Origin of the sequence: Shimia sp. MMG029 (assembly GCF_027947445.1) — a bacterium.
In the GTDB taxonomy this organism is placed as follows: domain Bacteria; phylum Pseudomonadota; class Alphaproteobacteria; order Rhodobacterales; family Rhodobacteraceae; genus Shimia.
The window spans coordinates 285294-342964 of sequence record NZ_JAQJIM010000004.1 but is presented as its reverse complement, the minus strand read 5'-3'; the positions used below and the strand labels follow the sequence as shown (position 1 = coordinate 342964).

Here is a 57671-nt window from a genome sequence, read left to right as displayed (position 1 = left end):
GCCGCGATAAGGTCGCGTCTCTTGGGCTGTCCCCTGCCCCGGCGGATGCAGATCTGAAAGGCGCGGTCGACCGGCTGTTGAAAGCGCTGTGTTCAGAAGCGGAAAGTCAGGCATTGGGACAAGGGATCGTGCGTGAGATTCTGTTTCATGCACTTAAAGGCCCACATGGCGGTGCGCTTCAGGCTTTGGCGCAGTCAGATTCCCATTATGATCGGGTGGCCCGCAGCATCACGCGGATCCGTGAAAGCTATGCCGAAAACCTAAATGTGGATGCATTGGCGGAAACCGCCGGGATGAGTGCGCCGGTGTTTTACCGCGCGTTCAAGAGCATCACGGGCTCTTCCCCATTGCAGTATCTCAAAGCAACGCGCCTGAGCCGTGCGCAGGGGTTGCTACTGGAAGGCAAGATCGGAGTCGCGGAAGCCGCACGTCGGGTGGGATATGAAAACGCGGCCCATTTCAGCCGCGAATTCAAAAAGCACTTTCAAGTCAGCCCCAAAGAGGCACAGGGGGCGGGCTATCACCCTATTGATCTGTGATCGCCCGCCTCCTGACTTAAGTGAGACGCCGAGCGGTTAGAACTCCGCCCAGATGTCTGCTGCCGCGCTGCCATCATCAAAATTGATCGCAGCTGGCTGGCGCGTGGGGGCTGGCGCAGGGGTTGGCGCGGGAGCTGCGGCTTTGGGCGGCTTTGCCGGAGCCGTGCTGGCCGGGGCCTTCTTCTTTGGCGCAGGTTTGGGGGCCTTGGCCGCAGGCTCTGGCTTGGTTTCCACCACCGGTGGCTTCGGACGTTTGATCGCGGTTGCATCAATGTTGAAACGGTTGACCAGTTCCGAAAGTTGGGTGGCGTCCCCTTTCAGCATGTGGCCGGCGGCTGTGGCTTCTTCGACCATGGCGGCATTCTTCTGGGTCACCAGATCGAGTTGCGCGACACCGGCATTGATTTCGCCCAGACCGGTGGACTGCTCCACCGCACCTTCTGCGATGCCGGACACCATTTGGGAAATATTGCCGACGCGTTCGATGATGTTGTTAAACGACTCGCCCCCTTTGCCGACGAGCTCCACGCCCTGGCCGACAAGTTTGGAGGACTCATCAATCAGGCCTTTGATCTCCATCGCCGCCTCAGAAGAGCTGTGTGCCAGGTTGCGCACCTCAGAGGCCACAACCGCAAAGCCGCGTCCGGCATCCCCTGCACGTGCCGCTTCCACACCAGCGTTCAGGGCGAGCAGGTTTGTCTGGAAGGCAATGTCATCAATCACCGAGATGATCTGAGAAATCTTGCTGGAGCTCTGCTCGATCTCTGTCATTGCTTTGACCGCGCTTTGCACCACTTCCCCGCTTTGCTCTGCCTCAGCTTTTGCTTCGTCCATCGCGGTTTCAACATTGCGGGCGCTTTCGGCAGCAGATTTGACCGAGGTGGTCAGATCATCAAGCGCTGCGGCGGTTTCTTCCAGTGTCGCGGCCTGACTCTCGGTGCGTTTGGACAGATCGTCAGACGCCTGGCTGATTTCACCAGCACCATTGCGAATGGAGCCTGCGGCCTCGACCACTTCGGTCATGGTCTGGCTGAGGTTGGCAATGGAGGCGTTAAAGTCACGGCGCAGCGCCTCATAATGTTCAGGAAACGGCGTGCTGATGTTGGCTGCAAGATCCCCTTTGGACAGGCTGGACAAGTGGTTTGAGAGGGTCTGCACCACCTCGCTTTGGGCTGCATCGCGCTGTTTCTGCTGCTCTTCGAGATCGTTCTGGCGCACCAGAGCATCCCGGAACACATTCACAGTGCGGGCCATATCGCCCAGCTCGTTCTTGGTTTCGGTGAAGGGAATATCGCTGTCTGTGTCGCCTTCTGCCAGTGTTTCCATGCGGGAACTCAGAGTGCCCATCGGCCGTGTCACACTGCGGGTCAGGATAATAGAGGCGGCTGTCAAAACCAGAAGCGCGACGCCGAGCACGCCAAGCGCTTTGTTACGAATCGCCGCCATTTGCGCATCGATGTCGGCCACATAAGTACCGGTGCCAATGGTCCAGCCCCATGGCTCATAGTAGCGCACAAAGCCGATTTTGGCTTCCATGATATCTGAGTCTGGCTTGGTAAAGTGATAGACCAACGTGCCTGCGCCTCGTTCATGAGCGACTTTGCGCAGCTCCTGATAGACATACATGCCATTCACATCCTGAAAATCCTTGCGGTTTGTGCCAACAAACTGAGGTGCGACCGGATGGGCTTGAACAACGAAATCATCGCTGAACGCATAGACATAACCGCTGTCACCAAAGGACATATTTGAGAGACGCTCTTTGGCCATTTCCTGTGCGTTTTCAAGCGTGAACAGGCCCAATTCAACCCCTTCGTTAAGGTCGATAAGCAGGCTCATGGCGATCTCTGTAACCGCATGCAGCTTGTCATCGCGCATATGCTCTGTGGTCTGCTTTACCTGATTTTGCAGAACCAGTGTCAAAACCACCGACAGACTCAGCGCCAGCATGGCAAGCGCAATGATGCGGGTTGACAGTTTGTAGACGAAAGACGGCATGTGTCTCTGACCCTTTCACAGGTGGATATAATACTTTCGGATGAGACATACCTGCGGCCCGGTTAATGCCGCCTTACTCCGCAGAGGAGAAGCGTGAAAACTTGTAACTGAATTTGGTCTTTGATGGCTGTGGTACGCGCGTGCGGATTCGGCTTAAACGGCACGCTGGAGTGCGCCCTTTTTCGGGCGGCGCATCTGGCGTTTGGGCAGGCGGCGCAGGGCGATCAGGCCGACGATCACGATCAGATAAACATAGGGCTCATACTGAAAGCTCTTGATCTGCATGATGTAATGGATGCCGCCCAGCAGCACCGCGACGTAGGTGGCCTTATGCAGCTTGCGCCATTTGGGGCCAAGCTTGCGCACGGAGCGGTTATTGGAAGTCACGGCCAGTGGCAGCAGGATCAGCAGCGAGGCTATGCCCACAATGATGTAGGGGCGTTTGACGATGTCCGCCCAGACCTGACTGAGGATCTGAACATCGAGCACCATCCAGACAAGAAAGTGCAGCAGGATGTAGAAAAAGCTGATCACGCCAAGCGCGCGGCGCCAGCTGAGCAGGTTCAGAGGGGTGAAACGGCGCAGCGGGGAGACCAGCAGAACCGCCACCAAGACCTGAAGCCCCGCCTTGCCCAGCGCGTGTTCCATAGCCTTGACCGGATCCACACCCAAGCCACCGGTGAACCCCGCATAAAGCAGCCAGACCGGATAGGCCGCCCCGACAAGATAGAGCAGCCAGCTTGGTGTTTTGCGAATGGCGGTGTTGAGTGCGTCAGTCATTTTCAGCATCCCCACAGGTTTCACCACGTTGGATCGGCGGGCATGGCGCGGTGCCGTATGAGCAGAACACGCAGCAATCGCCGGGCAGCGGTTTGATCAGCGCTTCACAGGACGGGCATTCCAGAAAGAAAAGGCAGCTGTCCTCTGGCATTTGATGTGCCGCCTCGTGACCGCAATGCGGGCAGGTCACTTGGGATATGAGGATCAGCCCCTTCATTCGGATTAGTAATTCTTCCGCAAGTCCATGCCTTCATACAGGCCGGCCACTTCTTTCTCGTAGCCGTTGAACATCAGCGTCGGGATGCGCTTGGCAAAGAAGCCTCCGCCGATCGGGCGCTCCGAGGCCTGAGACCAGCGCGGGTGATCCACCTTTGGGTTCACGTTGGAATAAAAGCCGTACTCGCTTGGGATCGATTTGTTCCAGCTGGTGGGCGGCTCTTTGTCAGTGAGCGTGATGCGGACAATGGATTTGATCGACTTGAAGCCGTATTTCCAAGGCACCACCAGACGGATCGGCGCGCCGTTCTGGTTTGGCATGGGTTTGCCGTAAATCCCGGTGGCCATCAGCGTGAGCGGGTGGTTGGCCTCGTCCAGACGCAGGCCCTCTACATAGGGCCATTCCAGAAACGGCTGGCGCTGGCCGGGCATTTCTTCGGGACGGTAGAGCGTTTCAAAAGCCACGTATTTAGCGCCTGACTGCACACCGGCGAGATCCAGCAGGTCTTTCAGCTCAAACCCGTTCCAAGGCACCACCATCGACCACGCCTCAACACAGCGGAACCGATAGATGCGCTCCTCTATCGTCATCTTGGACAGGATATCGCTCAGAGCGTAGTCACCCGGATTGTTCACCATGCCGTCAATCTTGATTGACCATGGTTTGGTGGTCAGCGATCCGGCATAGCGGGCCGGGTCTTCCTTGCGGGTGCCGAACTCATAGAAGTTGTTGTACTGGGTGATGACGTCAAAAGGAGTTGGCTCCAGCGTCTCGCCGGCGGCCTGTGCCTTGGGCGCGATGGTTGCAAGGCCAAGACCGGCCATCCCCGCCATGATTTGGCGGCGATTCATATAGGCGGACTTTGGGGTCACATCGTCATGTGTGAGGTCGTTGGTCCAGCGGTGGGCCATGTAGCGTCTCCTTTGTCTTGTACCAGACATAAACCACTTGCCCCTTACATCGCCATAAAGAGCCGCCACACAGGGGGTCACGATGATGTGGGCAGGCTGTAACGTTTCAGCGATCAGATGCGAAACGCTTGCCGCCGATTTCACACCAGCACGAGCGACACCCTAAACCGCGTCGGGGCGTGGAAAGACCTCGTTCATTGGCACGGAGCGGCCGTTTTCCTGCACCAATCTCACATGGCGGCGGCGCAATTTCCTAGGCTCTGACACCCCTACGGAATGCGACAGCACTTCCACCTCTTTCACGATGGATTTGGCGTAGTTGGCCACACGGGGCGCCTTGCGATCGACGACCAGACCTTTCTGAAAGCGGGGATCGTGGGTGGTGATGCCGGTCGGGCAAGTGTTTTTGTTGCACTTGAGCGCCTGAATGCATCCCAGTGCAAACATGAAACCGCGCGCAGAGGTTATGAAATCAGCCCCAGCCGCCAGCGCCCAGGCGACATCGCCGGGATTCACAAGCTTGCCTGACGCGATCAGGCGTACACGATCCTGCAGGCCGAATTCTTCGCGCAGATTGGCGACCAGCGGCAACGCTTCGCGCACCGGCATCCCCACCAGATCCATGAGCGGCATGGGTGCTGCGCCTGTGCCGCCTTCGCCGCCATCAATGGTGATGAAATCCGGAGCGCAGTCGGGACCACGCCGGGTGATGGTTTCAAAAAATTCGCGCATCGTGCTCTCGGCACCAACCACGGTTTTGATGCCCACAGGTTTGCCAGTGACCTCGCGCACATGGGTGATCATGTCGATGAGATGATCAAAGCTGTCTATTTCGCGATGCCGATTGGGGGAGATGCCATCTTGGCCCACCTTGAGGCCGCGAATGGCCGCGATCTCTGCTGTCACCTTTTCGCCGGGCAGAATGCCGCCCTTGCCGGGCTTGGCTCCCTGCGCCATTTTGATTTCAAACATGCGGATGGCCTCGTGGCTGGCAACCTCTGTCAGTTTCGCATCATCCAAGCCGCCATGTTCATCACGCACACCAAATTTCGCGGTGCCGATCTGAAACACCAGATCACAGCCACCTTCGTAGTGGAATGGCGACACGCCGCCCTCCCCCGTATTGAGCCAGACCCCCGCCTGCGCCGCACCATGGCTGAGCGCCTGAATGGCGGGTTTGGACAAGGCGCCATAGCTCATGCCCGAAATATTGAAGAAAGAAGGCGCCAGATAAGGGGAGCGGGCGGTTGGCCCGATCAGCAGCGGCTCTGACTTGGCGTATTGGTCATCAAGCGGCGGGAAAGGATCATTCACAAAGATCGGCGTGCCCGGAACGCTGAGGTTGCGGGTGGAGCCAAATGCAATGGTATTGGATTTACCCTCGCCCGCGCGACCGACCCATTCCCGTTGCGCCCGGTTGAAGGGCAGCTCTTCGCGGTCCATGGCAAAGAAATACTGTCGAAAGAACTCGCCAAGTTCGGAAAAGATATGGCGAAAGCGCCCGATCACCGGATAATTGCGCCGGATCGCGTCTTCGGTCTGATTGCGGTCAATGATGAACAGCACCAGCGCGAGGGCCACGAGCCCAGCAAAGAGCAGCACGAAGACGAGGCCAAGCACTTCGACAATATCAAAGGCGGTTTCCATTGAGGCTGCCATTTCCATCGGTGGCGCTCCTTATGATCTTGATGGTGTTAAAGTGGGCCAGCTTTGCATCGGGGGCAAGTCACGCCTGAGCCACAAGCGCGTGTGTTTTGTGACAAGCGGTGTGTCGTTGCGATGGGCGATCTTTGCCTCTAGGCTGCAGGGACTGTTGTTTTTAACACAGCTCCTTTTTGCAGCTGCCGCAGATTTACCCCGACGTGGGTGTTTTGATGTTTGCGACCAACCCAAAGAGGCCCGTGTCTGCAGGGCAGCACGCAGCCTTTTGTTTAACGAGTGGATCAGACCATGCTTTTTATCACCAACCGCTTTCCCACCCAAAGCATTCGCAGCCGGAAGGGGCGGCGCTTCACCTTTGATCTGGACAACAATGCCCCATCCAATTCTGTGTTTTATTGCGAAACAGGCGCGGATGGGCATCACGTTGAAATCACCAGTGGGGAACTTCTGAAACGGGTGCGGGAAAGCGAATGTCGCCAGATCCTGCTCTATGTGCACGGCTTCAACAATCTGCCTGATGTGGTGTTTGAGCGGGCGGCAGCGCTGCAGGCGTTTTGCGACAAAGCCAAGCCCAAAGAGGTGCTGGTGCTGCCGCTGATCTGGCCCTGTGACAATGATCGTGGTGTGGTCAAGGATTACTGGGATGATCAAAAATCCGCGGATCAGAGTGGCTATTCCTTTGCGCGGGTGCTGGAGCGGTTCATGGAATGGCGCAACAGTGCGGACAATGAGCCCGATGTTGCGCCCTGCCTGAAGCGGATCAATTTGCTGGCCCATTCCATGGGCAACCGGGTGCTGCGTCAGACGCTGGTTGCGTGGAACCGCTATGACCTGGCAGATGGCGTGCCGCTGCTGTTGCGCAACACCTTTATGGTGGCCGCCGATGTGGTGAATGAGACCGTGCATGAGGGCAAAGCCGGGGAGCTGATCAGCCATGCCTCGCGCAATGTGGTGGTCTATTATGCCTCAGATGATCTGGCGTTGCGGGCCAGTAAGGCCGCGAACCTGCGCAACAAGGTTGCGTCGCGGCGGCTGGGGCATACGGGACCGGAGAACATCGCACGCGCGCCACGCAATCTGTTTCAGGTGGATTGTGACGATGTGAACACCGGCTATGACAGGCCAACGGGGCATATGTATTTCCTCGATGACGGGGGCGGCAAAAAGCCCGGCAAGGTGTTCAACCATATGTTTGAGTGCATCCTGCACGGGCGGGTTTTCCCCGATGACCCCGATCAGCGCTCTATCATTTTGAAGTAAGCCCCAACAGGCCCGGCAGCGCACGCATATCATCAAAGACGGCATCGCAGATCGGCGTGAGATGTTCCGCGGCTGTGTCGGCGATGAACCCTAGGGTGCGCATGCCCGCTGCCTTGCCTGCGCGTGCGCCGTTGGGGCTATCTTCGACCACCACGCATTTGGCAGGGGCAATGCCCGCATCTGCTGCGGCCTTGAGATAAACATCAGGCGCGGGTTTGGGATTTGGCACATCTTCGCGGGAGTAGATGCGGCCAGCGAAGCGTTGGGTGAGGCCACATCTGGCCAGAGTGACGTCCATTTTTGCATGGGGGCCGTTGGAGCAGACCGCATAGGGAATGCCAGCGGCGTCCAGGGCATCAAGCACCGATGGGACCCCGAGAACGGGCGTGGCCTCTTGGGCGAGGCGTTCAAACATCTCCGCGTAGATCAGGTCCACCCAGTTTTCCTCAAGCGTGGCCCCAAGGTCGCGCGCTGTCTGGGCCACACCTGCGATGGTACCGCCGACAAAGAGGTCGATGACCCGATCATGGGACACTTGCAGACCGCGCGCGGCGAGGTTTTCCACCAGCAGTGCATTGGTGACAGGCTCGCTGTCCACAAGCACGCCATCGCAGTCAAAGAGCACAAGGTCGGGGGGCATGGGCATTGTCGCAATTGCTTTCAAATGAATACGGTGTTTTCTGCCTGTGCGTGTGAGCTCAAGTCAACACCATCTCGCCTGAGCCATGCCTAAGCTGTGCCGGAAAGCAGCTTGGCGGTTTCCACGGCGTAGCGATCTGTCATGCCTGAGACAAAATCCGTCATGGCGTGCAGGGCGGTGTAGTTGCTGTTGACCCCGCGCAGGTCGAGGCCAACCGCGCGCACCAGTTGCTTTTCATAGGCTGGCAAATCGGTTTCGCTCCAACCTGCCTCTTTCAAAGCGGTATAGGCCGGGAGAATGCCATCCAGCACAGAGAAAATCAGATTGCGACCGCGCACCTCGAGTTTGGTTTTGCGGGGCGCAGTAAACAGCTGTTCGCTGGCCAATGTGCGGATCGCGCGGAATTGTGGGCCAAGGGCTGAGTCATCCATCAACTCGCCGGAGTATTGCCCCGACATGATGGCCGCGTAATTGACTTTGAACGCCTCGACGCAGGCGCCGATGGCGCTGCCAATGGCCATGGCACGCAAATGGCTGATCTGCTCGTACTCAGTGAACCCTGATTGATCGTTCGGCTTATTCTCGATGAGATCGAGCAGCAGCCCCTTTACCTTGGCAAAGCTGAGATCGCCGGCGGTGAACCCATCTTCGAGATCGACAATATTGTAGCAAATGTCGTCTGCGGCCTCGACGAGAAAGACCAGCGGATGCCGCCGCCACCAGCTTCTGCCGTCCGGGTCTTTCTCTTCAATCAGGCCCAGCGCGGTGGCGGTGGTGGCAAAGATATCCCGTTCATCTTCGAAAAAGCCAAACTTCTTGGCCCCCGCATAGATGTGGTTTTTGACGTCGGCGCGTGGGATGCCCGTCGCCGCTTTGGCATCTTTGATGGCCTTGGAGCTGCTTGCCGACATGGGGTATTTTGTGAACGCGCCGATCACAGCATGGGTGAGATCCATGCCACGCGTGCCGCGATACATTTCGAGACGGGTGAGGATGCGGTAGCCTTGGGCGTTGCCCTCAAACTTGATGAATTCTTCCCAGAGCGCCTCATCCACGCCTTTAAACAGGCCCTCGGATTTTTCAAACTGCTGCTTGAACCACGCGCCAATGGTGGCTTCGCCGGAATGGCCAAAGGGCGGATTGCCGATGTCGTGGGCCAGTGCGGCGGCATGAATGACGCCTGCAACCTTATGCGCCTCGCCGGGTTCAATCTCTCCCTGCCCTTCCAGCCAATGCCCTACCTGCATGCCAAGATTACGCCCTACGCTGGCCACTTCCGATGAGTGGATCATGCGATGGCGAAGATGGTCATTGGCATAAAGCGGATGGACTTGCGTTTTGTTCGCAAGCCGACGGAAAGGCGCGGAGAAGGTGATGCGATCTGCGTCTTGCGTGTAGTTCGGGCGGCCCGGATCTTCGGCCCGTCCCGGTTTGCCCGGACGTTCCGTATTCAGCAGCGTCTGCCAATCCATTTTCTGCGCCATGCCTGCCCCTTTGAGCGTTGTTGTTCTTATGAAAAAGGCCCGCTGAAACAGCGGACCTTCTTATTAGATATGTCTGGGGTCAATGCACAACCGCATCGTCTGGTTTGGGGCGCCCGGATGTGCCGAGCCGATCACCGATGATGAGCCCTTCGGCCCCTGCCGAGACTGGCACGGTATCGCCGTCTTTCACGTCGCCTGCCAACAGCGCTTCGGCGAGCGGGTTTTGCAGGGCGCGCTGGATCACGCGTTTCAGCGGGCGGGCGCCAAAGACTGGATCATAGCCTTCGTCAGCCAGCCATTTCTGCGCGCCTTCATCCAGCTCAACGCTGATTTTGCGGCCCGCCAGTCGTTTCTTCAGGCGCGCCAGCTGAATGTCGACGATGCCATCCATATCGGCACGCGCAAGACGATCAAAGATCACGGTCTCATCCAGACGGTTGAGGAATTCGGGGCGGAAATGGGCCCGCACCGCATCCATCACATCGCGCCGCGCATCTGCGGCATCCGCACCTTCGGGCAATTGGCTGAGCGCCTGTGCGCCAAGGTTGGAGGTGAGGATGATCAGCGTTTGCTTGAAATCCACCGTGCGGCCCTGACCGTCGGTCAGCACCCCATCATCAAGCACCTGCAAAAGCACGTTGAAGACATCAGGGTGGGCTTTCTCAACCTCGTCAAACAGCACCACCTGATAAGGGCGGCGGCGCACGGCCTCTGTCAGAACCCCACCTTCGTCGTAGCCGACATAGCCGGGAGGCGCGCCGATCAGGCGGGCGACCGCGTGTTTCTCCATGAATTCCGACATGTCGATGCGCACCATGGCGCTGTCATCATCAAAGAGGAAGTCGGCCACAGCTTTGGTGAGCTCGGTTTTCCCCACACCAGTTGGGCCAAGGAAGAGGAAGCTGCCAAGGGGGCGGTTTTCATCGTTGAGGCCTGCGCGGGCACGGCGCACGGCGTTGGAGACAGCGGTGACCGCCGCGTTCTGGCCGATGACGCGAGCGTGCAGGTCGTCTTCCATGCGCAGGAGCTTTTCACGCTCGCCTTCGAGCATCTTGGAAGTAGGGATGCCTGTCCAACGCTCGACCACCTGCGCGATCTGTTCCGGGCGTACAGCTTCTTCCACCGTCATTTCGCCTTCGCCGTTTTCGGCCGCATCCAGTTTTTTCTCCAGATCGGGGATCACGCCGTAGCTCAGCTCGCCTGCGCGGGCGAGGTTGCCTGCACGTTTGGCGATGTCGAGATCGGCGCGGGCTTGATCCAGCGCTTCTTTGATGTTCTGCGCGGAGGCCAGCTTATCGCGACCAGCCTGCCATTTGGCGGTCATCTCTGCGGATTTTTCCTGCAGATCTGCGAGGTCTTTTTGCAGGGTTTCCAGACGGTCCACCGAGGCGGCGTCATCCTCAAGTTGGAGCGCCTGTTCTTCGATCTGCAATTGCAGGATCTGACGGTCAAGCGCGTCGAGCTCTTCTGGTTTGCTGTCCACTTCCATGCGCAGGCGGGAGGCGGCCTCGTCCACAAGGTCGATGGCTTTATCTGGCAGGAAGCGGTCGGTGATGTAACGATGGCTGAGCGTGGAGGCCGCGACCAGCGCACTATCTGAGATGCGCACACCGTGGTGCAGCTCATATTTTTCCTTGATCCCGCGCAGGATGGAAATTGTGTCTTCCACGGTGGGCTCTTCGACCATCACCGGCTGGAAGCGCCGCGCGAGCGCTGCGTCTTTCTCCACATATTTGCGGTATTCATCGAGCGTGGTTGCGCCGATGCAGTGCAGCTCCCCGCGCGCAAGGGCCGGTTTGATCAGGTTGGCCGCATCCATCGCGCCTTCCGATTTGCCCGCGCCCACAAGGGTGTGCATCTCGTCAATGAAGAGGATGATTTCGCCTGCGGCCTCAGTGACTTCGGTGAGCACGGATTTGAGGCGTTCCTCAAACTCGCCACGGTATTTTGCGCCAGCAATCAGCGCGCCCATGTCGAGCGCCAGAAGTTTTTTGTTGCGCAGGGACTCCGGCACGTCGCCGTTGACGATGCGCAGGGCCATACCCTCGGCAATCGCGGTTTTCCCGACGCCGGGTTCCCCGATCATGACGGGGTTGTTTTTGGTGCGGCGGCTCAGCACCTGCATGGCGCGGCGGATTTCATCATCGCGGCCAATGATCGGGTCGATTTTGCCTTCGCTGGCACGTTCTGTCAGATCCTGCGCGTATTTCTTGAGCGCCTCATACCCATCTTCTGCCGACGCGCTGTCGGCGGTGCGGCCTTTGCGAATGTCGTTGATCGCTGCATTGAGTGCTTGGGCGGTAACGTTGCCCGCCACGAGCGCCTCTTTGGCTTTGGATTTCACCATCACCAGCGCCATCAAGATGCGCTCCACCGGGACAAAGCTGTCGCCCGCTTTTTTGGCGAGGCTTTCAGCCTCTGACAGGACTTTGGCAGAGGTGTTGTCCAGATAGGGTTGGCCGGTGTCGCCCGACACTTGCGGCTGTTTGGCAACCGCGGCATCCACCGCTTCGCGCACAGCTGCGGCGTTGCCACCCGCGCGGCTGATCAGGTTGGCTGCGAGCCCCTGATCGTCGTCCATCAGCGCTTTTAGAATGTGTTCGGGCACCAGACGCTGGTGATTTTCCCGCATCGCAATGGTCTGCGCCGCCTGAATGAAGCCGCGCGACCGCTCCGTGAACTTGCTCAAGTCCATGGTTTTCTCCTTTTTATAAGCGCCCTTTTGCCGATGGCGCCCGCATTGCGGCACGCCTGGTTGTGGGCCTCATGCAAAATGTGGGATCTCGCGCGCGTCAGGTCAAGATTGCCTGACAGGAATTTCCGCCCGCCTGTGCACGTTTTGCGCGTTTGACAGGAATGAGCACGAAAATTCCCAAAAATTGAGACGAATTTCGCCCCATTTGCGGTGCAGAAACACTTAGGTGAGCAGACTTAAGAAAAGACCATGAGATGCATGTGACCGATATCCAAATCTCTAACCCGATGTATCGTCAGACCTTGGGGGAGTTGAGCGCGGTGGTGAGCCTGAGCAGTGAGGCGCGTGATGTGCGGGTGCATTGCGCGATCCTAGCGGCAGAAACCACAGAGCCCCAAAAGGGGCCTGGCCGCATTGCTCTGATCAGAGAGGCGCTGCGTCAACTGCGCCGGATGCCGGAGATGCGCACAGGCCATGAAGAGCTGTCTTTTGCCCCAGGGGTTTTGCCAAACGAGGGGTGATCCCTAAGAAAGATCACCCATGAAGCCTCCCAACGGGGAGGCTTTTTGCGTTTCTGGGGGTTTCTGGCGGATTCTGGGGCCTGCGCACGCGCACGCAGACTTGCCGGACCGGAGTTGAAGCGCTAGAAGGCGCACGTTTGCTTTGTGCCACCCTAAATTGCTGGAGACCTCCCATGAGTTCAGACGACCGCCTGATCGTAGCCCTTGACGTGCCCAACGCCCTGCAGGGCCTGAAACTTGCGGAGCAGATTGGCGATGCCGTGTCTTTTTACAAGATCGGGCTTGGCATGTTGACCGGAGGCGGGCTGGCGCTGGCCAATGAGCTGAAGGATGAGCACGGCAAGCGCATCTTTCTGGATATGAAGCTGTTTGACATCGGCGCCACTGTTGAGGCGGCGGTGCGGGGGCTGGCGCAGTTTGACCTGGATTTCCTCACCGTGCATGGCGACCCGCATGTGGTGGCTGCGGCCAAAGAAGGCGCGGCGGGCAGCAATCTGAAAATTCTGGGCGTGACCATCCTGACCTCGCTGGATCGCGCAGATCTGGACAACTGTCTGATCAAAGACGGCGAGATCAAGGATCTGGTACAGGAGCGCGCAGGCCGGGCGTTTGACGCGGGCGCGGATGGCGTGATTGCCTCCCCTCAGGAAGCCGCACTGATCCGGGCGCTGCCAGAATCTGAGGGCCGTCTGATCGTGACTCCCGGCGTGCGCCCCGCAGGCGCGGCACTTGGCGATCAGAAGCGCGTGGCAACCCCGGCAAGTGCCATCAAAGACGGCGCAGATCATATCGTTGTGGGCCGTCCGGTCTGGACCGCAGACAATCCACGCGGAGCGGCAGAGGCCATCGTGGCGGAGTTGGCAAGCCTTTAAGGTTTTGCGCCGCCATCTGGTGTTGCGCCCCTGTCAGGTGGCGCGACAGCTGCTATATTGAGGCTCCGAGACTCACACGAGAGACGCGCGGATGCCCGCATTTTGCCGAGACTGCCTGACCGAAAGCCAGAGCGCTGCGCGCTGTGGCCACTGTGGCAGCATGCGCATGATTTCCCATCCGGAGCTGTTTGACCTGTCCATCGCCCATATGGATTGCGATGCGTTTTACGCGAGCGTGGAAAAACGCGACAATCCGGAGCTGGTGGACAAGCCGGTGATCATCGGCGGCGGGCGGCGCGGGGTTGTCTCGACCGCCTGTTATGTGGCGCGCATTCGCGGGGTGCGCAGCGCCATGCCAATGTTTCAGGCGCTGAAACTCTGCCCCGAAGCGGTGGTGATCAAGCCGCGCATGTCCGTCTATGTGGAAGTCAGCCGCGCCATTCGCGCGATGATGGATGAGCTGACCCCGGTGATTGAGCCACTGTCACTGGATGAGGCGTTTCTGGATCTCACCGGCACCGCAAAGCTGCATGGCGCGCCGCCTGCGGTGATGCTCGCACGGCTGACAAAGCGCATGAAAGACGAGCTGGGGATTACCGGCTCCATTGGGCTATCGCACAACAAATTCCTCGCCAAAGTGGCCAGTGATCTGGACAAGCCGCGCGGGTTTTCGGTGATTGGCGAGGCGGAGACGGCGGAATTCCTGAGTGACAAGCCGGTGCGGATGATCTGGGGGATTGGTCCGGTGGCGCAGGAAAGTCTGGAGCGGGCGGGCATTCGCACCTTCACCGATTTGCTGCGCTGGGATCAGGAAGACCTGATCGCGCGATTTGGCAACACGGGGTATCGACTGTGGCATCTGGCGCGGGGGCAGGACAAACGCAAGGTCTCCGCCCATGCGCCGATGAAAAGCATAAGCAATGAGACCACGTTTTTTGAGGACACCGCCAGTCTGGATGTGCTGGACGGGCACATCTGGCGGCTGTCAGAAAAAGTCTCTGATCGGGCGAAAGCCAAGAATCTGGCGGGGCGTGTGGTGACCTTGAAGCTGAAGCGCGCCAATCACAGCACGATCAGCCGCCGGATCAGCCTGCGGGACGCCACACAAATGGCGGACACGCTGTATCGCACCGCACGCGGATTGTTTGATCAGGTTGGCAATGAGGGGCCGTATCGGCTGATCGGGGTGGGGCTGGCGGATTTGGTGCCCGCCACACAGGCGGATCTGTCAGGCGATCTGCTTGATCCGCAGGCGGTGCAGCGCGCCAAAGCGGAGCGAGCCACGGATGCAATCCGCGCGCGGTTTGGCGCGGATGCGATCCAAAAGGGGCGTGGGATACGGTAGGATAGTGCCTTAACAAGGGCTAAGCCTGCCTGGGAAGGTGCGTAAGCACCTGCCGGGGGGCAGGCAGGTGCAGCCCGTGCCGCAAGCGACACGGGCGTTAGCTTTGGATCAATCGTATTTGCGCTGGTCTTCGATGACGATGCCATCTTTGGGCAAGCTGCCCGGCGCAACAATTTCCACCGTGCCTTTGAGCTTCAGCGCATCCACAACGGAGGCCCCATACGCAGCCGCATCCCCGCCGGGGGATTCAATCTGCACTGTCATCACATCCATCTCACCCGCGCGGGTGGCAATGACGCGCGCCTTAGCGATTTCATCATGTTTGGCGACCAGCGCCGCGACCTGTTCAGGGCGCACAAACATGCCTTTGATCTTGGCGGTCTGATCGGCGCGGCCCATCCAGCCTTTGATGCGCATATTGGTGCGGCCACAGGGGCTTTCGCCCGGCAGGATTGCGGAGAGATCGCCGGTGGCAAAGCGGATCAGCGGATAATCAGGGTTGAGCGTGGTGACCACCACTTCGCCTACCTCACCCGGTGCCACAGGGGTGCCGGTGCCGGGGGTGACGATTTCGACAATCACGCCTTCGTCGATGATCATGCCTTCCATGGCGTCAGACTCATAGGCGATTGAGCCAAGATCCGCCGTGCCGTAGCCTTGCAGGCAGGTGATGCCACGATCAGCATATTCCTGACGCAGCGATGGGAAGAGCGCGCCGCCGCCCACTGTGGCTTTGGTGATCTGGAGCTTCTCGCCCATCTCCTCGGCTTTGTCGAGGATGATCTTCAGATAGTCCGGCGTGCCGGCATAGGCGGTGGTGCCGATGTCCACAGCGGCGCGGACCTGCATTTCGGTCTGGCCGACACCTGCAGGCAGCACTTTGGCCCCCACGGCGCGCGCACCGCTTTCAAACATCATGCCCGCCGGGGTCAGATGGTAAGAAAAGCAGTTCTGCACAATGTCGTCTGCCCCAATGCCCACCGCATGCAGCACACGGCCAAAACGGAACCAATCATGGCTGGTGCCGCCGGGTTCATAGATCGGACCCGGAGATTGGAACACATGGGCAATATTGGGATTGCTGAGATCGGCAAAACCACCCAGTGGGCCTGCGGCTTTCTGCGCCGCGCCAAGTTCAGATTTGCGCAGCACGGGAAGGTCTGCGAGCGCGGCAGCTGAAGAAATCGCTGCCGGATCGACATTGGCAAGACTGGCCGCGAAGCCCGGCAAAGCTTTGGCCCGGGCCAGCTGCGCTGGCAGGGCGACGCTCAGGTCTGCGGCGCGCTGATCGGCGCTGCGGGTTTCCAACTCATCAAAAAAGCGGCTCATGGTGCCATCCTTTATGTGCTCTGCCGCTTGTCATGCGGCCAAAGATTTCTTGTGCGCGCGCGGTGTAGGCGCAGCGCGAGAGGGGGAGTGAATGCCCAAAGATCGGGCGAGAGGGAAAGCTGAGGTTAGCTCAGCCAGCGTTTGCGACGACGGTAGGAGCGCACATCGCGGAAGGATTTGCGGCCTTCCTCAGACATGCCGAGGTAAAACTCTTTCACATCCGGGTTTTCGCGCAGATCGGCGGCGGGGCCATCCATCACCACGCGACCGGATTCCAGAATGTAGCCATAGTGCGCGAACCGCAGGGCGACGTTGGTGTTTTGCTCTGCCAGAAGGAAAGTGGCACCTTCTTTTTCGTTGAGGTCTTTCACGATGGTGAAAATCTCTTCTACCAACTGCGGTGCGAGGCCCATGGATGGCTCATCCAGCAGGATGCACTCTGGGCGGCTCATCAGGGCGCGGCCAATAGCAACCATCTGCTGCTCCCCGCCGGAGGTATAGCCCGCCTGCGATTTGCGGCGTTCTTTGAGGCGTGGGAAGTAATTATAGACCATCTCGAGATCTGCAGCGACTTCGCCACCGCTGCGGGTGTAGGCCCCGGTCAGCAGGTTTTCTTCGACGGTGAGGTGTTCAAAACAGTGGCGGCCTTCCATCACCTGAATGACGCCCTTTTTCACCAGCGCGGCCGGGTCAAGATCGGCCACCGGTTCGCCGCGATAGTTGATCGAGCCCTTGGTGACCTCGCCGCGCTCGGAGTGCAGCAGGTTTGAAATGGCTTTCAGCGTGGTGGTTTTGCCTGCGCCATTGCCCCCCAGCAAAGCGGTGATGCCGCCCTTGGGTACCGAAAGGCTCACGCCTTTCAAAACAAGGATCACGTGGTTGTAGATCACCTCGATGTTGTTGACCTCCAAAAGGGTCTCTTCGGTGCGGCCAGCGTCAAGCATATGCGTTGTCTTTCGTGTCTGGATCAGGGTGCCCCGGCCAGCCGCTGGCGGCCGGGGCTGATGTGTTTGCGCGGCTTACTTGCAGGCCGCTTCGATGTTGTTTTCAGCAGCGTAGGCAGCGGAGTCTTCTGCCACCAGCGCACCGATCACCTCGCCATCTGTCGCGGCAAAGTCAGAGATCAGCGACCAGGTTTTGTTGGCTGCGTCCCACTGGGTCACACCCACGAGGCCCGGGCCACCGTGGTTCTGACAGGATACATCAAAGGCTGGACCGAAGTTTGGCATGCCAAGCGCCGCCATTTTGGCCTCATCGATCTGCAGGGCTTCCATGCCGTCGCGCATCTGGCTTGCAGTGATTTCACCGGTGCCATGAATTTCCTGCGCGGTTTTGGCGGCTTCGGCTGCGAGCATGGCGGCATACATGCCACGGTTATAAAGCACGTTGCCGATCTGATCGCCTGCGCCTGCGGCTTTGCCCGTGTCGACAACATATTTCTGGATGTCATCAAAGATCGGGAAGTCACGGCCCACATTGTGGAAGGTCAGCGCCTTGTAGCCATTGGCTTTGTCGCCAGCTGGCAGCACATCATGCTCTGCGCCAGACCACCAGATGCCAATGAAGTTTTCCATCGGGAAGCGGATGTTGGCGGCTTCCTGAACCGCAACCTGGTTCATCACGCCCCAGCCCCACATCAGCACAAAGTCAGGCTTTTCACGACGGATTTGCAGCCACTGGGACTTTTGTTCCTGACCGGGGTGATCCACCGGCAGCAGGCTCAGCTCATAGCCGTGCTTTTTCTGCAGCTCTTCGAGCGTGCGGATCGGCTCTTTGCCGTAAGCGGAGTTGTGATAGACCAGCGCGATTTTTTTGCCGGACAAGTCGCCACCGTTGGCTTCCAGCAGGTAGTTGATCGCCCCGGAGGCACCATTCCAGTAGTTGCCTGGATAGTTGAAGACGTGGCTGAACACTTCGCCGTTGGCAGCAGAGGTCCGGCCATAGCCCATGGAGTGGATCGGGATGTCATCGGCGGTTGCTTTGGGGATCAGCTGATAGGTGATGCCCGTGGAGAGCGGCTGATAGACCAGCGCGCCTTCGCCTTTGGTGGATTCATAGCATTCCACGCCTTTTTGCGTGTTGTAGCCCGTTTCACATTCCAGCAGACGCGCAGGCACGCCGCCAATACCGCCGTCACGTTCGTTGAGCAGCGTAAAGTAGTCTGCATAGCCATCTGCAAACGGAATGCCGCCTGCGGCATAGGGGCCTGTGCGGTAGCTGAGTGATGGGAACACCAGATCGGCCATTGCCGGGGCTGCCGCCATCACCGCGCCGAGCGCCATGGATGCGAATTTCAATTTCATCGGGTTTCTCCTCCCTTGGTTTTTGTCCGATGGTGCGCGCAGCGCCTCCCCGCCGCGCACGATGGTCATGGCCCCGCCGTCAATGCGGGAAGGGCCACAACCTCAGCTTCTCCTTGGCCACGCGCCAGAGTTGCGCAAGACCATGAGGTTCTGCGATCAGGAAGACGATGATCAACGCCCCCACGATCAGGAATTCGAGGTGTGCGGCGATGTCGGTTGGCCAGCCAAGCCCCCCCACCAGCACGTTTTTCAGCAGGACCGGCATCAGAACCAGAAAGGCTGCGCCAGCAAAGGAGCCAAAGATCGAGCCCAGACCGCCGATGATGATCATGAAGAGCACCAGGAAAGACTGGTTGATGCCAAAGGCTTCGCCCACTTCCACCGCGCCCAGATAGACCGAGAAGAACAGCGCGCCTGCGACACCGATGAAGAAAGAGCTGACAGCAAAGGCAGAGAGCTTGGCCTTCAGCGGGTTCACACCGATGATTTCAGCGGCAATGTCCATGTCGCGGATCGCCATCCATTTGCGCCCCTGCATGCCACGCGTCAGGTTACGCGCCATAAGTGCCAGCAGTGTCAGGATCACCAGACAGAAGAGGTAAGGCGCCCAAGCGGTGGTGTTCGGGCCGGTCACGGCAATGCCGAACACGGTGCGTTCTGGTGCGGAGATCTGACCGGAGGCGGAGTAGTTGTAAAACCACGGCACCCGGTTGAAGAGCCAGACCAGAAAGAACTGCGCCGCCAGTGTGGCCACCGCGAGATAAAACCCTTTGATGCGCAGCGAAGGCAGACCAAAGAGCACCCCCACCAGCGCGGTCACGCCCCCTGCCAGCAGCACGTGGATAAAGATGCTGATTTCCGGGAAAGCGGTCATGAGTTTGTAGCAGGCGTAGGCCCCGACGGCCATGAAGCCCCCGGTGCCAAGGCTGACCTGCCCGCAGTAGCCCACAAGGATGTTCAGGCCAATCGCCGCGATCGCATAGATCAGGAACGGCAGGAAGATCGCGTTGACCCAATAGTCGTTGATCAGGAACGGCACTGCACCAAAGGCAAAGAGCATCACCGCATAGTACCGATAGCGATCAAATCTGATCGGGAAGGTTTGGTTGTCGTCGGCGTAGTTCGTTTTGAAGTCGCCCGCTTCACGATAGAACATCAGCTGTTCTCCTCGTTATATTCTCTTTCAAGATGGGACCGGTCCGCCCGGAGCCCTTTTTTCGCATAACCCGTCGCCTCTGAGTGGCGCACAAGCTTGAAGTAACACCAAAGTCCCAGTGCTCCTCCTGTTGCCGCGAGGATCGCGGCGATGGTCATTTGCCCTGTATCAGCTGGGTTCGCCGAGATGGCGAGGTAGCCGAAGGCCCAGAAGCCGGACCAGGCGATAACGTTCAGGATGGCTAGTAACTTTGGCATATCCTGTGAGACCTTTCGTTTTAGACCCTCTCGATAATCTTCTCGCCGAAGAGGCCCTGAGGCCGGAAGACGAGGAAGACGAGCGCAAGCACATAGGCGAACCAGTTTTCGGTCGCGCCACCCACCAGCGGGCCGACAGTGAATTCAAACAGCTTTTCGCCCACACCGATGATCAACCCGCCAACAATGGCACCGGGGATGGAGGTGAAGCCCCCCAACATCAGCACCGGGAGCGCCTTGAGTGCAATCAGCGAGAGCGAGAACTGCACACCGGATTTGGCGCCCCACATGATGCCGGCGACCAGCGCCACAAAGCCCGCCACAGACCAGACCATGACCCAGATGAAATTGAGCGAGATGCCCACAGACAGCGCGGCCTGGTGATCATCTGCCACAGCGCGCATGGCGCGGCCCTGCTTGGTGTATTGTGAAAACAGCACCAATGCGACCACGAGGATAGCGGCGATCACCGTGGCGACCAGATCCAATTGATCGAGGAAGAAGCCATAGAAGTTTTCATTGCCCATGCCGAGCCACTGGGTGTTTTCCTCAATCCAGAAACTGCCGCCCTGGGGCAGGCCCACATCCAGTGTCTTGATGTCAGAACCCCACATCAGGTCGCCAAAGCCTTCGAGGAAGTAGGCGAGGCCGATGGTGGCCATGAACAGGATGATCGGTTCCTGATTGACCAGATGGCGGAACACAAATTTCTGTACCGCCCAGGCGAGGAGCACCATAACACCCATGGTCAAAAGGATCGCCAGAACTGCAGGAACGTGCCAGCCGAAATGGTGGATTTCCGTGCCGAGTGCTGCGTTTATCAGATGGGCAAAAGGCACCTGCCCTTTCATAATCCCCACCAGTGTCGCCGCAGAAAACAGCGCCATCACACCCTGCGCATAGTTAAAGATACCGGAGGCTTTGTAGATCAGAACGAAGCCCAGCGCGACGAGGGCATAAAGCACCCCTGCCATCAGGCCGTTAAGCACAACCTCGGTGCCGTAGAGTAGACTTTCAGGCATCACAAACGCCTCCGAATTTTACTTTGAAGTCAGGGATTTGCTTAGTCATGAGCCACCCCCAGATAGGCGTCGATCACATCCTGGTTGTTGCGCACCTCATCTGGTGTGCCATCGCCGATCTTTTTGCCGTAATCCATCACCACAACGCGGTCGGAGAGATCCATGACCACGCCCATATCGTGCTCGATCAGCGCGATTGTGGTGCCAAATTCATCATTCATATCAAGGATAAAGCGGGACATGTCCTCTTTCTCCTCGACGTTCATCCCGGCCATGGGCTCATCCAGAAGCAGGATCGAAGGTTCTGCCGCCAGTGCGCGCGCAAGCTCGACCCGTTTCTTCAGACCGTAAGGCAGACGGCCCACCGGTGTTTTGCGGATGTGCTGGATTTCGAGGAAGTCGATGATCCGCTCCACAAAGGCGCGGTTTTCGACCTCTTCCTGCTCGGCTTTGCCTTTCCAGAGCGCCTGTTGGATCAGATTGGCGTTCATCTGGCGCAGACGGCCGGTCATCACGTTATCAAGAACAGACATGCCTTCAAACAGCGCGATGTTCTGAAACGTACGGGCGATGCCCTGTTGCGCCACCTGATAAGGTTTCATTGGAGGGCGCTTGGCACCTTTGTACCAGACTTCGCCTTCTTGCGGCACGTAGAAGCCGGAAATCACGTTCAGCATTGAGGATTTGCCAGCCCCGTTCGGGCCGATGATCGCGCGGATCTCGCCTTCGCGGATGTCAAAGCTGATGTCGGTGATCGCCTTCACCCCGCCAAAGCGCAGCGTGATGTTTTTCATTTCCATCACCACACCGCCAATGGTGCGGCCATCGTCGGTGACGAAACTGTCGTTGCTCATATCGTTCATTCTGCTGCCACCTTGCTGGCCACGGGCACCACTGCGGCGTCGCGCAATTCAAGCGTGGCGCGGATGCTGCCTTTGCGGCCGTCTTCATAGGTCACTTCGGTTTCTGTGGAGACCGAGCTGGCGCCGCCATAAAGCGCCTCCACCAGATCGCTGTATTTGTCCGCCACAATCACACGGCGCACTTTGCGGGTGCGGGTCATTTCGCCGTCATCGGCATCCAGCTCCTTGTGCAGCACAAGGAAGCGGTGGATCTGACAGCCCGCCAGCATTGGGTCATCGGCCACAGATTTGTTGACCGTTTCCACATGGCCCTGAATGGACTCAAGCACCTTCGGGTGGCCCGCCAGCTCCTGATAGGAGGCATAGGGGATGTTGTTGCGCTCTGCCCAGTTGCCCACCGCCGTCAGGTCGATGTTGATGAAGGCCACGCAGCGGTCCTTGCCGTTGCCAAAGAGTACGGCCTCCAGAATGTCGGGATAGAACTTCAGTTTGTTCTCGACATATTTCGGCGCGAACATGGCCCCATCGGCCATTTTGCCCACGTCTTTGGCGCGGTCGATGATGCGCAGATGGCCGCTGTCTTGCTCGAAGAAGCCTGCATCTCCGGTGGCGACCCAGCCTTCGGCGTCTTTGGTCGAGGCGGTGCTTTCCGGGTTGTTGTAATACTCCACAAACACGCCGGGGCTGCGATAGTGGATCTCGCCATTGTCGTCGATTTTGATTTCCACGTCCGGTGCAGGCACACCCACCGTATCGGCGCGCACCTGACCATCCGGCTGCGCCGTGATAAACACCGTTGCTTCGGTCTGGCCGTAGAGCTGTTTGAGGTTGATGCCGAGGGAGCGATAGAACTCAAAAATCTCAGGCCCAATCGCTTCACCTGCGGTGTAGCCGACCCGCACGCGGCCAAAGCCAAGCGTATCCTTCAGCGGGCCATAGACCAGCATATCGCCAAGGCGGTATTTCAGACGGTCCATGAAGGAAACCGGATTGCCGTCCAGAATATCACCACCCACTTTTTTGGCGTGTTCCATAAATCTATGGAACATCCGGCGCTTGAGATTGCCTGCGTCTTCCATGCGGATCATCACATTGGTCAGCTGGGTCTCAAACACGCGTGGTGGGGCAAAATAGTAGGTCGGCCCGATTTCACGCAGGTCAGTCATCATGGTGTCCGCGGACTCAGGGCAGTTCACGCAGAAACCTGTCCAATAAGCCTGCCCCACCGAGAAGATGAAATCCCCGACCCAGGCCATAGGCAGGTAGGCAAGGATCTCTTCGCCGGCGGTCAGACCGTCAAACTCGGCAGAGTTTTTTGCGCTTTCGATCACGTTGCGATTGGAAAGAACCACGCCCTTGGGTTTGCCGGTGGTGCCTGAGGTGTAGAGCATCACACAGGTGCTGTCATAAGTCAGCTTGCCACGACGCGCCTCAAGATCCGTGATCCATTCATCCCGCGCCGCGCGCCCCTGTGCCTGAATATGGCTGAATTCATGCAGCTGATGGTGATCATACTTCCGCAGACCCCGCGGGTCGATGTAGATCATATGTTCGAACTGATGCAGGCTGTCCTGAATGTCGATGATCTTGTCGACCTGTTCCTGATCTTCGACGATGGCGTATTTCGCGCCGCAGTGGCCGAGGATGTATTCCATCTCATCCGCCGCGCTGTCCTGATAAACAGGCACGGGCACCGCACCAACACATTGCGCGGCAACCATGGACCAGTAAAAATAAGGACGGTTGCGCCCGATAATGGCGACAAAATCGCCCTCAGACACGCCCAAATTGATCAGGCCAAGCGCGAGCGCCTCGATTTCATTTGCTGTCTCTGCCCAAGTCCAGGTCTGCCAGATCCCAAACTCTTTTTCCCGATAAGCGTCTTTGTCCGCAAATTGGGTGGCGTTCCGCTGCAACAGCGCCGGGATGGACGCAAGTCCACCGGTCGCCTGTGACGACTGTGCCAATTTTCTTTCCTCCCTAGAACTCGCCCTAATGTTGTATTTGAGCAAGCCAAAATCGCCGAAACGATTCCTCCCCCACAGTGGGGCTCAGAACAGGCTGTGGGTCAACTTTTTCCTGAACATTTCCCAATCCTTACGAATTGTAACAAGGCGCATTTCAGGCTTTCGCTGCCCCCAAAACCGGTGTTAGCGGTAGTGGAAAGGAGAGCGGAATGGCGCATGTGAAAGGGGAAACGCAGGCGATGACCGTCGCCGGGCTGAACCTGATCAAGCAGGCCCTGTCGATTTATGACAGTGACCTGAAATTGGTGGTGGCCAATGCGCGCTTTCGCGAAATGTTCTCCATTCCCAAGCATTTGATGCAGCCGGGCGCGACCTTTGCAGACACCATCGCGTTTCTCATTGAGAACGGCGAATATGGCGTCATCCCCATCGCAGAGAAGCAGGCGTTCATTCAGGATCGGGTGAAACGGGCCCTGGCTTTTGAGCCGCACTATTTTGAGCGTCAACGCGCCGATGGCCGCTGGATCAGTGTGGAAGGCTCTCCACTGCCACAGGGGGGCTGGGTGGCCGTTTACACCGACATCACCGCCACAAAACGACAGGAAGCCCTGCTGCGAGCGCGCTCTGAAGAGCTGTCAGATCAGGTGCTGCAATACGCCGAAGAGCTTTCCGCAGCCAATCGGGAAATGGAAAGCACGGTCAATACGCTTGAGGAGGTCAAGCGCCAGTTGACCGAGAGCGAAGCGCGGATGCGCCTGACGGCAGAAATGATGCCTGCCCATATCGCCCATGTGGGACCAGACTGGATCTACACCTATTCCAACCGCCGCCTGAGCGCGGTGATCCCCGGGCGCCCGTCAGATATTGTGGGCATGCGTGCCGAAGACGCGCTTGGCGACAGCGCGTTTCGGGCGATCCGGCCCTATCTTGAGGGTGCGTTTGCGGGGCGTGCCTCTGTGTTTGAGTTTAACGAACACCCCAGCACGCGGCGCATCCGCGTGGCTTTCACGCCTGATGACAGTGAGGGGGCTGCGCGCGGTGTCTATGTGCTGTCGATGGACATCACCGAGGAAACCCAAACCCGTGTTGCCCTGCAGCAAACCCGGCGGCGCGAGATTGCCGCCCAAATGACCAGTGGGCTGGCGCATGATTTCTCAAACCTGCTGACCATCATTCTGGGCACACAGCGTAAATTGCAAAAGATGGGCCTGCCGGATGAGGCGCAATCGCTGATCGAGGCCACATTGGGCGCGGCGCGGCGTGGGGGCACGTTGCTTGACAATCTGGCCAATGTGACCGGGCCACGGGTGCCTAAACTGGCAGCCACGGATATGGCGGGTTTTCTGTCAGAGCTGGACACTTTGGCCCGCCCGACGGTAGGGAAGAACGTTGCACTGATCATCGAAAACAACATCCCCGAAGGCGCGTTGATGGTGGATCCATCGATGCTGCAGGATTCGCTTGTGAATCTGCTGTTGAACGCAGCACATGCCTGTGGTGCGGGTGGCACCATTCTGTTGATTGCGGAACTGGTGCAAGACACCTGGGTGCAATTCACGGTGCGCGACACAGGACCGGGTTTTTCTGAGGAAGCGTTGAGCCGCGCGCTGGATCCGTTTTTCACCACCAAGGGCGCGGATGGGTCGGGCCTTGGACTGGCGATGGTTTATGACATGACAAAGCTGGTGGGCGGCGACATCAAAATCGGCAATGCGGTGAGCGGTGGGCAGGTGATCCTGCGGCTGCCGCTGCGCCGCGCGGTGCAGGATGCGACACCCGGGCTGGCGCTTTTGGTGGAGGATAACCCCGATCTGCGCGGGCTGATCCGTGACATGCTGACCGATATGAAACACACGGTGATTGAAGCCGCCAGCGTGGATGAGGCACGGGTGCTGCTGGATCAGGTGCCTGAGATCAAGCTGGTGCTTTCTGATATTTCCTTGGAAGGCGAGGCCACCGGTGTGGATCTGATCCGCGAGGTGGGACGCGAGCGTGTGCCAACTTACCTGATGACTAGCTTGCCCCAGAGCCACACGCTCTATATCGAAGGGGCGGCACGGGCGCCGGTGCTGCCCAAACCGTTTACTGCCAAGCAGTTAGATCAATTCCTGCACCCGAAGTGAGAGCCCTGCCATGACCGCCCCGCTTGTCACCATTTTGGACGATGAACCGGATATCCGCATGATCCTTGCGGATGCGCTGGAGGATGCGGGCTTTCGCACCATGGCGTTTTCGAGGGCCACAGAATTTGAAGCGGCGCTGAAATCCACCACGCCGGATGTGTGTCTTGTGGATCTGGGACTGCCGGACAAAGACGGGCTGACGTTGGTGCATCGGCTGGCGCTGGAGGTCGGCGCGGCGGTGATCATCATTTCCGGGCGCGCGCAGGTGCAGGACAGGATCACCGGGCTGGAGCTGGGGGCGGATGACTATATCATCAAGCCCTTTGACCCGACCGAAGTGGTGGCCCGCGTGCGCGCTCGGCTGCGCAAAGAGCGCGGCGCAGCACCGGTTGTTGCCAACACAGCGCAGTTTAACGGCTGGACGGCGTATTTTGACCGCTATGTGCTGGAGGATGAAGCAGGCGTTGAGACCCCCTTCAGCCATGCCGAGGGCGAAGTGTTGCGCTTGTTTCTGGACAGTCCCAAACGCCTGATCAGCCGCGCACAAATGCAGGAGACATTGGGCGGCGCTGCTGGTGAGAGCTTTGACAGGGCGATGGATGTGCGCATTTCGCGGCTGCGCACTAAGCTGCAGGAAGACCCGAAAAACCCACGCCTGATCAAAACCATATATGGTGCTGGGTATATTTTTCTTGGGGATGTGGAGTGGCGCTAGGTGCGCATATTTAGTGACTTCGAAAACCTCAAAAACCAAATGTAGATTTTTACCCCGATATAGTGTAGTCTGTTTTCAGTAGCGTCGAGCAGATCCCCTGAGCGCTGGCTGTGATGCAGAATGGGGCAGACAGCTGTGCGTTTGGGGACGTGCAAAGCCACACACGGGACCGCCGCGACACATCGGACGCGGCACCATCGCGGGGACAAGAAACAAAAACGATCACTCCCGCCTTCCCCGCAGACCAAAACATCGGCTGCGGGGAATTTTTGTGAAAACAGTGGACGCTAGAGTGGCCGGTTATTTGACCACAAGAGTTTTCCAGCCGCCGTTTTCGACCACGGAAATCACCACCTCATCTGCGCCGCGATGATCATCAGGGCCGTAAGTGATGCGCGAATCCGTTACGTCGTCCATGTAATCAAGCGTTTCCATCGCCGCGAGGAAGCTTTCGTGGCTGAGATCTGGCCCGGCGGCCTCAAGCGCGCGCACGACTGTGTCGGCCGCTGAATATCCAAGCATGGCAAAACCAGAGGCAGGCTGATCAAACTTCGCTTTGTAATCCGCGATGAACTTGGCAGGCACTGGATCTGCCGCGCGTTCATAAAGATCACGCCAGCCTGCGGCTGCATAAAGCCCTTCGGTCACGCCACCGGGCACCTGAGCGACCGGTTCCAGAAAGCCTGCGGAGGTGTTGAGGAATTTCACATCCGTCCAGCCAAGTTTCTTGGCGGTGCCGACCACGGTGATGCCCTGACGCACGCCCAGCGCCATGGTGATGATGTCACATTCCGCTGCCTTGAGTTTGGTCAGAGAGCCGACAAAATCCAGCTCGTCAGGCTTGTGGGTGGTTTCCCCCGCCATGGTGAGGCCCAGTGTGTCGGCTGCATCCGCAGTGGATTCCGCGATCTCTTTGCCAAAGTCGGAAGGTATATACATGGCGCAGACTTCTTGGGCGCCGAATTCCTCGGCCAGATAGGTCACGCCAACCTGCACCTGATCGTAATAGCTTGAGAAGCCGATGAATTTATTGCCCATCGGTTCCTGAAGCATCTGACGCGCCGCAGAGAGCGGACCGATGTTGGGAATGCCTTTGGGATCGAGCAATTTGAAGCCTGCGGTGTTCATCGGCGTGCCAAGGCTGAGCAGCATGGCAAAGACTTTGTCGCGGTTGAGCAGCTTGTTGTAGCCCTGCATCGCGCGTGGGATCTGATAGCCGTTGTCCTCCACAACAAAGCGGATCTGACGCCCGTGCACGCCGCCCGCGCTGTTGGCTTCTTCAAAGCGCAGATTGGCCCCATTCACCGCCGGAACACCGACGGCTGCAAAAATCCCGCTCAGGTCATTAACCGAGCCAATCACAACTTCGCTGTCGCTCACGCCCTGCGTGTCCGCAGCGACCTGAGACGCCAGCGCCACCGCGCCAACCGCCAGTGCCGTCGTCAGATGTTTCATAGTTTCCTCCCGTTTGCTGCTTTCAGCTTAGTACATTTCCTCAATCAGGCTTGCGTGTTTCTTCTCCACGAAGCTGCGCTTGAGCTTCATGGTGGCTGTCAGCTCTTCGTCCTCAGCCGTGAGCAGTACATTGATCAGACGGAAATCCTTGATCTGTTCGACGCGAGCGAAAGATTTGTTGACCTCCTCCACCTCCTCTTTGATGAGATCAACAACATCCTGCGCCGCGCAGAGCGAGGCAAAATCGGAGAAGGGGACTTTGCGGTCCTGAGCGTATTTCTCCACGTTTTCCTGATCAATCATGATCAGACAGCTGAGGTATTTGCGCGCGTCGCCAATCACCACAGCATCGGAAATGTAGTGGCTGAACTTCAGACGGCTTTCGATTTCGGCCGGAGTGATGTTCTTGCCGCCAGCGGTGATGATGATGTCTTTCAGACGCCCGGTGATGGTGACAAAGCCGTCTTCATCGACGCGGCCCACATCGCCGGTGCGCAGCCAGCCGTCAGCGGTAAAGGTCTCTGCGGTCTTTTCATTGTTGCGCCAATAACCCTGAAAGTTGTTGAGCCCCATGGTCTGGATTTCGCCATCCTCGGCAATGCGCACCTGAAAGCCGGGACAGGATTTGCCCACGGTGCCGATCTTGTTGTCATCCGGCAGGTTGATGGAGCAGAGCCCGGCGTTTTCGGTCATGCCGTAGCCCTCAAGCAGGGTCACGCCAATTGCCCAGTACCAGCGGATCAGCTCTGGTGAAATTGGTGCCGCTCCGGTGCCGCCACGGCGCATTTTGTCCATGCCAAGCATTCGGCGCAGGTTGCGCAGCACCAGAAAATCCCAGACCGCATAGTTGATCTGTGTCCCCATTGGCACAGGTTTGCGCTCCAGCAGGTAGTCGGCACGTTTGAGCCCCGCCTTGACCGCCATGGAAAAGGCAAAACGGCCAATGGGCGTAGCTTCTTGCGCAAGCACCAGCACACGCGAATAGATTTTTTCCCAAACGCGCGGCACGGCGGTGAAATGTGCCGGTGAAACCTCGCGCAGGTTGTCAAACACCGTCTCAGGGCTTTCGGCAAAATTCACCGTGGCCTTGCCGGCAATCGGGAAATAGGCTGACACATTGCGCTCCAGAATGTGACACAGCGGCAGGAAGCAGAGCTGTTCATCTTTGTCAGAGGTCGGCAAGGCGTGCGCGCCGGAGACACAGGCCGAGATGATGTTTTCCTGAGACAGCATGGCCCCTTTGGGCATGCCCGTGGTGCCGGAGGTGTAGATCAAAAGCCCCGTGTCATCGGGTTTGGCCTTGGTGATCTCAGCCTCAAACATACCGGGGTTTTCAGCAGCAAAAGCGCGCCCGGTGTCATAGAGATCTTCGATGAAGACGCATTTTTCGTGGCGCAGATCATGCAGACCATCCTGATCCAGAATGATGACCTTCACCACATGGCTCGCCTGCTCCTCGATCTCCAGAAACTTGTCGAGCTGCTCGTCGTTTTCCACAAACAGGAAGCGGCTGCCGCTGTCGCGCAGAAGGTATTCGAGCTGGCTGGCGCTGTCGGTGGTGTAAACCCCTGAGGCGATGCCGCCGACACATTGAATGCCCATGTCGGCATAGAGCCATTCCTTGCGGTCCTCAGAGAGGATCGAGACCACCTCGCCCCGTTCAAGGCCCAGCGCGCGCAGGCCCATGCCGATCCATTTGGCGTGCTCCCAATAGTCGCGCCAGGAGTAGCTTTGCCAGATGCCGAGGTCTTTTTCACGGTGCGCCGTGCGCGCGCCCAGTTGTTCGCAGCGTTTCTGAAACAGGCTAACCATAGTATCGCAGCCGTCCACCAACGCGGGGCGCTGACCGGGAATGGCGGAGACAATCACCCCGTTGATTTCAACCTGCTCCGGCGGGCGGGATGTGTTGTGAATGTTCATGTCCAATCCTCCCTCAGCGCCATGTTTTCTTGCGTTTCCAGCGGCGTTCACCGCGCGCGCCTTCTTCCTGATGGCCAAGATAGAAGGCTTTGATGTCTTCGCTCTCCATCAGCCGGTCGGCGGTGTCGTCCATCACGATGCGGCCCACCTCCATGACGTAGCCCACATCGGCCAGCTCCAAGGCGACTTTGGCGTTTTGCTCCACCAGCATCATGGTCACGCCTTCATCTTTGTTCAGGCGGCGCAGAATTGCAAAAATCTCCTGCACCAGCAGCGGAGACAGGCCGAGGGATGGTTCATCCAAGAGCATGATCTTGGGTCGCAGCATCAGGCCGCGCCCTATGGCGAGCATCTGTTGCTGACCGCCAGACAGCGTGCCCGCCTCCTGATGGCGGCGTTCGGCCAGAATGGGGAAATAGTCAAAAACCATCTGTCGGTCTTGTTCGATCTCCGCCTTGTCAAATCGGGTGTAGGCCCCCAGAGAAAGGTTTTCATCCACCGTCAGCAGCGGGAAGACTTCGCGGCCTTCGGGCACATGCACGATGCCTTGCTGCACCACCTTGTGCGGCTCCATGCCCTGAATTTCGCGGCCCTCAAAGACCACTTGGCCTTTTTCGGGGTCCATGATGCCGGAGATGGTTTTCAGAAGTGTGGACTTGCCTGCGCCATTGGCGCCAAGCACGGTGACCACCTGTCCCTTTTCCACCTGAAGCGAAACACCCCGGATGGCCATAATCGGGCCGTAGAAGCTCTCGATGTTTTTGATATCCAGCACTGTTTCGCCCATCACGCTGCCCCCGCGCCCAGATAGGCCTCAATCACCGCAGGATCAGATTGCACCTGCGCGGGCGTGCCTTCGGCCAGTTTGGCCCCATCGGCCAGCGCCAGCACGCGGTCTGAGACGCCGGAGACCAGCCCCATGTCATGCTCCACCATCAGAACGGTGATGCCCATCTGCTTGCGGATGTCGTCAATCCACCAGCGCATGTCCTGAGTTTCTTCGACCGACAGGCCGGAGGCGGGCTCGTCCAACAGCAAAAGACGTGGGCCAGAGGCCAGCGCGCGGCCAAGCTCGACCACTTTGCGCACACCGTAAGGCAGACCGGCAATCATCTTGTCGCGGTAAGGCTGGAGATCGAGGAAATCGATCACCTCCTCGACTGCGGCGCGATGGCGCTTCTCCTCCCGCCTTGCTTTGGGGGTGAAGAGCATCTCCTGCATCATATTGGTCTGGCGATGACGGTGACGCCCCACCAGAAGGTTTTGCAAAACCGTGGCGTGGTCAAAGAGTTCGATGTTCTGGAAGGTGCGCGCGATGCCCAGATCGGCCACCGCATCTGCATTGCGCGCCAGCAGGTCATTGCCATCAAAGGTGATCGATCCGGCATAAGGATCGTAAAACCGCGAGATCAGATTGAAGACCGTGGATTTGCCCGCGCCATTGGGGCCGACAATGGCGTAGACTTCGCCTTCTTCCACCGAGAAGCTCAGATCGTTGACCGCAACCACACCGCCAAATTTGAGCGTCGCGTTGGTGATTTCCAGAAGCGCGCTCATCTCAAACGCTCCGTTTTCAGGTAGCTTTTCTGACGTTTGAACATGTCTTTGCGCGCAAACGGGAAGAGCTCGAACCAGATACGGATTTTCATCCAGCGCCCGTAGATGCCCATGGGCTCAAACAGGATGAAAAGGATCAGGATCATGCCAAAGACGCCGGTTTCCAGCCCCGGAATGGCCACCGAGCTGCCGCCGATCAGGTCTTTGGTGATCGACAGGAACTGCGGCAGGAAGGCGACCACCACCGCGCCAAAGAAGGCCCCGTGGATCGAACCCAGCCCACCGATCACAATCATCATCAGGAGCGTGATGGAGATCACAATGGAGAAGGTCTCGTTGTTAAAAGCCCCGGCATAAAAGCCCATCAAGGCGCCCGCGAGCCCGGTGATGGCGCAGGAAATCCCGAAAGCGGCGGCCTTGGTGCGGGCGATGTGTACCCCCATGGCAGTGGCGGAGACCTCGCTGTCGCGCACCGCGGCAAAGGCGCGGCCCAGCGGCGCGCGCAAGAGGTTGCGATACCCCAGCGTGCAGAGAATCGTGACCGCAAGCACCAGCCAGTAAAACCGATCCGGTGTGGTCCAGCGCTCGATCTCGATGCCGAAGATGGTGATCATCGGGGCAAATTTTCCGGACACCCCATCGGTGATCGGATCCAGCAGCACGATGATGTCATCGGCCAGAATGGACAGCGCAATTGTGGCAATGGCGAGATAGATGCCGTGCAGACGGATCGCGGGGATGGCGATGATGGTTCCAACCACCCCGGTGAGGATGCCTGCGGCGGGGAAGGCGAGCAGGAACGGCCAGCCCTGTTCCATGAAGATCACGCAAGAGTAACAGCCCAGCGCAAGGAAGGCCGCGTGGCCCAAGCTGGCCTGCCCGGTCTGTCCGGTGAGCAGCATCAGCCCCAGACCGGCAATGGCCCAGATCAGAACATTGGTGACTTCGCCAAGGTAAAATTCGTCAATCAGCCACGGCAGCAGTACGGCGATGACAATCAGCGCGGCATAAACGCAGAAGCTCCAGAGGTCCGGGAACAGGCGGATGTCATGCTCATATGAGGTTTTGAAATGGATGCGCATCGGCTCAGACCTTCTTGCTGCGGACCTGTGAGAACAGGCCATGAGGGCGGAAGACGAGCACGAAGAGCAAGAGCGCATAGGGGGCGATCTGGCTGTATCCGGCGGCGAGATAGCGCGCGGCGAAAGGTTCGATCACCCCCACAATCAGCCCGCCCATAAGCGCGCCGGGCAGGCTGCCAAAGCCACCGATGACAGCGGCGGCAAAGGCCTTGATGCCCAAAAGCCCGGCGTTCGGGTCAATCGCACCTTTGGAGGCAAAGAGGATGCCAGCAACCGCTGCGGTTGCACCGGACAAGCCCCAGATCATGCCCTGCACCCGTTTCACCGGAATGCCCATGAAGTAGGCCGCCATTTGGTTCTGGCTGGCCGCCTGCATCGCGAGCCCCAGCTTTGTCCGCTGAAAGAACTGATAGAGGAAGAAGGTCAGCAGCACGGTGACGACAATCACCGCGATGTCGGCCATGCCAAGCACCACACCGCCCACATTAAAATCACCAATCGCAAGCGGGCTTTCCAATGTCTGCGGCTCGTGGCTCCAGATCGCACCGGCGACAAAGCGGATCACAAAGCCCAGCGCGATGGTGAGGATCACAACCGCCACCTGACTTTGCCCGAAGAGATGGCGCAACACAAAGAAATCAAGCAGATAGCCCAGCACCGCCATAAGCGCGATGGCGAGAGGAGCCGCCACCCAGAAGGGCAGCCCCATGTAATGCGCATTCGTGAGGCCCAAAGTAATAAAGGCGCCGAGCATCATGAAATCGCCTTGGGCGAAATTCACCTGTTCGGTCGCCTTATAGATCAGCACGAAGCCGAGTGCGATGAGGCCATAGACACAGCCGTTCGCAAGCCCGCTGACGAGCAGTTGCACAACTTCCAATGTTTCCTCCCATGCCGACATTTTGTCAGCTTTCCGGGATCAGTGTCTGGAGGTAATATTGTTGCGTCAAGCCTAATGCTTGACAAATTCTTGGAAAGCTCCGTTACGTCACCCTGATTTCACATACGCCCCCGTAGGTTAGCGCCTATTCAACCCTTGCTAGATGCCGCGGTGCCGCAAAAGCCACTCGGTGTGGCAGCCTGCGTCACCGAGAAACTCCGCCAATGCGCGGTCCCGTTTCATGAAAAGCCCGAGGTCCATCTCGTCGGTCATGCCGATGCCACCATGCATCTGTACCCCCTCTTCCGTGGCCTGCTGCCCTACATGCGCCATCTTGGCCTTGGCGGCGCGGCTGAGCGCCTCGGCCTCGGCGCTGCCGGCATCAATGGCGTTGAGCGCGCGGGCGATCAGCGAGCTGGTTTGTTCCAATTCGCAATACAGATCCGCCGCGCGGTGCTGAAGCGCCTGAAACTGGCCAATCAACAGACCAAATTGCTTGCGGGTGCGCAGGTATTCAAAGGTCTGCTCTGCGGCGGCTTTGGCCACGCCCAGTTGCTCTGCGGCGGCCACCGCACGACCCATACAGAGCGCGTGATCCAAGGCCTGTTGCGCCGCTGCGCCCGTGGCGAGAACCGCCTCTTTGGGCACGGATACCTCATCAAGGCGCAACAGTGCCGCATTACGATCATCCAGCAACCGCTGCGACGTAACCAAAACCCCTTCGGCCGCCGGATCGACCAGCACAAGCGCCAGTCCTTCCGCTGACTGCGCCACCACAATCAGGCGGTCTGCGCCGCTGCCATCCACCACAAAACTCTTGCGCCCAGTCAGGGCCAAACTGTCGCCGGTTTGGCTCAATGTGGTTGTGATCCGCCCGGGGCGGTGTTTGGCACCTTCCTCCAGCGCCAGCGCAACCCTGGTGGATCCCTGCGCAATCTTTGCGCCCCATTCTGCGAGCGCCGTGCCGCCGGTCTGACGCAACAGGGACGCTGACAGAACCGCCGTGGAGAGAAACGGTGCCACCGTCAGATTACGCCCAATCTCCTCTGCGATCACGCCTGCAGCCCGTGCGCCAAAATCCGCGCCCTCGACCTCTTCGGGCAACAGGATGCCCATCCAGCCCAGCTCCGCAAGCTCGGTCATGATCGCGCGGTCATACCCTTGCGCAGCGCCGTGTTCGCGCAAGGCCCGAAACGCCGCGATCGGGTGGGATTTGCTGAGATAGGCCGCGGCCGCATCGGCCACCAACTGGTGATCGTCATTTAAGATTTCCATCTCCGCCCCCTCAGCTTGGCAAATTCAAAATGGCTTTGGACAGGATGCCCAGCATCACCTCGGAGGTGCCGCCTTCGATGCTGTTGCCTTTGGAGCGCAGCCAATCCTGCGCCGCCTGCCCCGCGTCATTGGCCGGGCCTTCCCAGACCAAATCCTCAGCGCCCCCGGCCGCCACGCGCAGGCTTTGGCGGCGTTTGTTGAGCTCGGTGCCGAGGTATTTCAACTCCGCAGAGCGGGCGCCCAGCTCGTTGCCCGCCCGGATGTAGGCGCGGGTCATGTCTACGTGGGCGCCAAAGGCCATTTCATCGACCAGAAAGCGCCCCAGCTCTGCGCGCATCATCGGATCATCCAGCCGCCCAGCGTCATCAAGCCCAATGGCCTGCGTCGCATCAGCGATCAGATCGGTTTTGGCAAAGATCGCCGCATCGGAGCCGCCAATCATCTCGCGCTCATGGGTCAGCAGATATTTGGCAATGGTCCAGCCCTGCCCGCGCGCGCCAACGATCTGATCCTTGGGCACCTGTACCGCGTCAAAGAAGGTTTCGCAAAATGGCGATGCGCCGGAAATCAGCTTGATCGGCTTGGTCGTCACCCCCGCGCTTGCCATATCAAACAGCAGGAAGGAAATTCCGGTGTGTTTCTTGGCCTCAGGTTCGGTGCGTACAAGGCAGAAAATCCAATCCGCCTTATCGGCATAAGAGGTCCAGACCTTCTGGCCGCTCACTTCTAAGAAATCGCCCTTGTCCTCGCCTTTGGTCTGCAGGCTGGCCAGATCAGAGCCTGCGCCCGGCTCGGAATAGCCCTGACACCAGCGTATTTCGCCGCGCGCAATTTGAGGCAAATACTGGCGTTTCTGGGCTTCGGTGCCAAATTCCAACAGCGCCGGCCCCAGCATCCAGATGCCAAAGCTCTGCAAAGGCGGACGGGCATTGATCCGCGCCATTTCTTCGGACAGGATCTTCTGCTCTGGTCCTGACAACCCGCCACCGCCATAGGCTTTGGGCCAGGCCGGCACGGTCCAGCCACGGGCGGCCATCACGTCGAGCCACTCTTTTTGAGCCGAAGACTGAAACACGTAGTTTCGCCCGCCCCAACAGATATCCGCCTCCCCCATGGGCTGACGCATTTCTTGTGGGCAATGGGTGTTCAGCCACTGCCGCGTGTCCTGGCGAAACTGTTCCAGCTCTGTCATCGTACCCTATCCCTGCACCTGCTTTGGTGCAGATGCGAGCACGGAGGCCAGCGCGCTGTCAATTCTACGCCCCGGTATCTACGCGACGTCAGAAAAAGAAGAGAAGGGGCCTAACGGTCCCGCAAGTATCGCGTGAAGCGACCAGCGGCAACAGTGACACCCCTTCTCATTTTTAAGTATCACCGCCAGAGTCACCTCTCAGGTGCCACCGGCGAGTCAGTCAAAACGTTCCGTCAGCCGAGCAGACCGGCCTTTTGGAACAGAGCTTTCACGTCTTTCTCCGGGCGCGCGCCGTAGTGGCTGATCACCTCTGCCGCCGCGATGCAGCCCATTTTGCCGGAGGTTTCCAGCGACTGTCCGGTGGCCACACCATAGAGAAAGCCGCAGGCAAACTGATCCCCGGCGCCGGTGGCGTCCACTGGCACGATTTCGTTCACCGAAACGGTGGCCTCTTCCTCGCCGCTGAGCAGCACAACGTCTTTGCCCGAGCGGGTGCAGACCACCATGCCCGCGTCCTGCGCCGCCTGTTCAAGCGCGGCGCTGAGGTCAGTCTGATAGAGCGAGGCCCATTCGTGTTCATTGCCGATCACGAAATCCAGCTCTTTCACCAAACGGCGGAAATCGTCGCGGTGGCGCTCTACACAGAAAGGATCAGACAGGGCGATGCCCGCCTTGCCGCCCCCGTCGCGGCAGAGTTTGGCGGCGCGTTCAAAAGCTTCTTTGCCTTTGGGCTTGTCGTAGAGGTAGCCTTCAAGGAACAGGAGCTGTGCCTGACCGGCCACATCATCAGAAACGTCATTCGGGCCGACCTCAGAGGAGATGCCCAGATAAGTGTTCATGGAACGCTCGCCATCCGGGGAGACAAAGATCATCGAGCGCGAGGTCGGCAGCTCACCGCCTGGCACCGGCGGGTTCACAAAATCGGTGCCGCCGGTCTCCATGGATTGCGCATAGAACTGGCCCAGCGCGTCATCATGCACACGACCAATGAAGGCGGTGGAGAGGCCCAGCGCCCCGAGGCCCGCGAGCGTGTTCGCCACCGAGCCGCCCGGTGCCTGTGTGCGGTTGGTCATCGCCGCATAGAGCATTTCGCCCCGCTCTTTTTCCACAAGCTGCATGATGCCTTTCTCGATCCCCATAAGATCCAGAAAGCTGTCATCAGACTGGCTGATCACATCAACAATGGCGTTGCCGATGCCGACAACCTGATAGTTTTTCATAGGTTTTTGTCCTCAAAAAGGCAGAGATCGCGGATGAGACAGGTGCCACAAAGTGGCTTGCGTGCTTTGCACACATAGCGGCCGTGCAGGATCATCCAGTGATGGGCGTGGAGTTGAAAATCCACGGGAATTTGGTCTTCGATAGCGCGTTCCACGGCGACCACGTCTTTGCCGGGACAGACGCCGGAGCGATTGCCGAAGCGGTAGATGTGGGTGTCCACAGCCTGTGCCGGGTACTGCCACCACATGTTCAAAACCACATTTGCGGTCTTGCGGCCGACACCGGGCAGGCTTTCCAATGCGGCGCGGGAGTTGGGCACTTCACCGCCGTATTGGTCGACCAGAATGCGCGATAGTTTGATCACATTCTTGGCTTTGTTGCGATAAAGCCCAATGGTCTTGATGTGGTTTATGACCTCCTCTTCCCCCAAATCGAGCATTTTCTGCGGCGTATCCGCCAGTTTGAAAAGCTCTTTGGTGGCGCGGTTTACACCGGCGTCGGTCGCTTGTGCGGACAGGGCAACCGCCACCACCAAAGTATAAGCGTTGACGTGATCAAGCTCGCCTTTGGGGTGGGCTTCAGCTGCCTCAAACCGCGTGAAGATCTCACGGATCGTGTGGTAATCAAGTTGCTTTGCCATCGCTGCCTGTTTTGCACCGGGCCGCGCAGTGAAACAACCCCGCAGAGGTCCCGTAACTGCGGCTCAGGGTTGCATTATGTCAGAAGTTCCCCTGCCAAGGATGAGGCTGCGGCAATTCTGCGGGGGCAGGATTGTGCCCTGTGCATAAGCCAAACGTCCCAACGATTCCTTTTGGGAATCGCTGCGATGCACATCCCTTGTGGCAGGGACGCCACAACGCCTGATGAGCAACTGACCCCGAAACAAAAGAAAAACGGTGCTTTCGTGCCACCACATAGTGTGCGCCGAAAGTTTTCATAAAATACACGCATTAAGAGAAGGTAAATTCGCGCACCTTTTGACCAGATGACAATTTCTATTTCCCAACAATAACTTATCCACCTGTGGATAGATTCTTTTTCTGAATCCTCTGAGTCAAGATCGAAGTTCAGTTGCTCGCGTGAGCACCAGCTTGCTAGGTTCTGACAGCGATTCACATCGCCTTGGGGGGGACAGACGCTGACACGCTATGGCTTTGCCATGCCAGCCAGCTGATCCGGTTACATCATGGATGTAACTTTATCAGTTGGTGGGGTGTATGCTGTTCCGACAAATCTGCGCTTGCGCGTTAGACGCACTCTACCTGGGATCTGGGACTCCCGGAACGGTAGAGCTATGTCTAATTTGTTGCCGTTATGGCCTTCAGACGACGTGATCATGGGACAAGACTAAGACTGGGCAAAGCCCGGCGCGACGGAACGTTTGAAGGAACACGGGAACAGATGACCGACGAAAAATGGGGCGACATACAGCAAGACCTTCTCAAGACGGTTGGCCAGAACAATTTTAAAACCTGGATCGAGCCGGTCGATCTAGCGGAGCTGAACGAGGGTGTGGCCACCTTCCATGTGCCCACCAACTTCATCGGCAACTACGTGTCGCAAAACTACGGTGATTTGATCTTGCACCAGCTGAATCAGGCTGGGGCGGATGTGCAGCGAATGCAATTCAAGGTTGCATCACAGCAACCGCGCCGTGCAATGAGCACCGGCGCCGCTACGGCGACTGCGACACCAACAGGTGCAGCTGTGAGCGCGGGTGCAGCTGCAAAGACTGCTTCGCACTCTGAAACCGAAATGACAGGTGCGCCGCTGGACGCTCGCTTCACCTTTGACAGCTTCGTTGTCGGCAAACCGAACGAGCTGGCCAATGCTGCGGCACGCCGTGTGGCCGAAGGTGGCCCTGTCACTTTCAACCCGCTGTTCCTCTATGGTGGTGTGGGTCTGGGTAAGACACACTTGATGCACGCAATCGCCTGGGAGTTGCAGGCGCATCGCCCCGATTTGAACGTGCTGTATCTTTCCGCCGAGCAGTTCATGTATCGCTTTGTCCAAGCGTTGCGTGACCGCAAAATGATGGATTTTAAAGAGCTGTTCCGCTCTGTTGACGTTCTGATGGTGGATGACGTTCAATTCATCGCCGGCAAGGACAGCACACAGGAAGAATTCTTCCACACCTTCAATGCGCTGGTGGATCAGAACAAGCAGATCATCATTTCTGCTGACCGCGCGCCGGGCGAAATCAAGGATCTGGAAGACCGCATTAAGAGCCGCCTGCAATGTGGTCTGGTCGTTGACCTGCACCCCACAGACTATGAGCTGCGCCTTGGCATTCTGCAGAACAAGGTCGACAGCTACCGTGAGCAATACCCTGAGCTTCAGCTGGCAGAGGGTGTGTTGGAATTCCTGGCCCATCGCATTTCCACCAACGTGCGCGTGCTGGAAGGCGCGATGACCCGTCTGTTTGCCTTTGCCTCTCTGGTGGGTCGTGAGATCACCATGGAGCTGACGCAGGACTGTCTGTCCGACGTGCTGCGCGCCTCAGAGCGCAAGATCTCTGTTGAGGAAATTCAGCGGAAGGTGGCCGAGCACTACAACATTCGCCTGTCGGACATGATCGGCCCCAAGCGTGTGCGCACTTTTGCCCGCCCGCGTCAGGTGGCAATGTATCTGTGCAAACAGCTCACCTCCCGTTCGCTGCCGGAGATCGGCCGCCGTTTTGGTGGGCGCGACCACACAACAGTCATGCACGGTGTGAAGCGGATCGAAGAGCTGCGCAGCTCTGACGGGCAAATCGCAGAAGATCTGGAAATGCTGCGCCGGGCGCTGGAAGCTTAAGCGCCACCCCGCATCAAACGCAAAATACGTTACCAAAACGCCGCGCCCACAAGGGCTGCGGCGTTTTCCATACCCCTATACGCTTGACGGCCCCTCAGAAGTGGCCGACAAAACCAACAAAACACTTGTGTCGGCAAGGGATGTCGCTAATTTGCCCTTCCCGGCAATCGGAGGACGATGGGATGAAAATCAGTATCGAACGCGCCGTACTGCTGAAGGCAGTGTCGCAAGCACAGTCTGTCGTTGAGCGGCGCAATACAATTCCGATCCTGGCCAACGTCCTGATCGAAGCGGAAGGGGACACAGTCCAGTTCCGGGCGACCGACCTCGATATTGAGGTTGTGGACAAAGCCAACGCCATGGTGGAGCGCGCTGGCGCGACAACCGTTGCGGCAACCACTCTGCATGAGATTGTGCGCAAGCTGCCTGATGGTGCACTGGTCACACTAACGGACGACAGCGCCGCTGGCCGTTTGACAGTGGAAGCGGGTCGCTCCAACTTCTCGCTGGCCACGCTGCCTCGCGAAGACTTCCCGGTGATGGCAACCTCTGAGTACACCTCAAACTTCTCCGCCCCTGCCCCGGCGCTGCGGCGGCTGTTTGACAAGTCAAAATTTGCAATCTCCACCGAGGAGACCCGCTATTATCTGAACGGCGTTTACATGCACGTTGCGGATGCGGATGGCGGCAAGACGCTGCGGGCTGTGGCGACCGATGGTCACCGTCTGGCACGCATCGACACGGATGTGCCTGCTGGTGCAGCAGATATGCCCGGTGTGATTGTGCCACGCAAAACCGTGGGTGAGCTGCGCAAACTGCTGGACGACGATGAAATGGAAATCGCGGTCTCCGTCAGCGAGACCAAAGTGCGCTTTGCCACACCTGACATCACCCTGACCTCCAAAGTGATTGACGGCACCTTCCCCGACTACAGCCGCGTGATCCCGCAGGGCAACACCCGCAAGCTGGAAGTGGATGCGGCAGAATTTGCCAAGGCGGTGGACCGTGTGGCGACTGTTTCCTCGGAACGCTCCCGTGCAGTGAAACTGCAACTGGACGAAGACCGTCTGGTGCTGTCTGTGAACTCTCCAGACAGCGGCGCAGCGGAAGAAGAGCTGGTCGTGGCCTATAACGACGAGCGTCTGGAGATCGGCTTCAACGCGAAATACCTGCTGGAAATCGCGAGCCAGGTGGATCGCGAAAACGCGGTGTTCATGTTCAACTCTGCGGGCGATCCAACCCTGATGCGCGAAGGCAATGACACCTCCGCCGTCTATGTTGTTATGCCGATGCGGGTGTAACGGGCTTGCGCCGATGCCACTGGCAGAGGTGGTTTGTCACTGTAAGAAGTCGGACACATGTCTGAATTGGTGCTGACATCTCTCCACCTGTCTCATTTCAGGTCTCATAAAAAAGGCGCCCTTCAGTGTGATGGGCGCCCTGTTGCGTTATTTGGCCCCAATGGGGCGGGCAAAACCAACATTCTTGAGGCGGTGTCGCTGTTTTCGCCGGGCCGGGGCATCCGCCGGGCCAGTGCCGAAGAGATGACACGCCGCCCGGAGGCGATTGGCTGGAAGCTTTCCGGACTTTTGCGCGCGCGGGGCACCTCATATGAAATCGACATTCGGTCTGAAAACGGAGCCGCGCGGCAGGTGCAAGTGGATGGCAAAGCCGCGCCACAGGTACAGTTGGGGCGCCTCGCGCGGGTGCTGTGGCTGATCCCGTCGATGGATCGGCTGTGGATTGAAGGCGCAGAAGGACGTCGGCGGTTTCTGGACCGGATGACGCTGAGCTTTTTCCCGGATCATGCGGAGCATTCGCTTGCCTATGAAAAGGCCATGCGGCAGCGCAATCGTCTGCTGAAAGAGCAGCTTAACGATGCCCATTGGTATGTCGCACTGGAGCGGCAGATGGCAGACAGCGGGGCGCGCATTCATGCAGCACGCACCCGCACGGTAGAGCGCCTGAGCACAGCGCAAACTCAGGCGGAAACCGCATTCCCGGCCGCAGAACTTGAGTTGATCCAGTCCGAAGGCAGCATGCCTGACAGCCAAGCGGATCTGGCTGAAGCTCTGGCAGAAAGCCGGTTTCGCGACATTGCGGCGGGCCGCTCGCTTGTTGGGCCTCATCGCACCGACATGCTGGGCACGTTTCTGAGCAAGGCGGTGCCTGCGAAAGATTGCTCTACTGGGGAGCAAAAAGCGCTGTTGGTATCGCTCATTCTCGCCAATGCGCGGGCACTGGCCGAGGACCTTGGCGCGCCGCCTTTGCTGCTACTGGATGAGGTCGCTGCCCACCTTGACCCTGACCGCCGTGCCGCGCTGTATGACGAGATTTGCGGGCTTGGGGCGCAAGCCTGGATGACAGGAACGGAACGCAGCCTGTTTGATGCGATGGGCGCACGCGCGCAGTACTTTGAAGTCACTGACACCGATGGGATTTCGGCGCTTTCTGAGCAAGCCTAGCCCCCACCGCTTTCATTGCGGAAAATTTGGCCATTTGCGTGACAACCCCGCCCAGATCCGATATAAAATCGGGAAACCAAAAAGGGCGACATGAATGTCTGACAACGCGCAAAATCCCGAGCAATATGGCGCGGATTCCATCAAAGTTCTCAAAGGCTTGGAAGCGGTCCGGAAACGGCCAGGGATGTATATTGGCGACACCGACGATGGCTCGGGTCTGCACCATATGGTTTATGAGGTTGTGGACAACGGCATCGATGAGGCGTTGGCCAACCACGCAGACCATGTTCGGGTGAAAATTCACGCTGACAGCTCGGTCTCTGTCTATGACAACGGGCGCGGTATTCCGGTGGATATTCACCCCGAAGAAGGCGTCTCTGCGGCTGAGGTGATTATGACCCAGCTGCACGCTGGCGGTAAGTTTGACAGCAACTCCTACAAGGTGTCGGGCGGTCTGCACGGCGTTGGGGTTTCAGTTGTGAACGCGCTGTCGGTGTGGCTTGAGCTGCGTATTTGGCGCAACGGCAAAGAGCACTACGCCAAGTTTGAGCACGGCGATTGTACTGAGCACCTGCGCGAAGTGGCAGAATGCGGCGATGAGACCGGCACCGAAGTGCGCTTTATGGCGTCCACTGATACGTTTTCCAACATCGACTACTCTTTTGACACGCTGGAAAAGCGCCTGCGCGAGCTGGCCTTCCTGAATTCCGGTGTGCGCATCATTCTGGAAGACGAACGCCCGGCAGAGCCGCTGCGCACCGAGCTTTACTACGACGGCGGTGTGAATGAATTCGTCAAATATATCGACCGCCACAAAACCCCGCTGATGGAAGCGCCGATCTATGTGAAAGGCGAGAAAGACGACATCGGTGTTGAGGTCGCGATGTGGTGGAATGACAGCTACCACGAAAACGTGCTGCCCTTTACCAACAACATTCCACAGCGCGATGGCGGCACACACATTGCGGGCTTCCGTGGCGCGCTGACCCGCACCTTGCAAAAATACGCACAGGAAAGCGGTGTTGCGAAAAAAGAGAAGATCACCTTCACCGGCGATGATGCCCGTGAGGGCCTGACCTGTGTGCTCTCCGTGAAAGTGCCGGATCCGAAGTTCAGCTCCCAGACCAAAGACAAGCTGGTGAGCTCGGAAGTGCGCCCGGCGGTTGAAGGGCTGATGAACGAGAAGCTGACCGAGTGGTTTGAGGAAAACCCGCAGACCGCGAAGATGATCGTTTCCAAGATCCTTGAGGCGGCCCATGCCCGGGAAGCGGCGCGTAAAGCGCGCGAGTTGACACGGCGCAAAACGGCGATGGATGTGAACTTCCTCGCTGGCAAACTCAAGGATTGTGCGGAGAAAGACCCGTCGAAGACCGAAGTCTTCCTCGTGGAGGGGGATTCTGCGGGCGGATCTGCACAGACTGGTCGGGACCGGATGACACAGGCGATCCTGCCGCTGCGCGGTAAGATCCTGAACGTGGAGCGCGCGCGCTTTGACCGGATGCTGAGCTCGCAAGAGATCGGCAACCTGGTGATGGCGCTTGGCACCGGCATTGGGCGCGATGAATTCAATGTCGAGAAGCTGCGATACCACAAAGTGGTGATCATGACCGATGCGGACGTGGACGGCGCGCACATTCGGACGCTGCTGCTGACCTTCTTCTATCGTCAGATGCCAGAGCTGATCGAGAAAGGGCACCTCTATATTGCCCAACCCCCGCTCTACAAAGTGGCGCGCGGCAAGTCTGAGGTGTACCTGAAAGATCAGGGAGCGCTGGATGATTATCTGGTGAACCAAGGCATTGAAGGCGCAGTGCTGAAGCTGGGCAACGGCATGGAAATAACCGGTCAGGATCTGGCCCGCGTTGTGACCGAGGCACGTCGGCTGAATCAGGTTCTAGAAGCGTTTCCAACGCATTACCCACGCCACATTCTGGAGCAGGCGGCCATTGCAGGTGCCTTTGTGCCCGGTGCGGTGGACAGCGATCTGCAAGGCGTGGCCGACAAAGTTGCGCAACGTCTGGACCTGATTGCGCTGGAATATGAGCGGGGCTGGACTGGGCGTATCACACAGGATCACGGCATCCGACTGGCCCGCATTCTGCGCGGTGTCGAAGAGGTGCGCACGCTGGATGGCCCGATGCTGCGCTCTGGTGAGGCACGCAAATCCGGCAGTTTCACCGAGAGCCTGCAGGAAGTCTACGGCACCTCGGCGACGCTGGTGCGCAAAGATCGCAGCCAGATCATCCATGGGCCTCTGGACCTGCTGAAAGCCATTCTGGCGGAAGGCGAGAAAGGTCTGACACTGCAGCGCTACAAAGGTCTGGGGGAAATGAACCCCGATCAGCTGTGGGAAACCACGCTGGACCCGGATGCCCGTACCCTGTTGCAGGTGAAGGTCGAGGATATGGCAGAAGCCGATGATCTGTTCACCAAGCTGATGGGCGATGTGGTGGAGCCGCGTCGTGAATTCATTCAGAAGAACGCGCTGAGCGTGGAAAACCTCGACTTCTGAGTGCTGTCACATGGGATGTTGAAACGCGGGGCTTATGCTCCGCGTTTTGCGTTTCAGAAGGCAAACGACATCTGCAAATGCGCGGTTTTGCCGGTGATTTCTTCAATGGTTTCACCCAAACGTCGCTCTGCTTTCAGCACGACTTCGGCCGCAGCGCGCGCGTCTTCGCCTGCGTCATGGTGGTGAAACTGCAGACCCAGCGCCTCTTTCAAATGGCCGAGACCATGCCCGCCATTGCCCCGAAACTCAGGCCAGGCCTTGCGCGCGATTTTCACGCTGTCGGCCCAGTGAAGCTTTGACTTGCCAAGCCCCGCTGTGAGGCAGGCGGCGGTGATGGCCTTTTCGTCAAACCCGCTGTGCTGCACCAACAAATGGCGCGACAGAACTGAAGCCATCACAGGCCAAGCCTGCGCAAACGTAGGCGCGCCCCGCACAGTGGCAGCGCTGATCCCCGTGAGCTCTGTGTTAAACGGCGCAAAGGGCTCTTCAGGGTCAATGTAGGTGGCAAAAGTTTCGATGGAACCGTCCATACGCACCCCGGCAAGGCCGATCTGACTGATACTACTGCGATGGGCGTTTGCCGTTTCTACATCCAGCGCGATGAAGCGAAAGAGGCCGTCGAGCATGGGCTGATCCGGCGAAAAAGCTGTCATGTACTGGTTCCAAGCTGCTGGGGTGTTTTGCCTTGTTATAGGACAAGGTGAACACAGATGCACCCGTATCGGTCGACGTTCAAGTGCAGTGTTGGTGCGACTTCAATAGAAAAAGCCGCCCGGTGGGGCGGCTTTCATTGATTGTCTTGTTTGGCTTTTAAGCCGTGGCCGCTTTGGCCGCTGCCAGTTCCCGCCGTTCATCGCCTCGGAAGAACACCAGATAGAACACGGGTGCCGCAATCAAGGTCAGGATCGTGGCAAACGCCAGACCGCCCATGATGGTGATCGCCATGGAGACAAAGAAGGCATCGGTCAGCAAGGGAGCCATGCCAAGGATGGTCGTGACTGCAGCGAGCATCACAGGGCGCAGACGGGATACGCTGGCTTTCACGATGGCCTCTCGCAAGGGCACCCCTTCGTCGCGCACAAAGTCGATCTCTTCCACCAGAACAATGCCGTTTTTGATCAGCATGCCCGATAGGCTCAAAAGACCCAGAAGAGCTGTGAAGGTGAAAGGCATATTGGTGCCCAAGAGCCCAATCGCCACGCCGTTTACGGACATCGGCACCAGTAGCCAGATGATGATTGGCTGACGCACTGCGTTAAACAGAAGCACCGAAATCAGAACCATGATCAGCAAGCTCAGCGGGAGCTGCGCGCCGAGGCTCGCCTGCGCATCGCCGGAGGCCTCAAGCTCACCGCCCCATTCCATTTTATACCCTACCGGAATGGGCATGGCTTCGATGGCTGCGGTGACTTCTGCTTGCACTTGTGCCGCAGTGAGACCGGAAGGAATGTCTGCACCAACCGTGATGGTTGGCACCCGGTCACGGCGCTGGATCAGCGTGTTTTCCGTCTCATGCACAAAGCCATCCACCATCTGCTCAACTGGCAGGAAGGAGTTGGAGGTCGGGGAATACACGAGTTGATCCATCAGCCCGAAGTCCCCTTCCGCAGGACGGCGCAGAATGATCGGGATCAGGCGGTCCTCTTCGCGGAACACCCCCGTGGCTATGCCATCGGTTGAGAACTGCAGCATGCCGGCCAAATCTTCGCGATTGACCCCCGCTGTTTGCGCCCGCTCGGTGGCATAAAGGGGTTTAATAACCACTTCCTGCTCACGCCAGTCGGTGCGCACACTCAGGATGTTTTCAGACGCCTCCTTCAGCACCTGCTCCGCTTGCGTTGCCAATGCGCGCAGCACGGCAGGGTCGGTTCCGGACAAACGCACCTGAATGGGATCTCCGCCCCCTGGGCCAAAGATCAAACGTTTGGTGCGGAACTCCCCTTCGGGAAGATGCGCCGCGGCAAAGGCTTCCAGATCTTTCTGCAGCGGAGGAATCGCGTCGATGGTTTCCGTGCGCACGATCAAATGGCCATAGCTCGGGTTCTCAGGCTCAGCGTTGTAGGTCAGCAAGAAACGGGTTGCGCCCTGTCCGACAACGGTGGTGAAATTCACCACGTCATCGCGCGCTGACAGCCAATCCTCGACCTGTTTCATATGTGATGAGGTGGTGCCGATGGGCGCGCCCTGCGGCAGTTTGTAGTGCACAAAGAACAGAGGCGTGTTGCTGTCGGGGAAGAACTGTTGCTTGACCAGGCCAAAGCCAGCATAGCACACCACAGTCACCGCAAGCAGCCCCGGAATGACGAGCCAGCGCAGCTTGAGCGCCATGCGCAAAGACCAGCCGTAGGTGCGGAAAATGAACCCACTGTAAGCGTCATCACTTTCGCCATCGCCCTGTTTAAACAGGTAGTGCCCAAGCAGTGGTGTGACGGTGAGCGCGAGCAGCCAGCTGAGCAACAGAGAGATCCCGATCACAGCAAACAGTGAAAACAGGAATTCACCCGTCGCATCCGGGCTGAGTCCGATCCCAGCAAAGGCCATGATCCCGATGATGGTTGCCCCCAAAAGCGGAATCTGGGTTTTGCCGGAGGCTTCATCCGCGGCTTCACGTGAATTTTTGCCTTTGTGCATCGCAATCTGCATGCCCTCGGCCACCACAATCGCGTTGTCCACCAGCATGCCCATCGCAATGATCAGCGCCCCAAGAGAGATACGCTCCATCTCAATCGAGAAAAGCCCCATGAAGAGGAAAGTGCCCACAACTGTCAAAAACAGCGTCACCCCCACCACAACGGCAGCGCGCCAGCCCATGAACACGGCCAAAACAGCCACAACGATGGCGACCGACATGGCGAGGTTCACAAGAAAGTCGTTGGAGGCTTTGTCCACCACCAGATGCTGCTGATAGATTGGATGCAGCTGAACACCGGCAGGGATATCACCGGCCATGGTTGCCAGCTTGGCATCCACACGGTTGCCAACCTCGACGATGTTTTCTGTGGCGATGCCCGCGACACCAAGGGTGAAGGCCTCATCCCCGTTGAAGCGGATCACAATGTTGGGGTCGTTGACCCGGTCACGAAACACATTGGCCATATCCACGAGGTTCACCACATGGCCACTTTGGCCGAGCGACAAACCTGCAATTTCATTTACGGTGTCGGACCCATCCGGTCGGATGATCCGTGTTTTGGAGGTGTCTGTGGTGACGGAGCCTGCATCGGTGACCGCATCCGAATTGGCAATCGCATTGGCAATCGCCGTCAGAGAAATGTTCTGGTTCACCGACAGCGCCAGATCTGGCTCAACAAAGATGGCTTCTTGAGGCAGGCCCTGAATTTCGACGTCTGCCACCCCGTCAACGGTCAGCAATTCGCGCCGAAGGAAAGTCGACAGATCATGTTTTTCACCGTCAGAGAAACCTTCGGCGGTGACCGCAAAGAAGATCCCGAACACATCCCCAAAAGTGTCATTGACCAAAGGATCTGCGACACCTGCAGGCAAGTTGCGCCCCGCATCGCGGATGCGCGCCCTTAGCCGTGTCCAGATGTCTTTCAACTCATCTCCGCCATAGGTGGATTTGATGTGCACATCAATGCGCGAGCGGCCGGGTTGGTTTGTGGAGGTGATAAAGTCGATCTCCTCCATCTTCTGGATGGCGGATTCGAGCGGCTCTGAAACTTCGGTGGCCACCTGCTCAGCTGTGGCGCCGGGATAGCTTGTGATCACCACCGCCTGTTTGATGGTGAAAGCCGGATCTTCCAGCCGCCCCAAGTTAAGAAAGGCCGCAGCGCCCCCAAACAGGAAAATCAGAATGATCAGCCATGTGTAAATCGGACGGTCAATGGAACCGCGTGCAATATTGGGCATCATGGCGGACCTCAGTTCCCAAAGCCGACAAAGCGGCGGACGGCTTGGCCATCTTTCAGGCTCGCCCCGCCAGCCAAGACAACTTCATCGCCGTCTTTCAGACCGGACAAGACGCGCAACATACCGTTTTCTGCAGGTGTGGTTTCAATCGCAGTCCATGTAACCGCACCTTCGGACGCCCCAACCGGATCAAAGCGCATGACCCCGATGGCGCCTGCTTCATTGATCACGATGGCCGTGGCCGGCACCATAATGCCGGTGAAAGGTTCTGTGGCTGTGACGTTCACGGTCACCGAGGAGCCCGGCAATATCGTGCGTCCTTCTGGGGGCGCCATGCCAAAGTTCAGGCGGAAGGTTTGGCCGATTTCCGAAGTTTCCGCATCATATTCGCGAATTTCCAGCGGATGCTCCACGTTGCTGCCTGGGAATTTGGCGCGGATCTGGACATCTTCTTCTTCGCCCGCGCGCTGGAACAGGATTTCCGGCACGTCGACCTCAATACGCAACTCGCTCAGATCGTGGATGCGCACAACAGGCGCACCGTTGGCAACAGTTGAGAACAGCTCCACATTGCGGCTTGAAATCAAGGCATCAAACGGGGCGGGCAATGTGGCGTGTCTGAGGGACCATTCCGCATTGCGTACGGCAATTTCTGCCAGGCTCGCCTGGGTTTCTGCATCATCCAAAGCCACCTGGCTGACCGTATTGCCGCGCAGTTTCTTCAGGCGGTCCACCGTGCGATCCGCTTGCTCTTTCTGAAGTCGCGCTTGTGCAAGGTTCAGTTCAAAGATTTCCAGATCAAGCCGGGCGATCATGTCACCTTTCTTGATGTTAAGGCCCTCGGTCACAGGAAACTCAACAATCTGACCAGCCACCTGAAACGCCAAATCGACGCTCTGGCGCGCTTTCACGCGGCCAAAGAACTGGCGCTCAAACGCCACCGGGGCTTCGGTGACTTGCAAGAGCTTCACTGGCTTCAACGCAGTCTCCGGCTGCACGCCCGTCTCTTGTGCGACACCGCCACCGGCGGCCCCCAATGAAAGCGCCATTGCCAGCGCGGAAAACAACCCTGCACGTTTCATTCGTCTCTGTCCTTCATCAATCCCGCCTTAACGGCACCGGGCATGGATTTTATTGCCAATGCGGCAAACGTTTTGATCTCTTCGGGCTGCATGCCGGAAATTTCCCGAAACCGGGTCACGACCTGTTCCAGAAGCGCGGCGCGCGCCTCTACCCCCGCCTCTGTCAATTCAAGCAACATCGCGCGCCGATCTTGCGGATCCGCGATCCGCCGTACCAAGCCACAACGCTCCAAAGCGTCAGCTGCCGGTGTCACGGCCGAAGGGACACAGAAAGCCACTTCTGCCAGCGCACCCATGCGCTTTGGACGATCCAGATAGACCAATATCTTCCGCTCAAGCTTGGCCAGAGGGGGCGAGACATTGATGTCCATCATCTCTGCCTCGATCTGGTTGAACAATGCAAACACACCGATCAATGCCTGAAACTCCGGTGGCAAATCGGTGTTGGCAAATAACTCTTCAGGCACGCGCGAATCCCTTAGATACTTCATTTACAGAAATATCCATGTAGAGAACCATGCATTTTCTGCAATAGTTATCCTTCAAAAAACGAGGGATCGCATAAAATTCGATCGAGTTTTCAGGCCAAAAGCGAAGCGATTTCGGCAGGCACCAGCCAGAGCAGAATCCCCTAGATCAAGCGCGAAAAACAAATGTCGCTCGGGGGGGGAAATGGACAATACAGCCTTTTGAGAAATGATTGTTTAACCCACCCTCCCTATGCCTGAAGGCAATGGGGCAATGAGAAACACCTATGAACGCATACACCAAGATTGAGGCAACCTTGCCAAGCAACGAGGCCGCACAACGTGCCCTGCTATCGCAGTATGCCTCTGAGCGCCTCGCAACGCTGCGCCGTAGGTTTGTGGTGTATATTTTCGGGTGTCTGTTTGCCGTGTGGGCGACGTCTTTGCCAGTTGGCCTTGGGCTCACCGGTCTTGTCGTGGCTGGGGATGTGGTCGATTGCCTGTGCCTACTCAGCCTTCATAGACAAATATCGCAAGGCGCGCACCATAGCCGATTGATGCGATTCGCAACCTTTGGCGGGATGTTCCAATGTCTTTCACTTACGGTGTCGGTGGCGGCCTATGTTCTGATCTGGGGGCAGGAAGGCACGATTTTGGGGGTCGCCGCCGTTTTGGGGATGGAAGCCTTAAACGCGACTTTGCTGCTGCCAACAAATCGAAAGGTCGCAATCAGAAAATTGGCAATCTGCGCCATCACGCCGATACTCTTGTTGGTCATAGAGCTCTTGCTGGCAGATGACCGCCATGCGCTCATGCACTTGAGCGCACACAGCCTGATGGCACTGATGTGTATGGGGTATATGTGCTACTCCTTCTCACGCTCCTCTTATGAAAATGCGCAAAAAACCGAAGACCTGAGAAAAAACGAACAGGCACTCTCCGCCGCGAACACCAAACTGCACGGGCAGCAAGATCAGTTGCGCAAACTCTCGATGGTGGCACGCAGCTCTAATGACACTGTCATCTTAATGTCGGCGGACCGAACCGTGGAATGGGTCAATGAGGCGTTCACAGACTTATCAGGTGTGTCGTTTCAGGAAGCAGTCGGGCGCAATATCTATGACCTGATAAGAATTACTGACAGCAATGCAGATGACTTCGACGAGGTTGCCGCTGCCGCAAAGCGTGGTGCTCCTTTGCGCACAGAACTGCACAATCGCCAAAACAACGGTCGTGATCTGTGGATCGACTTTCAACTGCTGCCGATCAAAAGTGCTGCAGGAGACATTGAGTTTTTCGTCACAATCGCACGCGATATCACCGCAGTGAAAGAGCACAGTGAGTCTTTGCGACAGGCCCGCGAGGCCGCAGAAGAGGTTGCAAAGGCGAAATCGAGTTTCCTGGCCAATATGAGCCACGAAATTCGAACGCCTTTGACCGGTATCATTGGCATGGCGGATCTCTTGACGGAAACCGAGCAGAGCCCGGAACAACGCACGTTTACGCAGACCATTGTGAGCTCGTCGCGGAGCCTCCTGACAATCATCAATGATATCTTGGACCTTTCAAAGCTTGACGCAGGCAAGCTGGCCTTGTCTGACACCCGCTTTGAAACGCGATCCTGCTTTGGCGATGTGATCCGCCTTCTTACCCCCGCAGCGCAGGAAAAAGGCAACGCGCTCAAGCTTTGGATTGACGACGGCGTGCCTGCACAGCTGATTTCTGACGACGTGCGTCTTCGACAAATCACAACCAACATCGTTGGAAATGCGACCAAATTTACCGAAGGCGGATGCATTGATGTCCGCGTCTGGACCAGCGCTGATGCCGCAGGAAGTATGTCGAATGAGGCTATGCTGAACGTTGCGGTCGAGGACACAGGTATTGGTATCCCTGAAGACCGGCTTCAGAGTATTTTTGATGAGTTTTCTCAAGCGGATGGATCGACCTCTCGCCGATTTGGCGGGACAGGGCTCGGTTTGGCGATCTGTCGCAAGCTTGTGGCGGAAATGGGCGGAAAGATCGACCTGCAGTCCACTGTTGGCGCAGGCACAAGCGTTCGCATATCCCTGCCTGTGAAGGTTCCTGCGTCAGCTGAAGACGCCGACGCAACAGCCCCCGCCATGGGTGGCGGCGACCTGACTGATCTTGCGGGTTTCACAATTCTGGTGGCGGACGACAACAAGACCAACCGCTTCCTGATGCGCAAATATCTGGAACCCCTGCCGCTCACGTTACACTTTGTGGAAAATGGCTATGACGCAGTAGAAGCTGCGCTTGAGCACATGCCCGACCTGATTTTTATGGACATCTCGATGCCAATCATGAGCGGCCTGGAAGTCACGGAAACCATCCGCGCAAATGCGGAGCAGCAGCCATGCATTGTGGCATTGACCGCCCATGTTCTTGACGGTGAGCAAGAAGCCTGCCTTGCGGCTGGAATGAATGACTTCCTGACCAAACCGATCCGCCGCCAGCAGATAGTGGATTGCTTGCGCCAGCATTTGGCCCAAAAAAACAAATCGAATGTGGCGAACTACACTGCGGTTGAAAGCTGAGCATTCTGCGACACGCACTGAAAAAGCCGCACCCATTGCGTGCGGCTTTTCCATTTTTTCGACTGGGATCAGAGACCTGGGAAGACGTTGAACAATCCGCGCTTGCCAAAGGTGGTGCCGCGGTTTGGACCGAAGTTGTATTCGATGCCCAGACCAAAGAAACCTTCGGAGTCTCCATCACCATCAGCCAGACCCAGTTCCGCGGTCAGCGTGGTGTTTTCAACCAGGTTGTATCGTACGCCAAAGGTGTAGACGTTTGCATCTGCTTCCGCGCTAAAATCTTCAATGTCGACATAGTCGTAAGCTGCTGTAATAGCGAGCTGCTCGCTCATGTCCCAGCTGCCCATAATACCCAGCAGGGTCAGATCAACATCGTCTTCATTGTCTTTCTGGAAATAGGCCTCAGCATAACCCAGGCCGAAGTCATACTTGCCTTCGATACCGAAAGATCCGATGGAGTCATCGATGTCTGAGTTTTCATAAAAAGCGCCCAGAGCAAGCTGCTCGTTCAAGCTGTAAATACCATGCACTGCTGCAGTTGTTCCACTTTCGCTGATCAGGCTGAAATCATGACGTGCCAGATCCACTTGAACATAAAAATTCTGTCCGAAACCAAATTCCGCAGAACCGTCCAGAGTGGTGGTGGCCACAGAATCGTCTTCAGCTTCGTCAAAGAAACTGGAATAGCTTAGGCCGATTTCGGCGCCTTTGAATTCGAATGCCTGTGCGGTGCCCGCGAGTGCGCTCAAACCAACGATAAGAGACAGAGCTGTTTTCATTTTTATTCTCCAGAATAGTCACGACGCAGCCATGGACTGCGTTCGCCTCCTATCTAGAAGTAACTTATGATTGTAAAATGCGTTTTAGAATCACCTTAAGGGGGTGGCAAAAAGGGAACACATGCCTTACATCTATTTGACTATGAAAACAAAAAGCGGCGCCAAAAATAAGGCGCCGCAACTCATTCAAATAACTGTTTCACAGTCTATCGCACGATGAACTCCGCATGCAGCGCGCCGGCGGCTTTGATGCTCTTTAGGATGTCAATCATGTCGCGTGGCGCAACGCCAAGCGCATTTAGGCCAGCGATCACTTCGCTCAGAGACGTGGTTGTTGGAACCTCTGCCAAACCGATGCCGGGATCTTCTTCGATCGCAGCTTCGGTGCGCGGCACCACCACTGTTTCGCCATCCGCGAAGGGGTTTGGCTGCACGACCAATGGCTCTTCGGTTACACGCAGTGTAAGACCACCCTGAGAGACCGCGACACGCGATATACGCACATCGTCCCCCATGACAATCGTGCCTGAGCGCTGATCGACAACCACGCGCGCTTTGCGCTCTGGTTGGACCGAAATATTTTCAATCTGGCTCAGGGCGTGGGCTGGCGACAGTTGATTGGTGCGGTTGATGTCCACCTGAACGGTGCCGGCATCCAGCATCAAGGCGACGCGGCGTCCGTAGTTGCGGTTGATGGCCTGCTCAATGCGGCCAGCTGTTGTGAAATCCGGCTCCCGCAACGCCAGACGCATATTGGTCAGCGATGAGAAATCAAACTCGATCTCTCGTTCTACGCGGGCGCCGGATGGGATCACACCCGACGTTGGCACGCCCTTGACAACGCCACCGGCGTCCCCTTCGGCAGCTACGCCCCCTGCGATCACCGTGCCCTGCGCGACTGCGTAGATCTCACCATCCGCGGCGTTCAATGGTGTCATCACCAAGGTTCCGCCCAACAGGCTATTGGCATCGCCAATCGCCGAAATGGTCACATCCACCGTGCCGCCTGCACGGGCAAAGGGTGGCAGGGTCGCTGTTACGAAAACCGCTGCCACGTTCTTAGGCCGCATCTGTTCGCCGGTGATGTTCACACCCAGGCGTTCCAGAATATTGGTCATTATTTCTTCGGTGAAGGGCGCGTTCCGCAGCCCGTCCCCGGTTCCGTTCAAGCCGACCACAAGACCGTAGCCAACCAGATCATTGCCCCGTACACCGTCAAATTCTACCAGATCTTTGATCCGTATCGGCGTTGCTGATGCCATCACCGGCATCAGTACGAGGAGCATCAGCATTCTTGCTAAGCTCATGAGATTTTTCATCTTACATAATTCGCCAGTGTCAGTTGAGAAAGACGCGCAGTGATGGTGTAGACCATCTCCAGCTGTACCTGTACTTTTTGAAGTTCGCCGGCCACCTGCGTTGCATCCGCTGACAGCAGATCATTCTGCGTAATTTTCAACGCACTGGTCTGAGCCGAGTTGTTGGTTTTGGCGTTCTCGATGCGCTCTTGGTTGAACCCAATGTCTGCTTGCAAAGAGATCACATCGTCTTGGTTTCCCAGCAGACTTTCACCCGCGCGCCCCATCAAGTCTTGTTTTTCAACAAGAGACAGATTCAAACCCGGATCATCGGCCAGAGCCATCATTGCCGTGTCACGCATCACGGCACGCAAAGCTAGATCATCGGCACGAACATTAAAGTCTGCAGTCTGGGTGTCATTCAAACGAAAGGGAGCCAAATTCGTGGTCGTGCCTTCATAGGCGCCGGTTTCAAAACCGCCGCCGGCTGTCATGAAGTAGGTTTCCAGACGTGCCTCAATATCAGACACAGACGTCGCACCCGCGACCGCTGCGCGAATCTGCGTCATCATGTCATCAGCAGTGACCAAAGCAGCACCATCCGTACCGGTGCCCGCGAAGAGGTTTCGGTCAGAGGCACGCCCATTCAAGGTGGTGACGATGCTTTCAAAATCATTTGCCGCACTGCGAGCCACTGCATCTATGGTTTGTTCAACACCAGAGTTCTGACTTGCGAGCGCATCGCGCGCCAGATCACCAGACAACGCGTGAACTTGTTTAAGCGACGCTTGCGCCACTTCGCTGAACACCGCAGCGTCCGAGATCGCCACGCCGTAGCCTTCCAACACGGTCAGTTGCCGCTCAACGCTGGCAAGCATGTTGAAGTCGCCTTTCAGGGAGGCGGCAACATCTGATTTGCGACCGGACCCAAGCTCGTTGGCCAATCGGTTCAAATTGTTCTTAACGTCCGTGTTTCTGCGCGACATCATCAAATGCTGCGCCATATCTCCTACAGAAGTAATTGGCATCGTTACAACCTCATCAATGAGTCTAGCATTTCATCCGCCGCCTGAATGAGGCGAGCATTGGCCGCGTAGGCCTGTTCAATCAGCATCAGCCGCTGCAGTTCCTGGTCGGTGTCCACACCATCCTGAAGTTCGAGATTTTCCAAGCTCGCAAGCTGAGAATTCGCGAACGCGAGATCGCGGTCACTGGTCACCCGTGCGCCGGAGACATTCGACAAAAGCTTACCGCTCAGCTCCGTCATAGAAACGGTTTTGGGTCCAAAGCTTCCGGACGGCGGCGCGATTTGCTCCTGCATCACATCCAGCATGCGGTTGAGCTGTGTCGCGTCGCCTGCGTCACCAGGAGCCGCCGCTCCCAAGCCGTCGCGCAGGCGCCAAGTTTCACCGGCACCGTCCAGATCCACAAGATTGTTCAGCTCAAGCCGACCGGCCAAGCCAACTTCGTCAGATGTTGCGAAGGCGGCACCCGCATCCGTGAAAAGACCCGGATCGCCTGCGGTCAGTGTCGGGTCTGTCGTGGTGTTCTGAAAACGCTCCACCAGACTACGAGCTGCCGCATCAAGATCTGCCTGTGCCTCAACGCCGAGTTCATCACGAATGGCAAATTGGGCACCAATTGCCCCGCCCGCCAGCGCGCCGCGTTCGGAATCAATGCGCACCGGGCGGCCATTGATTTCAACGCCTGAAAGCAGGCCCGCCGCATAGGTCATGTGCGGCTCAATTATGGAACTTTCATTGAAGGAAACTTCCACAGCTGTGCCATCAAGCAATGTGGCACCCGTTGTTGTGTAAAGCGCAACCGCACCATTGTCACGTGGAGCAAGGCGCACAGGAACCAACTCACCAATGCGGTCAATCAGCAGCCCGCGGGCATCCTCAAGACCAGCGGTTTCCTGACCGCTGCTCATCGCGCGGAAGATCTTGCGATTCATGTCCTGGGTCTGTTCCAACAGACCGTTCAGATCATCGATCATCTTGCTGATGTTTGAATCTGCATCAGACCGCATGGTCTGAATATCGTCAGAAGCAACGTTGAATTTCTTAACGATGTTTTCTGCGTCCAAAGCGATATTTTTCAGACGGATATCGCTGTCTGGTGCGCCGGTTGCCGTGGCAAGCGTGCTTTCGAATGTCGCCATCACACCAGACAAACTGTCCGCTGAGTCTGGTGTGCCAAGCACACGCTCAAGACGCGAATAAAACGAATTCGTACCCGTCGCAAATTGACTGCCCGCATCCGCGAGGCGCCGCTCTGCAACGGCAACAGGGTTGGCGTGACGCGTCACGCCGTCCAGCCGCACACCGCCAGAAAACCCATAGACAGAGGCGGACTGGCTCAGCGAACGCCGCGCATACCCTTCGGTGCTGGCGTTCGCAATGTTTGAAGACACAACCTGCGCTGAACGCGCGGAGGCCGTAAGACCGCTCAGAGCGTTGGTTAGAGCATTGGAAATACTCATTGGTTATCCTTTCCGACCGTCAAACGGCCTCTCGCGATTATCAGCGCTTGATGTTGGTGGTTTCCTGCAGCATCTCGTCCACGGTCTGAACGATCTTTGCGTTGGTGCTGTAGGCTCG

47 protein-coding genes (2 of these 47 cut by a window edge) are annotated in these 57671 nt (G+C 57.9%); 12 read left to right on the top strand and 35 right to left on the bottom strand.

The genetic code is table 11. The annotated features are described in order from the left end of the window. Positions 1-539, top strand: the 3' portion of a protein-coding gene (locus tag PJL69_RS12790; RefSeq protein WP_209098033.1) for an AraC family transcriptional regulator. Its footprint begins 346 nt before the window's first position; 539 of the gene's 885 nt are visible here — the last part of the coding sequence; its start codon lies off the left edge, out of view; it ends in the stop codon at positions 537-539. A gap of 36 nt (positions 540-575) precedes the next feature. Here PJL69_RS12790 and PJL69_RS12785 read toward each other — a convergent pair whose 3' ends face one another. The 5 genes from PJL69_RS12785 to PJL69_RS12765 form a co-directional block, all read right to left on the bottom strand. Then, complete coding sequence (locus PJL69_RS12785) at positions 576-2537, bottom strand: methyl-accepting chemotaxis protein (protein WP_271309986.1); 1962 nt, start codon at positions 2535-2537, stop codon at positions 576-578. 153 nt (positions 2538-2690) lie between these two features. Then, positions 2691-3317 (bottom strand): protein-methionine-sulfoxide reductase heme-binding subunit MsrQ, encoded by a 627-nt coding sequence (gene msrQ / locus PJL69_RS12780; protein WP_271309985.1) that lies wholly within the window; start codon positions 3315-3317, stop codon positions 2691-2693. After that, entirely contained in the window at positions 3310-3534 is a 225-nt protein-coding gene (locus tag PJL69_RS12775) for a GDCCVxC domain-containing (seleno)protein (RefSeq protein ID WP_271309984.1), read from the bottom strand. The genes msrQ and PJL69_RS12775 overlap by 8 nt, the downstream gene beginning before the upstream one ends. A 5-nt stretch (positions 3535-3539) precedes the next feature. Then, positions 3540-4445: a protein-methionine-sulfoxide reductase catalytic subunit MsrP gene (gene msrP / locus PJL69_RS12770; protein ID WP_271309983.1), complete on the bottom strand. Its 906-nt coding sequence runs from the start codon at positions 4443-4445 to the stop codon at positions 3540-3542. A 162-nt stretch (positions 4446-4607) separates the two neighbouring features. Continuing rightward, positions 4608-6092, bottom strand: a complete 1485-nt coding sequence (locus tag PJL69_RS12765) for an FMN-binding glutamate synthase family protein (protein WP_271310004.1) — start codon at positions 6090-6092, stop codon at positions 4608-4610. 303 nt (positions 6093-6395) lie between these two features. Here PJL69_RS12765 and PJL69_RS12760 point away from each other — a divergent pair, with 303 nt between their 5' ends. Next, positions 6396-7367, top strand: coding sequence for an alpha/beta hydrolase (locus PJL69_RS12760; protein WP_209098029.1), 972 nt, complete (start codon positions 6396-6398; stop codon positions 7365-7367). Here the strand turns inward: PJL69_RS12760 and PJL69_RS12755 are convergent. The 3 genes from PJL69_RS12755 to clpB all read right to left on the bottom strand — a co-directional run bounded on the left by PJL69_RS12755 (position 7354) and on the right by clpB (position 12186). Beyond that, positions 7354-8007 (bottom strand): HAD family hydrolase, encoded by a 654-nt coding sequence (locus PJL69_RS12755; protein ID WP_333781880.1) that lies wholly within the window; start codon positions 8005-8007, stop codon positions 7354-7356. The genes PJL69_RS12760 and PJL69_RS12755 overlap by 14 nt on opposite strands. An 89-nt stretch (positions 8008-8096) precedes the next feature. Beyond that, complete coding sequence (gene dgt, locus PJL69_RS12750) at positions 8097-9491, bottom strand: dGTP triphosphohydrolase (RefSeq protein WP_271309981.1); 1395 nt, start codon at positions 9489-9491, stop codon at positions 8097-8099. A gap of 79 nt (positions 9492-9570) precedes the next feature. Then, the gene (clpB, locus tag PJL69_RS12745; protein ID WP_271309980.1) at positions 9571-12186 is read right to left on the bottom strand and encodes an ATP-dependent chaperone ClpB; all 2616 of its coding nucleotides are present in this window, start codon (positions 12184-12186) and stop codon (positions 9571-9573) included. A gap of 260 nt (positions 12187-12446) precedes the next feature. On the opposite strand from clpB, the gene PJL69_RS12740 reads away from it, so the two are divergent. The 3 genes from PJL69_RS12740 to PJL69_RS12730 all read left to right on the top strand — a co-directional run bounded on the left by PJL69_RS12740 (position 12447) and on the right by PJL69_RS12730 (position 14924). Continuing rightward, positions 12447-12707, top strand: coding sequence for a hypothetical protein (locus PJL69_RS12740; protein WP_271309979.1), 261 nt, complete (start codon positions 12447-12449; stop codon positions 12705-12707). 173 nt (positions 12708-12880) lie between these two features. Further along, entirely contained in the window at positions 12881-13579 is a 699-nt protein-coding gene (pyrF, locus tag PJL69_RS12735) for an orotidine-5'-phosphate decarboxylase (protein WP_271309978.1), read from the top strand. Positions 13580-13670: 91 nt separating this feature from the next. Beyond that, positions 13671-14924, top strand: a complete 1254-nt coding sequence (locus PJL69_RS12730; protein ID WP_271309977.1) for a DNA polymerase IV — start codon at positions 13671-13673, stop codon at positions 14922-14924. Between the two features lie 108 nt (positions 14925-15032). Here PJL69_RS12730 and PJL69_RS12725 read toward each other — a convergent pair whose 3' ends face one another. The 8 genes from PJL69_RS12725 to PJL69_RS12690 form a co-directional block, all read right to left on the bottom strand. Then, complete coding sequence (locus PJL69_RS12725) at positions 15033-16253, bottom strand: phenylacetate--CoA ligase family protein (protein ID WP_271309976.1); 1221 nt, start codon at positions 16251-16253, stop codon at positions 15033-15035. Between the two features lie 125 nt (positions 16254-16378). Continuing rightward, a complete protein-coding gene (locus PJL69_RS12720; RefSeq protein ID WP_209098022.1) occupies positions 16379-17197 on the bottom strand; it encodes an ABC transporter ATP-binding protein in 819 nt (272 codons plus the stop codon). A gap of 75 nt (positions 17198-17272) precedes the next feature. Continuing rightward, positions 17273-18556, bottom strand: a complete 1284-nt coding sequence (locus PJL69_RS12715; protein ID WP_271309975.1) for an ABC transporter substrate-binding protein — start codon at positions 18554-18556, stop codon at positions 17273-17275. Between the two features lie 79 nt (positions 18557-18635). After that, positions 18636-19712 carry a branched-chain amino acid ABC transporter permease gene (locus tag PJL69_RS12710; protein WP_271309974.1) on the bottom strand — a complete coding sequence of 359 codons (1077 nt, stop codon included), beginning with the start codon at positions 19710-19712 and terminating at the stop codon, positions 18636-18638. Then, positions 19712-19969 (bottom strand): hypothetical protein, encoded by a 258-nt coding sequence (locus PJL69_RS12705; protein ID WP_271309973.1) that lies wholly within the window; start codon positions 19967-19969, stop codon positions 19712-19714. The genes PJL69_RS12710 and PJL69_RS12705 overlap by 1 nt, the downstream gene beginning before the upstream one ends. Before the next feature lie 20 nt (positions 19970-19989). Next, entirely contained in the window at positions 19990-20991 is a 1002-nt protein-coding gene (locus PJL69_RS12700) for a branched-chain amino acid ABC transporter permease (protein WP_209098018.1), read from the bottom strand. A gap of 41 nt (positions 20992-21032) precedes the next feature. Beyond that, the gene (locus PJL69_RS12695; RefSeq protein WP_209057486.1) at positions 21033-21854 is read right to left on the bottom strand and encodes an ABC transporter ATP-binding protein; all 822 of its coding nucleotides are present in this window, start codon (positions 21852-21854) and stop codon (positions 21033-21035) included. Continuing rightward, complete coding sequence (locus PJL69_RS12690) at positions 21851-23821, bottom strand: AMP-binding protein (protein ID WP_271309972.1); 1971 nt, start codon at positions 23819-23821, stop codon at positions 21851-21853. The genes PJL69_RS12695 and PJL69_RS12690 overlap by 4 nt, the downstream gene beginning before the upstream one ends. 209 nt (positions 23822-24030) lie before the next feature. Between PJL69_RS12690 and PJL69_RS12685 the strand changes: the two genes are divergently transcribed. Together PJL69_RS12685 and PJL69_RS12680 are read left to right on the top strand one after the other, a co-directional pair. Then, positions 24031-25944, top strand: a complete 1914-nt coding sequence (locus PJL69_RS12685; RefSeq protein ID WP_271309971.1) for a hybrid sensor histidine kinase/response regulator — start codon at positions 24031-24033, stop codon at positions 25942-25944. Between the two features lie 10 nt (positions 25945-25954). After that, on the top strand, positions 25955-26659 hold the full coding sequence (locus PJL69_RS12680; protein WP_209098014.1) for a response regulator transcription factor: 705 nt from the start codon (positions 25955-25957) through the stop codon (positions 26657-26659). Positions 26660-26959: 300 nt separating this feature from the next. Here the strand turns inward: PJL69_RS12680 and PJL69_RS12675 are convergent, their stop codons facing one another. The 10 genes from PJL69_RS12675 to nth all read right to left on the bottom strand — a co-directional run bounded on the left by PJL69_RS12675 (position 26960) and on the right by nth (position 37881). After that, a complete protein-coding gene (locus PJL69_RS12675) occupies positions 26960-28114 on the bottom strand; it encodes an ABC transporter substrate-binding protein (protein WP_271309970.1) in 1155 nt (384 codons plus the stop codon). A 27-nt stretch (positions 28115-28141) separates the two neighbouring features. Then, positions 28142-30034: an AMP-dependent synthetase/ligase gene (locus PJL69_RS12670; protein ID WP_271309969.1), complete on the bottom strand. Its 1893-nt coding sequence runs from the start codon at positions 30032-30034 to the stop codon at positions 28142-28144. 13 nt (positions 30035-30047) lie between these two features. Continuing rightward, positions 30048-30821 (bottom strand): ABC transporter ATP-binding protein, encoded by a 774-nt coding sequence (locus tag PJL69_RS12665; protein WP_271309968.1) that lies wholly within the window; start codon positions 30819-30821, stop codon positions 30048-30050. Then, positions 30821-31591 (bottom strand): ABC transporter ATP-binding protein, encoded by a 771-nt coding sequence (locus PJL69_RS12660; RefSeq protein ID WP_271309967.1) that lies wholly within the window; start codon positions 31589-31591, stop codon positions 30821-30823. Before PJL69_RS12660 ends, PJL69_RS12665 begins: the two co-directional genes overlap by 1 nt. Beyond that, positions 31588-32673: a branched-chain amino acid ABC transporter permease gene (locus PJL69_RS12655; RefSeq protein ID WP_271309966.1), complete on the bottom strand. Its 1086-nt coding sequence runs from the start codon at positions 32671-32673 to the stop codon at positions 31588-31590. Before PJL69_RS12655 ends, PJL69_RS12660 begins: the two co-directional genes overlap by 4 nt. Positions 32674-32677: 4 nt before the next feature. Further along, positions 32678-33553 (bottom strand): branched-chain amino acid ABC transporter permease, encoded by an 876-nt coding sequence (locus PJL69_RS12650; protein ID WP_271310003.1) that lies wholly within the window; start codon positions 33551-33553, stop codon positions 32678-32680. A 159-nt stretch (positions 33554-33712) separates the two neighbouring features. Continuing rightward, positions 33713-34828 carry an acyl-CoA dehydrogenase family protein gene (locus PJL69_RS12645; RefSeq protein WP_271309965.1) on the bottom strand — a complete coding sequence of 372 codons (1116 nt, stop codon included), beginning with the start codon at positions 34826-34828 and terminating at the stop codon, positions 33713-33715. Between the two features lie 10 nt (positions 34829-34838). After that, complete coding sequence (locus PJL69_RS12640) at positions 34839-36020, bottom strand: acyl-CoA dehydrogenase family protein (RefSeq protein ID WP_271309964.1); 1182 nt, start codon at positions 36018-36020, stop codon at positions 34839-34841. Between the two features lie 233 nt (positions 36021-36253). Next, on the bottom strand, positions 36254-37240 hold the full coding sequence (locus PJL69_RS12635; protein WP_271309963.1) for an adenosine kinase: 987 nt from the start codon (positions 37238-37240) through the stop codon (positions 36254-36256). After that, complete coding sequence (gene nth / locus PJL69_RS12630; protein ID WP_209098005.1) at positions 37237-37881, bottom strand: endonuclease III; 645 nt, start codon at positions 37879-37881, stop codon at positions 37237-37239. The genes PJL69_RS12635 and nth overlap by 4 nt, the downstream gene beginning before the upstream one ends. 761 nt (positions 37882-38642) lie before the next feature. Here nth and dnaA point away from each other — a divergent pair. The 4 genes from dnaA to gyrB all read left to right on the top strand — a co-directional run bounded on the left by dnaA (position 38643) and on the right by gyrB (position 45014). Next, positions 38643-40037 carry a chromosomal replication initiator protein DnaA gene (dnaA, locus tag PJL69_RS12625; protein WP_271309962.1) on the top strand — a complete coding sequence of 465 codons (1395 nt, stop codon included), beginning with the start codon at positions 38643-38645 and terminating at the stop codon, positions 40035-40037. Between the two features lie 182 nt (positions 40038-40219). Continuing rightward, positions 40220-41338, top strand: coding sequence for a DNA polymerase III subunit beta (gene dnaN / locus PJL69_RS12620; protein WP_271309961.1), 1119 nt, complete (start codon positions 40220-40222; stop codon positions 41336-41338). Between the two features lie 57 nt (positions 41339-41395). Then, the gene (recF, locus tag PJL69_RS12615; RefSeq protein WP_271309960.1) at positions 41396-42502 is read left to right on the top strand and encodes a DNA replication/repair protein RecF; all 1107 of its coding nucleotides are present in this window, start codon (positions 41396-41398) and stop codon (positions 42500-42502) included. A gap of 94 nt (positions 42503-42596) precedes the next feature. Beyond that, a complete protein-coding gene (gyrB, locus tag PJL69_RS12610) occupies positions 42597-45014 on the top strand; it encodes a DNA topoisomerase (ATP-hydrolyzing) subunit B (protein WP_271309959.1) in 2418 nt (805 codons plus the stop codon). Positions 45015-45067: 53 nt separating this feature from the next. On the opposite strand, the gene PJL69_RS12605 is transcribed toward gyrB, so the two are convergent. The 4 genes from PJL69_RS12605 to PJL69_RS12590 form a co-directional block, all read right to left on the bottom strand. Further along, positions 45068-45667 (bottom strand): exonuclease domain-containing protein, encoded by a 600-nt coding sequence (locus PJL69_RS12605; protein ID WP_271309958.1) that lies wholly within the window; start codon positions 45665-45667, stop codon positions 45068-45070. A 157-nt stretch (positions 45668-45824) separates the two neighbouring features. Then, on the bottom strand, positions 45825-48887 hold the full coding sequence (locus PJL69_RS12600; protein ID WP_271309957.1) for an efflux RND transporter permease subunit: 3063 nt from the start codon (positions 48885-48887) through the stop codon (positions 45825-45827). 8 nt (positions 48888-48895) lie between these two features. Continuing rightward, positions 48896-49966, bottom strand: a complete 1071-nt coding sequence (locus PJL69_RS12595) for an efflux RND transporter periplasmic adaptor subunit (RefSeq protein ID WP_271309956.1) — start codon at positions 49964-49966, stop codon at positions 48896-48898. Continuing rightward, entirely contained in the window at positions 49963-50433 is a 471-nt protein-coding gene (locus PJL69_RS12590) for a MarR family winged helix-turn-helix transcriptional regulator (RefSeq protein ID WP_271309955.1), read from the bottom strand. Before PJL69_RS12590 ends, PJL69_RS12595 begins: the two co-directional genes overlap by 4 nt. A gap of 287 nt (positions 50434-50720) precedes the next feature. Between PJL69_RS12590 and PJL69_RS12585 the strand changes: the two genes are divergently transcribed. Next, positions 50721-52991, top strand: coding sequence for a PAS domain-containing hybrid sensor histidine kinase/response regulator (locus PJL69_RS12585; protein ID WP_271309954.1), 2271 nt, complete (start codon positions 50721-50723; stop codon positions 52989-52991). A 68-nt stretch (positions 52992-53059) separates the two neighbouring features. Here the strand turns inward: PJL69_RS12585 and PJL69_RS12580 are convergent, their stop codons facing one another. From PJL69_RS12580 to PJL69_RS12560, 5 genes are all read right to left on the bottom strand, one after another. Continuing rightward, entirely contained in the window at positions 53060-53770 is a 711-nt protein-coding gene (locus PJL69_RS12580) for a porin (RefSeq protein ID WP_271309953.1), read from the bottom strand. 206 nt (positions 53771-53976) lie between these two features. Next, complete coding sequence (locus PJL69_RS12575; protein WP_271309952.1) at positions 53977-55077, bottom strand: flagellar basal body P-ring protein FlgI; 1101 nt, start codon at positions 55075-55077, stop codon at positions 53977-53979. A gap of 8 nt (positions 55078-55085) precedes the next feature. Next, a complete protein-coding gene (locus PJL69_RS12570) occupies positions 55086-56096 on the bottom strand; it encodes a flagellin (protein ID WP_271309951.1) in 1011 nt (336 codons plus the stop codon). Between the two features lie 2 nt (positions 56097-56098). Beyond that, positions 56099-57553: a flagellar hook-associated protein FlgK gene (flgK, locus tag PJL69_RS12565; RefSeq protein WP_271309950.1), complete on the bottom strand. Its 1455-nt coding sequence runs from the start codon at positions 57551-57553 to the stop codon at positions 56099-56101. A gap of 40 nt (positions 57554-57593) precedes the next feature. Next, positions 57594-57671 carry the 3' portion of a flagellar hook protein FlgE gene (locus PJL69_RS12560; RefSeq protein WP_271309949.1) on the bottom strand. It continues 1227 nt past the right edge of the window, so 78 of the gene's 1305 nt are visible here — the last part of the coding sequence; its start codon lies beyond the right edge, outside the window — the gene reads right to left on this strand; its stop codon occupies positions 57594-57596.

What these genes read in the sequence shown, in the direction of transcription:
- clpB (WP_271309980.1), bottom strand. Translation starts at nt 12,186, where the DNA reads ATGGACTTGAGCAAGTTCACGGAGCGGTCGCGCGGCTTCATTCAGGCG.
- PJL69_RS12605 (WP_271309958.1), bottom strand. Translation starts at nt 45,667, where the DNA reads ATGACAGCTTTTTCGCCGGATCAGCCCATGCTCGACGGCCTCTTTCGC.
- PJL69_RS12695 (WP_209057486.1), bottom strand. Translation starts at nt 21,854, where the DNA reads ATGAACGATATGAGCAACGACAGTTTCGTCACCGACGATGGCCGCACC.
- nth (WP_209098005.1), bottom strand. Translation starts at nt 37,881, where the DNA reads ATGGCAAAGCAACTTGATTACCACACGATCCGTGAGATCTTCACGCGG.
- PJL69_RS12570 (WP_271309951.1), bottom strand. Translation starts at nt 56,096, where the DNA reads ATGCCAATTACTTCTGTAGGAGATATGGCGCAGCATTTGATGATGTCG.
- PJL69_RS12575 (WP_271309952.1), bottom strand. Translation starts at nt 55,077, where the DNA reads ATGAGCTTAGCAAGAATGCTGATGCTCCTCGTACTGATGCCGGTGATG.
- dgt (WP_271309981.1), bottom strand. Translation starts at nt 9,491, where the DNA reads ATGGCGCAGAAAATGGATTGGCAGACGCTGCTGAATACGGAACGTCCG.
- PJL69_RS12640 (WP_271309964.1), bottom strand. Translation starts at nt 36,020, where the DNA reads ATGACAGAGCTGGAACAGTTTCGCCAGGACACGCGGCAGTGGCTGAAC.
- PJL69_RS12700 (WP_209098018.1), bottom strand. Translation starts at nt 20,991, where the DNA reads ATGCCTGAAAGTCTACTCTACGGCACCGAGGTTGTGCTTAACGGCCTG.
- PJL69_RS12600 (WP_271309957.1), bottom strand. Translation starts at nt 48,887, where the DNA reads ATGATGCCCAATATTGCACGCGGTTCCATTGACCGTCCGATTTACACA.
- PJL69_RS12665 (WP_271309968.1), bottom strand. Translation starts at nt 30,821, where the DNA reads ATGGGCGAAACAGTGCTGGATATCAAAAACATCGAGAGCTTCTACGGC.
- pyrF (WP_271309978.1), top strand. Translation starts at nt 12,881, where the DNA reads ATGAGTTCAGACGACCGCCTGATCGTAGCCCTTGACGTGCCCAACGCC.
- recF (WP_271309960.1), top strand. Translation starts at nt 41,396, where the DNA reads ATGTCTGAATTGGTGCTGACATCTCTCCACCTGTCTCATTTCAGGTCT.
- PJL69_RS12715 (WP_271309975.1), bottom strand. Translation starts at nt 18,556, where the DNA reads ATGAAATTGAAATTCGCATCCATGGCGCTCGGCGCGGTGATGGCGGCA.
- PJL69_RS12725 (WP_271309976.1), bottom strand. Translation starts at nt 16,253, where the DNA reads ATGAGCCGCTTTTTTGATGAGTTGGAAACCCGCAGCGCCGATCAGCGC.
- PJL69_RS12755 (WP_333781880.1), bottom strand. Translation starts at nt 8,007, where the DNA reads ATGCCCCCCGACCTTGTGCTCTTTGACTGCGATGGCGTGCTTGTGGAC.
- PJL69_RS12710 (WP_271309974.1), bottom strand. Translation starts at nt 19,712, where the DNA reads ATGTTCTATCGTGAAGCGGGCGACTTCAAAACGAACTACGCCGACGAC.
- PJL69_RS12595 (WP_271309956.1), bottom strand. Translation starts at nt 49,966, where the DNA reads ATGAAACGTGCAGGGTTGTTTTCCGCGCTGGCAATGGCGCTTTCATTG.
- PJL69_RS12655 (WP_271309966.1), bottom strand. Translation starts at nt 32,673, where the DNA reads ATGCGCATCCATTTCAAAACCTCATATGAGCATGACATCCGCCTGTTC.
- PJL69_RS12675 (WP_271309970.1), bottom strand. Translation starts at nt 28,114, where the DNA reads ATGAAACATCTGACGACGGCACTGGCGGTTGGCGCGGTGGCGCTGGCG.
- PJL69_RS12645 (WP_271309965.1), bottom strand. Translation starts at nt 34,828, where the DNA reads ATGGAAATCTTAAATGACGATCACCAGTTGGTGGCCGATGCGGCCGCG.
- PJL69_RS12760 (WP_209098029.1), top strand. Translation starts at nt 6,396, where the DNA reads ATGCTTTTTATCACCAACCGCTTTCCCACCCAAAGCATTCGCAGCCGG.
- PJL69_RS12775 (WP_271309984.1), bottom strand. Translation starts at nt 3,534, where the DNA reads ATGAAGGGGCTGATCCTCATATCCCAAGTGACCTGCCCGCATTGCGGT.
- PJL69_RS12580 (WP_271309953.1), bottom strand. Translation starts at nt 53,770, where the DNA reads ATGAAAACAGCTCTGTCTCTTATCGTTGGTTTGAGCGCACTCGCGGGC.
- msrP (WP_271309983.1), bottom strand. Translation starts at nt 4,445, where the DNA reads ATGGCCCACCGCTGGACCAACGACCTCACACATGACGATGTGACCCCA.
- gyrB (WP_271309959.1), top strand. Translation starts at nt 42,597, where the DNA reads ATGTCTGACAACGCGCAAAATCCCGAGCAATATGGCGCGGATTCCATC.
- flgK (WP_271309950.1), bottom strand. Translation starts at nt 57,553, where the DNA reads ATGAGTATTTCCAATGCTCTAACCAACGCTCTGAGCGGTCTTACGGCC.
- PJL69_RS12585 (WP_271309954.1), top strand. Translation starts at nt 50,721, where the DNA reads ATGAACGCATACACCAAGATTGAGGCAACCTTGCCAAGCAACGAGGCC.
- PJL69_RS12660 (WP_271309967.1), bottom strand. Translation starts at nt 31,591, where the DNA reads ATGAGCGCGCTTCTGGAAATCACCAACGCGACGCTCAAATTTGGCGGT.
- PJL69_RS12635 (WP_271309963.1), bottom strand. Translation starts at nt 37,240, where the DNA reads ATGAAAAACTATCAGGTTGTCGGCATCGGCAACGCCATTGTTGATGTG.
- PJL69_RS12720 (WP_209098022.1), bottom strand. Translation starts at nt 17,197, where the DNA reads ATGCTTGACGCTGGCCGCACCGAAGAGACCCTTTTGGAGGTCAACAAC.
- PJL69_RS12765 (WP_271310004.1), bottom strand. Translation starts at nt 6,092, where the DNA reads ATGGAAACCGCCTTTGATATTGTCGAAGTGCTTGGCCTCGTCTTCGTG.
- PJL69_RS12680 (WP_209098014.1), top strand. Translation starts at nt 25,955, where the DNA reads ATGACCGCCCCGCTTGTCACCATTTTGGACGATGAACCGGATATCCGC.
- msrQ (WP_271309985.1), bottom strand. Translation starts at nt 3,317, where the DNA reads ATGACTGACGCACTCAACACCGCCATTCGCAAAACACCAAGCTGGCTG.
- PJL69_RS12705 (WP_271309973.1), bottom strand. Translation starts at nt 19,969, where the DNA reads ATGCCAAAGTTACTAGCCATCCTGAACGTTATCGCCTGGTCCGGCTTC.
- PJL69_RS12670 (WP_271309969.1), bottom strand. Translation starts at nt 30,034, where the DNA reads ATGAACATTCACAACACATCCCGCCCGCCGGAGCAGGTTGAAATCAAC.
- PJL69_RS12785 (WP_271309986.1), bottom strand. Translation starts at nt 2,537, where the DNA reads ATGCCGTCTTTCGTCTACAAACTGTCAACCCGCATCATTGCGCTTGCC.
- dnaA (WP_271309962.1), top strand. Translation starts at nt 38,643, where the DNA reads ATGACCGACGAAAAATGGGGCGACATACAGCAAGACCTTCTCAAGACG.
- dnaN (WP_271309961.1), top strand. Translation starts at nt 40,220, where the DNA reads ATGAAAATCAGTATCGAACGCGCCGTACTGCTGAAGGCAGTGTCGCAA.
- PJL69_RS12685 (WP_271309971.1), top strand. Translation starts at nt 24,031, where the DNA reads ATGGCGCATGTGAAAGGGGAAACGCAGGCGATGACCGTCGCCGGGCTG.
- PJL69_RS12730 (WP_271309977.1), top strand. Translation starts at nt 13,671, where the DNA reads ATGCCCGCATTTTGCCGAGACTGCCTGACCGAAAGCCAGAGCGCTGCG.